This is a genomic window from Limimaricola cinnabarinus (assembly GCF_047631075.1).
Lineage (GTDB): Bacteria > Pseudomonadota > Alphaproteobacteria > Rhodobacterales > Rhodobacteraceae > Limimaricola > Limimaricola cinnabarinus.
Genome location: NZ_JBLHYX010000001.1, coordinates 219,499 through 275,455, shown reverse-complemented (window position 1 = coordinate 275,455; position 55,957 = coordinate 219,499). Strand labels below are relative to the sequence as shown.

The following is a 55,957-nucleotide window of genomic DNA, read 5'->3' as shown; positions in this document are numbered from 1 at the left end:
CTCGCCGCGATCAAGGAACTCGGCGATGTCGTGCTGTTCGACATTGCCGAAGGCACCCCCCAGGGCAAGGCGCTGGATATCGCCGAATCCGGTCCGGCCGAGGGCTTCGATGCCACCCTCAAGGGCACCAATGACTATGCCGACATCGCCGGCGCTGACGTGTGCATTGTCACCGCTGGCGTGCCGCGCAAGCCCGGCATGAGCCGTGACGACCTTCTGGGCATCAACCTCAAGGTCATGAAATCCGTCGGCGAGGGCATCGCCAAGCACGCCCCCGACGCCTTTGTCATCTGCATCACCAACCCGCTGGACGCGATGGTCTGGGCCCTGCGCGAATTCTCGGGCCTGCCGCATGAGAAGGTCTGCGGCATGGCCGGCGTGCTCGACAGCGCCCGCTTCCGCCACTTCCTCAGCCTCGAATTCGAAGTCTCGATGAAGGACGTCACTGCCTTCGTGCTCGGCGGCCACGGCGACACCATGGTGCCTTTGGCGCGCTACTCGACCGTCGGCGGCATCCCCCTGCCCGATCTGGTGCAGATGGGCTGGACCACGCAGGAAAAGCTCGACGCGATCATCCAGCGCACCCGCGACGGTGGTGCCGAGATCGTCGGCCTGCTCAAGACGGGTTCGGCCTTCTACGCCCCCGCCACCTCCGCGATCGAGATGGCCGAAGCCTATCTCAAGGATCAGAAGCGCGTGCTGCCCTGTGCGGCCTATGTCGACGGCGCGCTTGGCTTGAACGGCATGTATGTGGGCGTGCCCACCGTGATCGGCGCCGGTGGCGTGGAAAAGGTCATCGACATCAAGATGAACCGCGACGAGCAGGCGATGTTCGACAAATCGGTCGACGCGGTGCGCGGCCTCGTCGATGCCTGCAAGGGGATCGACTCCAGTCTTTCCTAATCCGCTTTCGAAATCTTCAGAAAAGGGCGCCCTGCGGGGCGCCCTTTTCCTTCGCATGCACGAATCGCCGCATTGCGGCATTTTGCAGCAGCGCCGGACGCCATGTGATCACACGTTGAAATGCTGTGATCACATATGTCGGAATTCTGCCGACCATACCCTGAAACCTGTTCTTTCGCGGCATCGGGTGTGTTTGAAGGGGCCAAATCACGGCAACCGAGGACCGGTCCATGAACATCCACGAATACCAGGCCAAGGCCCTTCTGCGCAGCTACGGCGCGCCCGTCTCGGACGGACGTCCCGTCATGCGCGCGGAAGAGGCGAAGACGGCGGCTGGCGAACTCGACGGCCCGCTCTGGGTGGTGAAGGCGCAGATCCACGCCGGCGGGCGCGGCAAGGGCAGCTTCAAGGAAGCCGATGCCGGCGAAAAGGGCGGCGTTCGTCTCGCTCGCTCCGTCGAGGAGGCGGCCGAAGAGGCCAAGAAGATGCTCGGCCGCACGCTGGTCACGCACCAGACCGGCCCGGCGGGCAAGCAGGTCAACCGTATCTACATCGAGGATGGCTCGGAGATCGAAACCGAGCTCTACCTCGCGCTGCTGGTCGATCGCGCCACCTCGCGCATCTCCTTCGTCTGCTCGACCGAGGGCGGCATGGACATCGAAGAGGTTGCCGCCTCCAAGCCCGAGAAGATCCTGAGCTTCTCGGTCGATCCGGCCACCGGCTACCAGCCCTATCACGGCCGCCGCATCGCCTTCGCGCTCGGCCTCAAGGGCCAGCAGGTGAAGCAGTGCGTCAAGCTGATGGACACGCTCTACCGTCTCTTCGTCGAGAAGGACATGGAGATGCTGGAGATCAACCCGCTGATCGTCACCGACAAGGGGGACCTGAAATGCCTCGACGCCAAGATGGGCTTTGACGGCAACGCGATCTACCGCCATGACGACATCGCCGCCCTGCGCGACGAGACCGAGGAGGACAGCAAGGAGCTGGCCGCCTCGAAATACGACCTGAACTACATCGCGCTCGACGGCGAGATCGGCTGCATGGTTAACGGCGCGGGCCTTGCGATGGCGACGATGGACATCATCAAGCTCAAGGGTGCCGAGCCCGCCAACTTCCTCGACGTGGGCGGCGGCGCCACCAAGGAGAAGGTCACCGAGGCCTTCAAGATCATCACCTCCGACCAGAACGTCAAAGGCATCCTGGTCAACATTTTCGGCGGCATCATGCGCTGCGACGTCATCGCCGAAGGCGTGATCGCGGCCGTCAAGGAAGTCGGCCTGAAGGTGCCGCTGGTCGTGCGTCTCGAAGGGACGAATGTCGATCAGGGCAAGGAGATCATCAACAATTCCGGTCTCGACGTGATCGCGGCGGACAACCTGTCCGACGCCGCCGAGAAGATCGTCAAAGCGGTGAAGGGATAACAGCAATGGCGATTCTCGTCGACGAAAACACACGCGTCATCTGCCAGGGCCTGACCGGTTCGCAGGGCACCTTCCACACCGAGCAGGCGATCGCCTACGGCACCAAGATGGTCGGCGGCGTCACCCCGGGCAAGGGCGGCCAGACCCATCTCGACCTGCCCGTGTTCGACAGCGTGCACGAGGCCAAGGCCAAGACCGAAGCCAATGCAAGCGTCATCTACGTGCCGCCGCCTTTCGCCGCGGATTCCATCATGGAGGCGATCGACGCCGAGATGGAGTTGGTGATCTGCATCACCGAAGGCATCCCGGTGCTCGACATGATGAAGGTCAAGCGGGCGCTGGTGAACTCCAAGACCCGCCTGATCGGGCCGAACTGTCCCGGTGTCATCACCCCCGACGCCTGCAAGATCGGCATCATGCCCGGCCACATCCACAAGCGCGGCTCGGTCGGCGTCGTGTCTCGTTCAGGCACGCTGACCTACGAGGCGGTCAAGCAGACCTCGGATTCGGGCCTTGGCCAGTCCACGGCCGTCGGCATCGGCGGCGACCCGATCAAGGGCTCGGAGCATATCGACATCCTAGAGATGTTCCTCGCCGACCCCGAGACCCAGTCGATCATCATGATCGGCGAGATCGGCGGCACCGCCGAGGAAGAGGCGGCGCAGTTCCTCGCCGACGAGAAAAAGGCCGGCCGCTGGAAGCCCACCGCCGGTTTCATCGCCGGGCGCACCGCCCCTCCGGGCCGCCGCATGGGCCATGCCGGCGCCATCGTGTCGGGCGGCCAAGGCGACGCGGATAGCAAGATCGAAGCGATGAAGCGCGCCGGGATCGTGGTCGCCGACAGCCCCGCCTCGCTCGGCGAAGCCGTGCTCAAGGCGATCGGCTGAGACCTGCCGGGAGGGGACGGCACCGCCCCTCCCCCCTGACATCCGCGCCGCGCGCCCTATCTGGGCCCGGCGCCCCAGTTTTTTGCCCCGAGGATCGAGGATCCTGCCATGACCGAGCAAAGCCCCAACGACGTGTTCCACGCCTCTTCCTTCCTGCAGGGGACGAACGCCGACTACATCGAGCAGCTCCACGCGCGCTATGCCGAGAACCCGTCGAGCGTCGACGAGGCCTGGCAGGAGTTCTTCCGCAGCCTCGGCGACAGCGGCTCGGACGCCCGCGCCGAAGCGGCCGGTCCGTCCTGGGCCCGCGCCGACTGGCCGATGCAGCCCAACGACGACCTGACGGCGGCGCTCGACGGCCAGTGGGCCGCCCCCGCCGAAGCCAAGGGCGCGCGCGACAAGATCGCGGCCAAGGCCGCCGAGAAGGGCGTGGGCCTGAGCGAGCAGCAGCTGCGCGCCGCGGTGCTGGATTCGATCCGCGCGCTGATGATCATCCGCGCCTACCGGATTCGCGGCCATCTCGCCGCCGATCTCGATCCGCTGGGCCTGCGCGAGGAAACCCCACATCCCGAGCTGGACCCGGCGAATTACGGCTTCACCAAGGCCGACATGGACCGACCGATCTTCATCGACAACGTGCTCGGCCTCGAGATCGCGACGATGAACCAGATCATCTCGTTGGTCCGGCGCACCTATTGCGGCACCTTCGCGCTGCAATACATGCACATCTCGGACCCCGAGCAGTCGGCCTGGCTCAAGGAGCGGATCGAGGGCTATGGCAAGGAGATCCAGTTCACCAAGGAAGGCCGCAAGGCGATCCTGAACAAGCTGGTCGAGGCCGAGGGCTTCGAGAAGTTCCTGCATGTGAAATACATGGGCACCAAGCGCTTCGGCCTTGATGGCGGCGAGGCGCTGATCCCGGCGATGGAGCAGATCATCAAGCGCGGCGGCAGCCTCGGCGTAAAGGACATCGTGATCGGCATGCCGCATCGCGGCCGTCTCTCGGTGCTCGCCAACGTCATGCAAAAGCCCTACCGCGCGATCTTTCACGAGTTTCAGGGCGGCAGCTTCAAACCCGAGGAAGTCGACGGTTCGGGCGACGTGAAATATCACCTCGGTGCCAGTTCGGACCGCGAGTTCGACGGCAACAAGGTGCACCTGTCGCTGACCGCGAACCCCTCCCACCTCGAGGCGGTGAACCCGGTCGTGCTCGGCAAGGCGCGCGCCAAGCAGAGCCAGCTCGGCGACACCGACCGCACGCAGGTGATCCCGGTGCTGCTGCATGGCGACGCGGCCTTCGCGGGTCAGGGCGTCGTGGCCGAGGGCTTCGGCCTGTCGGGCCTCGTGGGTCACCGCACCGGCGGCACAATCCATATCGTGGTGAACAACCAGATCGGCTTTACCACCGCGCCGCATTTCTCGCGCTCCTCGCCCTACCCCACCGACATCGCGCTGATGGTCGAGGCGCCGATCTTCCACGTGAACGGTGACGATCCCGAAGCCGTGGTGCACGCCGCCAAGGTGGCGACCGAGTTCCGCCAGAAGTTCCACAAGGACGTGGTTCTCGACATCTTCTGCTACCGCCGCTTCGGTCACAACGAGGGCGACGAGCCCATGTTCACCAACCCGGTGATGTACAAGAAGATCAAGAGCCAGAAGACCACGCTCACGCTTTATACCGAGCGGCTCGTCAAGGACGGGCTGATCCCGGAGGGCGAGATCGAGGACATGAAGGCGCAGTTCCAGGCAATGCTGGGCGAGGAGTTCGAGGCTGGCAAGACCTACCGCCCCAACAAGGCCGACTGGCTCGACGGGCGCTGGAGCCATCTCGACCGCCGCGACCACGAGAGCTACCAGCGTGGCCAGACCGCGATCGACGAAAAGACCATGACGGAGATCGGCCGCTCGCTCACCCGCGCGCCCGACGATTTCCCGTTGCACCGCACCATCAACCGCCTGCTCGAGGCCAAGGGCCAGATGTTCGAGACCGGTAAGGGCTTTGACTGGGCCACGGCCGAGGCGCTGGCCTTCGGCTCGCTGCTGACCGAAGGCTACCCGGTGCGGCTGTCGGGGCAGGACAGCACCCGCGGCACCTTCTCGCAGCGCCATTCGGCCTTCATCAACCAGGACAACGAGGAGCGCTACTACCCGCTCAACAACATCCGCGAGGGTCAGGCCCGCTACGAAGTCATCGACTCGATGCTCTCTGAATATGCGGTGCTGGGCTTCGAGTATGGCTACACCTTGGCCGAGCCCAACGCGCTGGTGATGTGGGAGGCGCAGTTCGGCGATTTCGCCAATGGCGCGCAGATCATGTTCGACCAGTTCATTTCCTCGGGAGAATCGAAGTGGCTGCGCATGTCGGGCCTCGTGATGCTCTTGCCGCATGGCTATGAGGGTCAGGGTCCCGAGCATTCTTCGGCGCGGTTGGAACGCTTCTTGCAGATGTGCGGTCAGGACAACTGGATCGTCGCCAACTGCTCGACCCCGGCGAACTACTTCCACATCCTGCGCCGCCAGCTGCACCGCTCCTTCCGCAAGCCGCTGGTGCTGATGACGCCGAAATCGCTGTTGCGCCACAAGATGGCGATCTCGGACGCCGAGGACTTCACCACCGGCTCGTCCTTCCACCGCGTGCTGTGGGACGACGCCGAGAAGGGGCACAGCGACACCGAGCTCAAGCCCGACGCAGAGATCAAGCGCGTCGTCATGTGCTCGGGCAAGGTCTATTACGACCTGCTCGAGGAGCGCGATGCGCGCGGGCTGGACGATGTCTACCTGATGCGGATCGAGCAGTTCTATCCCTTCCCGGCGCTGAGCCTCGTGAAGGAGCTGGAGCGGTTCAAGGGCGCCGAGATGGTCTGGTGCCAGGAAGAGCCCAAGAACCAGGGCGCCTGGAGCTTCATCGAGCCCAACATCGAATGGGTGCTGAGCCGGATCGACGCCGCGCACAAGCGCCCGCAATATGTCGGCCGCCACGCGAGCGCCTCGCCCGCGACCGGCCTCGCCAGCCAGCACAAGACCCAACAGCAAGCGCTGGTGAACGAAGCGCTGAGCATCGAAGGAAACCGAGAATGAGCACCGAAGTCCGCGTCCCCACCCTGGGCGAAAGCGTCACCGAAGCGACCGTCGCCACCTGGTTCAAGAAGCCGGGCGACGCCGTGGCGGTGGACGAGATGCTGTGCGAACTGGAGACCGACAAGGTCACGGTCGAGGTCCCCTCGCCGGTCGCAGGCACCCTGTCGGAGATCGTGGCCGCCGAGGGCGACACCGTGGGCGTCGACGCGCTTCTGGCGCAGGTGAGCGAGGGCGATGCCCCCGCCAAGGCCAAGCCCGAGGCCCCCGCCGAGGATGGCCCCAAGGAGCAGCAGCAAGCGACCAATGTCTCCGGCGATCCGAAGGGCGAGCCCGCCGAGAAGGGCGAGGCCAAGGGCGATACCGAGGACGCCCCCTCGGCCAAGAAGCTGATGGCCGAAAACGACCTCAAGGAAGGCGACGTCAAGGGCACCGGCAAGGATGGCCGGGTGATGAAGGAAGACGTGCTCAAGGCGCTCAACGCGCCGAAAGCCGCCGAGACCTCCAAGCCTGCCGCGCGCGGTCCGGTGTCGTCGGATGACGCCGACCGCGAGGAGCGGGTCAAGATGACCCGCCTGCGCCAGACCATCGCCCGCCGCCTCAAGGAGGCGCAGAACACCGCCGCGATGCTGACCACCTATAACGAGGTGGACATGACCGCGGTGATGGAACTGCGCAACGAGTACAAGGGTCTGTTCGAGAAGAAGCACAGCGTGAAGCTCGGTTTCATGTCCTTCTTCACCAAGGCCTGCGTGCACGCGCTGAAGGAAGTGCCGGACGTCAACGCCGAGATCGACGGCGATCACGTGGTTTACAAGAACTACGTCCACATGGGCATCGCGGTGGGCACCCCTACCGGCCTCGTGGTGCCGGTGATCCGCAACGCCGACCAGATGGGCTTTGCCGAGATCGAGAAGTCGATCTCCGAGATGGGCCTGAAGGCGCGCGACGGCAAACTCAGCATGGCCGACATGCAGGGCGGCTCCTTCACCATCTCGAACGGTGGCGTCTACGGCTCGCTGATGTCCTCGCCTATCCTGAACCCGCCGCAGTCCGGCATCCTTGGCATGCACAAGATTCAGGACCGACCGATGGCGATCAACGGCAAGGTCGAGATCCGGCCGATGATGTATCTCGCGCTGAGCTACGATCACCGCATCGTCGACGGCAAGGGCGCCGTGACTTTCCTCGTGCGCGTCAAGGAGGCGCTCGAGGATCCGCGTCGCCTGCTTATGGACCTCTGAACTCCATGCGGGGCCGGGCGTTGAGCCCGGCCCCGTTGTTCAAGAAAGGCGCGCGCCATGCAGATGCTCTGCCAGATCGACACCCCCGACTACGCCTCTTGGAAGACCGCCTTCGACAATGATTACGAAGAGCGGATGCAGGCTGGTCTCAGCCAGTTGCAGATCTGGCGCGACGCCGATCACGGTTCGACCGTGTTGGTGCTGTTCGAGGTCAACGACCGCAAGCGGGCCCAAGGCTGGATCACCAAGGAACAGGGCTTTGGCGGCGCCATGACCTGCACCTTTCTCGAGACCGTTTGACATGACCCCCTCTCCTGCACGACACGCGCCGCGTGCGATCATGCTACACTCGCAGCGTGCATGTCGGTTGCGGGAGGGATTTCATGTCCAGCGAACTCAATATTCTGGCGCTTTACGGGCTTCTGGTGCTCGTATTGATTGTCGTTCAGGTGCTTTTCGCCATGTCTCAGGTCGGCTTGCCGATGCTGGCGCGACCACGCGACGACATGCCCCGGCTGACCGGCGTGGCCGGACGGATGGAGCGCTGCGTGGCCAATTCGGTCACCGCGATGGCGCTGTTCGCGCCTGCCGTGCTGATCCTTGCGGCGCGCGAGGGGTTCGGCGGCGGCACGCTGCTGGTGACCCAGGTCTTCCTGATCGCACGGCTGGCCTATGCGCTGCTCTACCCCGCTGGCATCCCATGGGCCCGTACTGCCGTCTGGGCCTTGGGATTCTTCGCGACCCTCTATCTCTACGTCGCCGCGCTCTAGCGCCGTGGGGGGCATGATGATGGCCCCCGAATTGCAGGTTCTCGCCTTGGCAGGGCTACTGCAGGCGATGCAATACGCTTGGCTGTCGGTGCGCGCCAATCGCGAACTCGGCTTCGCCAAGACGCTTTCCGCGCGCGATCCGCAGCGGCTCGGCGGGACGCTGGAATCAATGGCCAGCCCCCGCACGGGACGGCTCTACCGGGCGCTGAACAATCATTTCGAAGGGCTGATCCTCTTTACCCTCGCGGTCGTCGTGCTGATCCTCGGCGACAAGACCACCGGTCTTTCGGCGCTGCTCGCCTGGACCTATCTCGCGGCGCGTATCCTTTACGTGCCCGCTTATTATTTCGGGCTCCGGCCCTGGCGGTCACTGATCTGGCTGGTGGGCTTTCTTGCCACCATCGCCATGATCGGTCTCGCCCTCGTCTGACACCCCACAGGAGTTTTCCATGGCATCCTACGATCTCATCGTCATCGGCGCCGGCCCCGGCGGCTATGTCTGCGCCATCAAGGCGGCCCAGCTCGGCCTCAAGACCGCGGTGGTCGAAGGGCGCGAGACGCTGGGCGGCACCTGCCTCAACGTGGGCTGCATTCCCTCCAAGGCGCTGCTGCATGCCACCCACGCGCTGCACGAGGCCGAGCACAACTTTGCCAAGATGGGTCTGAAGACGGACAAGCCGCAGGTCGATTGGGACCAGATGCTCGCCTACAAGCGCGACAGCGTCGGCCAGAACACCAGCGGCATCGAATTCCTGTTCAAGAAGAACAAGATCGACTGGCTCAAGGGCTGGGGCTCGGTCCCCGAGGCGGGCAAGGTGAAGGTCGGCGAAGAAACCCACGAAGCCAAGAACATCGTGATCGCGAGCGGCAGCGTCCCCACCTCGATCCCGAATGTCGAGATCGACAACAAGATCGTCGTCGATTCCACCGGCGCGCTGGAGCTGGGCCGCATCCCCGAGAAGATGGTCGTGATCGGCGCGGGCGTGATCGGGCTCGAGCTGGGCTCGGTCTATCGTCGTCTCGGCACCGAGGTCACCGTGGTCGAGTATCTGGATGCGATCACCCCCGGCATGGACGCCGAGGTGGCCCGCAACTTCCAGAAGATCCTGACCAAGCAGGGGCTGAAATTCGTGCTCGGCTCCGCCGTGCAGGGGGTGTCCGTCGAGGGCGAGCAGGCCACCGTCACCTGGAAGAGCCGCAAGGATGACAGCGAAGAGAGCCTGACCGCCGACTGCGTGCTCGTGGCCACGGGCCGCAAGCCCTATGTGAAGGGTCTGGGCTTAGAAGAGCTTGGCGTCGAGATGACCGATCGGGGCCAGATCAAGATCGACGACCACTTCAAGACCAGCGTCGACGGCGTCTATGCGATCGGCGACGCGGTGCCGGGGCTGATGCTGGCGCACAAGGCCGAGGACGAGGGCGTCGCGATCGCCGAGATCCTCGCCGGCCAGAAGGGTCATGTGAACTACGAAGTCATCCCAGGCGTGGTCTACACTCACCCCGAGGTGGCCACCGTCGGCAAGACCGAGGAACAGCTCAAGGAGGCGGGCCACGCCTACAAGGTCGGCAAGTTCCCGTTCTTGGGCAACGCGCGCGCCAAGGCCAACCACTCGGCCGAGGGCTTCGTGAAGATCCTCGCCGACAAGGAAACCGACCGCATCCTTGGCGCGCATATCATCGGCCCGATGGCAGGCGACCTGATCCACGAGGTCTGTGTGGCGATGGAGTTCGGCGCGGCGGCCGAGGATCTGGCCCGCACCTGCCACGCGCATCCGACCTATTCCGAGGCCGTGCGCGAGGCGGCGCTGGCATTGGGCGACGGAGCGATCCACGCCTGACCGCTCTCCGCTTAGCGAAAATGACCAACGGCCGCCCGAGGGCGGCCGTTGGCATGTCCGGTACAGGCGCGGAACCAAGCGTGGAACGCCTGTTCCCGGTCCGATCAGGCGGTCGTCCAGTCCTCGGCGGACAGGGTGGTCAGGGTAAAGCTTTCCCAGTCGCTCACCTCCCTCCCATCGAACGCACGCACCTCGAGCTCAGTATCGCCGGGGCGGCCATCGGCGCGGATCCGGATCGCGCCGAGATCGTCGGCGTCGATCCGGATCCCATTCTCGGCGTCCAAGCGGCCTTTGCCCTTGAAGATGAAATTGTCGCGCCCCTCGGTGTCACGCAGCTCGTACCATGCGATGGTGTCGCCATCGGCATCCTTGACCTTGAGATGATCCTCAAGCGAGGTACGATAGCCGCCCCGCACCCGGGCGACCGTCACGTCGTCCATGGTGACCACCGGCGCGGTGTTCCGCGCGACAAGGCTGTCGCCGGGCGACGTATCGGGCCCGGTCACCGGGTCCCCCCCGTCCAGATCGACCGATCCGCCCGTGCGGGCGAAGTTCTGGGTGACCATGACGCCGTCCCAGCCCTTGAAGTCGCCCCTTTCGATGCCGATGCCGACATATTCGAAGTTCGGGTTGAGGATGTTCGCGCGGTGGCCGGGGCTATTCATCAGGGAGTCGTGCAGGTCGACCACGTCGTCCTCCAGACCCGCCGCGCCGCGTTCCGATTGCCAAGCGATGTTCTCGCCCGACGCCCAGCTGCCCGAGAATTCGAAACTGGCGTCGCGCATCCGCTCGGTCGCGCTCGATCCGCCCTGACCGGTGTGGGAGAAGCTGTCGGTCCGCAGCATCCAGCTGCTGTGATCCTCGCTCGAGGCGTTGAGATTGGTCTCGAGCTTGACGGGGTTGAGTCCCGCCGCCGTCCGATCTTCGTTAATCAGGGAGAGCATCTGGCGCTCGAGGTCGTTCGCGATGGACATGAAGGTTCTCATCCTTGCTCGGTTCGGTGTTGCGACGCCCGCCCTAGGGCGCAACTCGGCAAGAACGAAGACCTCATGCCGCAGCGCGGCGCCAAGGGCGATTTTGCGCCGCAGCCCGCCGCTTCGCTTGGCCGACCTCCGCCGAACAAGTGGCACTTAGCCGATGCCCGCCGGGAGCGCGGAATCATGCCGCCACCTGGAGATGAATTGGTATACAGAGATAGAGCCAGTTTTGCGCAGCCTGACGGTGCCCGCGGACATGACGAAACCGACCATGGAACGCGCCATGCCCGTGCGGGTCGATCCGGATCTGCTGCTGTCGGTAAGGTGATGGTGGAGCCTAGGGGGATCGAACCCCTGACCTCTTGCATGCCATGCAAGCGCTCTCCCAGCTGAGCTAAGGCCCCATCATGTCCGGCGTTTCCACCGTGTCGGTCAGCGTCGCTGCCCGTGTGCCGCTCTCTAAGGGTGGGGCCGGGCGGGTGCAAGCGGAAAACACACGCCCGGGCCGAAATTCTCAGTCGTCGTCGTTGGCCGGGACGTCGGCCAGTTCGTCGAGGGAGACCTCGTCGCTGTCGTCATCGTCGTCGTCGAGCACGTCGTCGCCCAGATCGACGTCATCATCCTCTTCGTCGTCGCTGTCGTCGAGCAGCAGCTCCTCGTCATCCTCGGAGGATTTCTTCATCTTCTTGGTCTGCGCGTCCTCGGCATCCGCGACCATGGTGCGGTGCTTGCCGGTGTCGAGCGTCACGACCTGGCCCGTATAGGGGCTGACGATCGGGTTGGCGTTCAGGTCGTAAAAGCGCTTGCCCGTGGTCGGGCAGATGCGCTTGGTTCCCCATTCTTCCTTCGGCATGGGCTGTCCTTCCAGTTCCGTGCGGCGGTGATCGGCAGGCGCGCGGGCCCGGGCGCGAACGCGCCTCGGCCTTGCGGCGGATCGCGCTCCCCTGCCATAAGCCGGGCAGGGTGTCAAAGCCTTTGGCCGTGGGGGAGTGGACGGAATATGGGTGAACACGTGCTTCCGGGCGACCCGCCCCTGACGGTGGCGCTGCGCCGCTCGGACCGGGCGCAGCGGATCACGCTGCGGGTCTCGCATCGTGACGGCCGGGTAACGCTCACCTTGCCCAGACGCACGCCCGAGCGCGAGGGGCTGGCCTTCCTGCGGGACCGCGAGGCTTGGGTGCGCGGCCATCTCGACCGAGTGGCCCCGTCGCGCGAGGTGCGCTTGGGCGGCTCCCTGCCCTATCTGGGCCGCGAGATCGCGCTGCGCCCCGCCGCCGTGCGCGGCCCGCGGCTCGACGGCGATACCCTGTTGATGCCGGACGACGCCGTCCGTGCCCCGGCCCGCGCCATGGCCTTTCTCAAGGCCCGCGCCCGCGACGCGCTTTCGACAGCGGTGGAACGGCATGCCGCCGTGCTGGGCCGCCCCGTGGGGCGGCTGACGTTTCGCGACACGCGCTCGCGCTGGGGGTCGTGCAGCTCGGCTGGCGACATCATGCTGTCGTGGCGGTTGATGATGGCGCCGCCCGAGATCGGCGATTACGTCGCCGCCCACGAGGTTGCGCATCTGGCCGAGATGAACCATTCCGCCGCCTTCTGGACGGTCTGCGCGCGGCTCTATCCCGACCATCGCGCCGCGCGCGACTGGCTCCGAACGCATGGCGACGCGTTGCAGCGGATCGACTTCGCGCCCCCCGCCGCCCAGTTCGAGGCGCGCGCATGATCCCGGCCACCGCCAGCCCGCGCACGCCTGACCCGACCGGGGCCGCGCATGACCGGGTTTACCGGGCGCTGCGCACCCGGATCATGCATGGCGAGATGGAGCCGGGCGAATCGCTGACCCTACGCGGTATCGGCAAGCTGTTCGGCGTATCGATGACGCCGGCCCGCGAATCGGTGCGGCGGCTGGTGGCCGAGGGGGCGCTGTCACTGTCTTCTTCGGGCCGCGTCGCAACACCCGCGCTCACCAACGAGCGGATCGAGGAGTTGGCGAGCCTGCGGGCGATGCTCGAGCCGGAGCTGGCCTCGCGCGCCCTGCCGCGGGCGCATTTCGCGCTGATCGACCGGCTCGAGGCAATCAATGCGGGCGTCAGCCAGATGGTCGCACGGCATGACGCCTCGGGCTATATCCGCATGAACCTCGAATTTCATCGCACGCTCTATCTGCGCGCCCAGTCGCCCGCCATCCTCGCCATGACCGAGACGGTATGGCTGCAGCTCGGCCCGACCATGCGGACGCTCTATGGACGCCTCAGGCGCACCGATCCGCCCTATCATCACAAGCTGATCCTCGCGGCGCTGCGCGCAGGCGACGAGCCGGGGCTGCGGCTCGCGGTGCGCACCGACGTGACCCAAGGGCTGCGGCTCCTTAAGGGATGATTGACATATCCGACATTTATGGTCAGGAATGAGGCAGCCACGACGGCCCTGCCCGTCGCAAGCCGGACGCGTTCAGGACCATCGAGGCCCGCCATGCCCCGCGACTTTCTCCAAGATTTCCCTTCGAATGATTCCCGTGTTCCGATCGGCGGCGCCCCGGTCGGTCGCATCGACGATCTCGGCCCGATCGAGGCCCGCGCCGTGCGCCTGCTGCGTCTTTGGTGCGACAGCGGCGCAGAGGCCGTGGCGGTGCGGCTGACGCTCGATCTCGATCCTGGCCCGGCCCCCGTGCCGCCGCGGGTGCGCTCGACGCTCTGGCGCGGCTCTGCGCGGCTGCGGGGCGCAGGCCCTTGATGCGTCACGCCGCCGATTGCGCCTGCCTCGGTGCGGACGAGGCGTGGTTCGCCCGGCTGATCGGCCATGGGGCCGAAGCCGCGCGCGAAGAGGCGATGATGCTCGCCATGGCGTTCCTGCGGGCCGAGGCGGCGGGAGAGGCCGCGCATCTGGCCGAGGCGCTGGGCCTCGGCCTGCGCCGCGCCGGGATCAGCCAGCGGCGGCTTCACTGAGGGTTCGCGCCCGGTCGATACGGGTGCCGGTCTCGATGTCGAACAGGCACAGACCGCCCCGCGCCACGGCGAGATCGACATGGTCGGTCGCGTCCTCGGGGATGCGGCCGGGCAGCCGCGCGGTGATCGTCTCGCCGCCCAGCACGAAGTTCACATAAGCCTCGGCCCCGGTGTTCTCGATCATCTTCGGCGCGACCACGAGGTCGGGCGCGCCGTCGGCGCGGCTCAGATGCTCGGGCCTGATGCCGAGCGTCACCCGCGCCGGCAGATCGGCGGCACGCCAGCCCGGCCCCATTGCGAGCGGCGTGCCGTCGATGTCGAGCCCGGTCCCGGTGACGCGGGCAGGCACGAGGTTCATCGGCGGCGAGCCCATAAAATCCGCGACGAAGGTGTTGGCGGGCGTGTCGTAGATCTCCTGCGGCGTGCCGATCTGCTGCACCACCCCGCCCTTGAGCACGACGATCCGGCTGGCCAGCGTCATCGCCTCGATCTGGTCATGGGTGACGTAGACGATGCTGGCATGGGTGGTCTTGTGGATGCGCTTGATCTCGGCGCGCATCTCGACCCTGAGCTTGGCGTCGAGGTTCGACAATGGCTCGTCGAAGAGAAACAGCCTGGGGTCGCGCACCAGCGCCCGGCCCATGGCGACGCGCTGACGCTGACCGCCCGAGAGCTGGCTCGGCTTGCGGTCGAGCAGGTGGTCGATCTGCAGGAGCTTCGCCACCTCCTCGATCCTCGCTTGCGCCTGCGCCTTGGGCACCTTGCGCACCTTCATGCCGAAGCCGATATTCTCGGCCACGTTCATCGTCGGGTAGAGCGCGTAGGACTGGAACACCATCGCGATGTCGCGGTCCTTGGGCGGCTCGTGGGTCACGTCGCGCCCGCCGATCTCGAGCGCGCCGCCTGAGATCTCCTCGAGCCCGGCGATGCAGTTCAAGAGCGTGGACTTGCCGCAGCCGGAGGGGCCGACGAGGACGAGGAACTCGCCCGGCTTCATGTCGATGTCGATCGAATGCAGCACCTCGACGCCGCCATAGCTCTTCTTGAGCCGATCGGCGCGCAGCGCGCTGGTCACGGAATCTGCCATGGTATGTCCTCTCCCTTCGGGACGGGGCCGGTCGAGGCCCGGACGATCAGCCCGGCCCGGATCACGGTTTGCAGGCGCGCGGGCGGCGCGCCGTTCAGATGGTCGACGAGCATCTGCGCCAGCGGCGCGCAGGCCTCGCGCAGCGGCGCATGGGTGACGGTCAGCGCCGGGTTGAAATGGGCGGGGCGGATGTTGGGCAGCGCGTCGTCATGCGCCATCACCGACAGATCGCCCGGCACCGAGAGCCCCAGATCGCGGGCCGCACGCAGCACCCCGGCCGCGACCGGCGTGGTGGCGCAGAGGATCGCCGTCGGGCGCGGCCCGGTCCGGCCCGAAAGCCATGACAAGGCCAGCGTGTAGCCGGTGTTTTCGGTGGGCGGGCCATCGGCCACGGCGCTGTCGGGCACCGCCCCCGCCCCTGCCGCCATGGCGGCGCGGAACCCTGCCTCCCGCTCGGCGGCGAAGGCAAAGCGCGCCTCGCCGTTGATCAGCGCGATCCGCCGGTGGCCGAGCGTGGTCAAAAGCTCGACCGCGTCAGCGCTCACCGCCGCGTTGTCGATGCCGAAAAAGGCGTAATCGGGCGCATCATGCGCCTGACCGTGCATCACGAAGGGCACGTCGCGCGACATGAGAAAACCGGGCCGTGGATCGTTCGGCACCGGGGCGTTGAGCACGAAGCCGTCGAGCAGGTCGCGCTCCAGCATCCGCTTGTAAGGGGCCACGGGATCGTCGCCCTGATCGACCGAGAGCACGAGATCTAGGTCGCGCGCCGCCAGCTCGGCGGTGAGTGAGGTGATCACGTCGAAGAAGGTCTGGTCGGCCGACATGTCGGCGCGCAGCTTGACGATCATGCCGACGACGCCCGAACGCCCGGTGGCCAGCCGCTGCGCCGAGCGGTTGGGCCGATAGCCCAGCCGCGCCGCCGCCTCCTGCACCCGGGTCCGGGTCCGGGCACCCACTTCGGGAAAGCCGTTCAGCGCCCGGCTCACCGTGGCGACCGAGAGGCCGAGTTCGACCGAGATGTCCTTGAGAGTCGCCATGCCGCGACCCCTCCCTTGGTCATTCAAAACGTTTGCAGCGGCAATCTAGGCGTATCGTCTCTACGAATGCAACGAAAAGCGAGATGTTTATGGGTCATTTTCAAAACGGTTTGAGAAACGGGTCCGCTTTGCTATCGTGCCGCGAATCGCGCGGATCGGAGGAGCCGGCGGCGCGGTGATCTGGGAGGATGACATGATCAAGACGAACACACTCGGCGCCGTGGCGCTACTGATGCTGTCGGCCGCGCCGGCGCTGGCCTTCGAGGATGGCAAGCTGCTGATCTGGACCGGCGACAACCGCGCCCCCGACGCTCTGCGCGAGGTCGGCAAGCGCTTCGAGGAGGAGTTCGGCGTGCCGGTCGAGGTCGCCATCGTCGAGCCGCTGCCCGAGAAGTTCCAGCAGGCCGCCGCCACCGGTGACGGGCCCGACATCGTGATGCACGCGCATGACCGCCTCGGCGAATGGGCGACGGGCGGCATCATCGCCCCCGTGACCCCCGGCACGGGCTTTGCCGACGGCATCCTGCCCGCGGCGATGGAGGCCGTGAGTTTCGACGGAGCGACCTGGGGCTACCCGGTCGCGGTCGAGGCCGCGCACCTGATCTACAACAAGGAATTCGTCGAGACGCCGCCCACCGACTTCTCCGACATCGCCGGGATGGATCTGCCCGAGGGCGTCACGCCGATCCTGTGGGACTACAACAACACCTATTTCACCTTCCCGCTGCTCGCCGCGAAGGGCGGCTTCGCCTTCCAGAAGGTCGACGGCTCCTATGACGGCTCCACCTCGGGCGTGAACACCGAAGGCGCGGTCGAGGGCGGCGAGGTGCTGGCCTCGCTGATCAAGGACGGGGTGATGCCCTCGGGCGTCGATTACGGCGTCATGGAGGGCGCGATGAACAATGGCGAGGTCGCCATGGTCATCAACGGGCCCTGGGCCTGGTCCAATCTCGACAGCTCAGGCATCGATTTCGGCGTGGCGCCGCTGCCCCAGGTCGACGGGGAACTGGCCCCGCCCTTCCTCGGGGTGCAGGCGCTGGCGTTCAACGCCGCCTCGCCCAATCTCGACCTCGCGCAGGAGTTCATCGAGAGCTACCTGCTCACTGACGAGGGCCTCGCCACATGGAACGAAAGCGGCGCGCTCGGCGCGCTGGCCGACAGCTCGGCCGCCGAGGCGCAGGACGACGCTCGGGTGAGCGCGATGCTCGAGGTCGCCAAGGACGGCGTGCCGATGCCCTCGAACCCCGAGATGGGCGCGTTCTGGGCCGCGATGCAGCCGGCGCTCACCAGCATCACCAATGGCGCGCAAGAGCCCAAGGCGGCGCTCGACGACGCTGCCGCCCGCATCAAGGGCGAATAAGCCGGACGCGCCGGGGCGGCACCGCCCGCTCCGGCCACGGCCTTCATGCGGCCCCCGCCCCCACCGCCGCCGGGGAGCCTTGGGGCGAGGAGACGCGGCGCGCCCTCGGGGGGACCACCGACATGACCACAGCAGATGCGGGCTTCGGCCCGGCCGAGACCCATACCGAAGCCCGACCATGGCTGCGCCTGTCCATCGTCGCCCTCCTCGGCCTGATGATGCTTTACGGCGCCTTCTTTCTCTACCAGATCGCGCAGCCGCTGTTCGGTGCAATCCTTCTGGCCGTCGCCACGGGCTTCGTGGTGATCTTCGGTGCCAACCGCTTCTACGGCGCGCGATTCATCTTTCCGGGCGTCGCGGCGGTGCTGGTCTTCATCGCCTTCCCCGTCGCCTACACGATCTGGCTGGGCTTCACGAACTACTCCTCGTTCAACTTGCTCTCCTACGAGCGCACGATCGAGGTGCTGACATCGCGCGGCACGGTCGATCCCGAAACCGAACAGCCCTTCGCCGTGGCCCGCGACGGCGAGGTCTACCGCATCTGGCTGCCCGAGAGCGGGCTGTTGTCCGCCCCCGTCAGCCTCACCGCCGAGGAAGAAGAAGTGGCGCTGGAGCCGGGCGAGGCGCCCGCCGCGTTGCTCACCCCGCGCGACGCCATCGCCCTTCGCAGCGGATTGCAGAGCCTGACGCTCAACACCCCCGATGAGGTCGCGCTGCGCAATGCGGGGCTGCGCAGCTTTGCCAGCGTCACCCCCGACTTCGTGCGCACCGGCGAGAACGAGCTGACCCGCAGCGCCGACGGCCTCACGCTCACCGCCAACCACGAGACCGGCTTCTTCGAGACACCCGAGGGCGAGGCGGTGCCGCCGGGCTGGCGCGTGGGCGTCGGCTTCGACAATTTCGAGCGCATCCTCGAATCCAAGGGCGTGCGCGGACCGATGCTGTCGATCTTCGCCTGGACCTTCGCCTTTGCCGGGCTGTCGGTGCTGGGCGTGTTCACGGTGGGGCTGTTGCTGGCGGTGATCCTCCAATGGGAGCATCTGCGCTTCAAGACGCTTTACCGGATCCTGCTGATCCTGCCCTACGCGGTGCCGGGCTTCATCTCGATCCTCGTGTTCCGGGGCCTGTTCAACCAGAACTTCGGCGAGATCAACCTGATCCTCGAGGCGTTGTTCGGCCTGCGCCCGAACTGGTTCACCGATGGCAACCTCGCCCGCGTGATGATCCTCTTCGTGAACATCTGGCTGGGCTATCCCTACATGATGCTGCTTGCCATGGGCTTTCTTCAGGCCGTGCCGCAGGATCACAAGAAGGCCGCGGCGCTCGAAGGCGCATCCAGCCTGCGAGTGTTCTTCACCATCACCCTGCCGCAGATCATCCCGCCTTTCCTGCCGCTCCTGATCGCGGCCTTCGCCTTCAACTTCAACAACCTCGTGCTGATCCTGCTGCTGACGCGCGGCGGGCCCGACATCCCCGGTACCGTGATCCCGGCGGGCGAGACCGACATCCTCGCCTCCTTCACTTATCGCTTGGCCTTCCAGGATTCAGGCCAGCAATTCGGCCTCGCGGGCGCGATCACGTTGCTGATCTTCCTCGTGGTGGCCGCCATCTCCTATGCCAACTTCGTGGCCATGCGCCGCGCCGCCAACAAGAGGTCCGGCCGATGATCGTCGAACGCCCGCGCGACCTGAGGATCAAGAAGATCGCGGCCCATGGCTTCATGCTGATCTTCCTGCTGCTGATCCTGTTTCCGTTCTTCATGATCGTCTCGATCAGCTTCCGGGAGGGAAACTTCGCCACCGGCGCGCTCTGGCCCGAGAACCCGACGCTGGAGCACTGGTACCTCGCCTTCGGGCTCGACTACACCCGCGCCGACGGCACGGTGGTCTCGCCGCCCTACCCGGTGCTCCTGTGGATGTGGAACTCGATCAAGATCGGGCTCATCGCCAGCATCGGCGTGCTCGCCCTTTCGACCATCTCGGCCTATGCCTTCAGCCGTATCCGCATCCGCGGCAAGCAAGGCATGCTCGACGGGCTGTTCCTGATCCAGATGTTCCCGACGACGCTGGCCCTCGTCGCGATCTTCGCGATCTTCGACGCGCTGGGCGAGGTGACACCGGCCTTGGGCATCAACAGCCACGCGGCGCTGATCCTCGTCTATCTGAGCCAGATCACCCTGCACATCTGGACCATCAAAGGCTATTTCGACAGCGTCGACACCGCGCTCGACAAGGCCGCCGAGATCGACGGGGCCAGCCCGTGGCAGACCTTCCGCTTCATCTTCCTGCCTCTGGCGGTGCCGATCATGGCGGTGGTCTTCGTGCTGACCTTCATCGGCGTGATCAACGACTACCCGATCGCCAGCGTGCTGATCCGTTCCGAAGACCAGATGACGCTGGCGGTGGGTTCGCGGCTCTATCTCAACGAATTCAAGTATCTCTGGGGCGATTTCGCCGCCGCCGCGATCCTGTCGGGACTGCCGATCACGGTCGTGTTCCTGATCGCGCAGCGCTACCTTGTCTCGGGACTGTCGGACGGGGCGGTCAAGGGATGACTCCCCCACTTTCGAATCAACACCGCGACGGCCCCCTTTGCGGCGCTACTCTTTGGGGTATATTAATAACCTATTGAGAAAGAATGGCAATTTTTATGACGTTGGGTCGGACTATTCGTAACGTGGGGTTCCCCACCGACCGGTCATGTCTGCCACATTCCTGCCACAATCGGCCGTGAAACGGGGCCCGTTCTCACGATTAACCAGGTTCCCATAGTAATTTCCGGGCTCAACATTCAAATTGAAAGGCAGAGGCATGTATCAACCTATCGACGTGTTTATCGAGTTCCGCCTCTCCTCTTGCCCTCAGGCCCTGCGCCGCATCTCTCCGCAAGAGCGAATGTCTGAAGAACCGGTCGGACAGGTCCGGCGGCATCGTTTCCCGAATGTTTCGAGAGCGACGACCGCCGCGACCTTCCGCCATCATCCCACCCTGTCGGTGCGCAGCAGAACGCTGCCCGTCGGCCTGCCCGCCGCATGCTCTCCGGCATGCTGCGCACAGGGATGACCGGCATGGCGCACGATCCCGCCATGCCGACACACTGTATCGATCCGGGCGCCGCCCTGCGCCCGGCTTGATTTTCCGCCCCACCGGGACACCTCGCCCGGCCACCTTCACAGCGCTCCTTCGGGAGCGCTTTTTTTTTCGCCCGCTCTGCCCCTTTCGCCATGCCAAGGGAGGCTCTAGCCTGATCGCATGATGGCTGCGCATTCCTCTTACGACGTGGTGATCATCGGCGGCGCGATGATCGGCAGCGCCGTGGCATGGTGGCTCGCGCGCGATCCCGGCTTTCATGGCCGCATCCTCGTGATCGAGCGCGATCCGAGTTTCGCCGAAGCTTCGACCAGCCACACCAATTCCTGCATCCGCATGCAGTTCGGCACCGAGGTGAACGTAGCGATCAGCCGCTTCGGGCTGGCCTTCATCCGGTCCTTCCGGGACCATGCGGGCGCGGATGCGCCCGAAATTTCCCTCGATGATTTCGGCTATCTCTACCTTGCCGACGATCGGGCCTCGGCCGACCGGCTGTGTGCCGCACAGGCGTTGCAGGCGCGGATGGGCGCGGGCACGCGGCTGCTTTCACCGGCGCAGCTTCGAACGGCCTTTCCGTTCATGAGGTGGGATGACGTATTGCTCGGCAGCCACGACCCCGGCGAGGAGGGCTGTTTCGACGGTGGCACGATGTTCTCCGAATTTCGCCGTCGGGCGCGGCGCATGGGCGTGGAAGAGATCCGCGCCGAGGCCACCGGCCTGCGCAGAACCGGCGACCGCATCACCCATGTGGAGCTCTCGGACGGCAACGCCATCGCCTGCGGCCATGTCGTCAACGCCGCCGGGCCGCGCGCGGCAAAGGTGGCGGCGATGGCCGGGATCGCGATCCCGGTGGAGCCGCGCAAGCGCTACACCTTCACCTTCGAGGCCGAGGACAGGCTGCCGCGCAAGCTGCCGCTCACGGTCGATCCCTGCGGCATCCATTTCCGCTCGGACGGCACGCTCTACATGGCGGGCTGCCCGCCCGAGGCGGACGACGCCTGCGATCCGCGGGATTTCGAGATGGATCATTCGATCTGGGAGGATCGGGTCTGGCCCGCATTGGCCGCCCGCGTGCCCGCCTTCGAGCGCATCCGCCTGCGCACCGCATGGGCCGGTCACTACGCCTACAACACGCTCGACCAGAACGCGCTTTTGGGCGTGCATCCTGCCATTTCCAACCTGCTCTTCGCCAACGGGTTCTCGGGCCACGGCCTGCAGCAGGCCCCGGCGGTCGGGCGCGGCATCGCCGAGCACATCATCCACGGGGGCTGGCGCAGCCTCGACCTGTCGCCGCTGTCGGTGGCCCGCCTCGTCGAAGGCCGGGCACTCACCGAAGCGGCGCTGATCTAAGGGAGTCGTCATGAAGAAGATCGTTCTCACCGGGGCCTGCGGGGCCCTTGGATCGGTGCTGCGCGCGCCGCTGGCAAAGCTCGCGGAGGAGTTGGTCTCCACCGACATCGCCCAAGCCCCGGCGGAGTTGATGCCAAACGAGCGCTTCGTGCAGGCCGATCTCACCGATCTCGCCAGCGTCGAGGCAGTAATGCAAGGCGCCGAGATGGTCGTGCATTTCGGCGCGATCCCGGACGAAGCTCCGTTCGAAGAGTTGCTCGGCCCGAACTTCATCGGCGCCTACACGGTGTGGGAGGCGGCGCATCGGGCGGGCGCGCGGCGCGTGGTCTATGCCTCCTCGGTGCATGCCGTCGGGCTTCAGGAGACGATGTCGGGCCATGACACGGAGGTCCCCCATCGTCCCGACACCTTCTATGGCCTGTCGAAATGCTTTGCCGAGGATATGGGCCGGATGTTCTGGGAAAAGCGCGGCCTTGAGGCGGTGTGCCTGCGCATCATGTCCTGCACGCCTGAGCCGCAGAACACCCGCGCTCTCTACAGCTGGCTTTCTCATGGCGATCTGGTGCGTCTGGTCGAAGCCTCGGTCACTACTCCTGTCACCGGCTTCACCATCGCCTGGGGTGTTTCCGCCAACAGCCGCGCGCCGGTGTCGAACGCGCGCGTGTCGTTCCTTGGCTACCACCCGCGCGACAACGCCGAGGATTGGGCCGACAGGCTCCTGCCGACACCCAAGTCGCCCGATCCTTCGGATCCCGCCCAGCGGTGCCTCGGCGGCCCCTTCGCGGTAGTACCCTTGGGCGAAAGCGGCGTCGCGGCGATCCGGCGGATGACTGAGACCGGCTGACGCGATCTGAACGCTGCCGCGCCCGTGGCAGGGGCAACGCCCCTGGCCACTTCACTCTTCAAATACTCACGGCGCTCCGGCGCGCCGTCGAGCGGTCAGGTCTGCGCCGCTGCCCGAATCGCGGCAATGTTCTCGCCATAGACCGAGGCTGCCTTGACCGAACCGCCCCGGAACACTGCCGAACCCGCAACCAAGGCGTCGGCCCCGGCGCGCGCCACCAGCGGCGCGGTCTTGGCATCGACGCCGCCATCGACCTCGACATGGATCTCCCGGTCGCCAATCATCGCGCGCAGGGCGGCAATCTTGTCGAGCATGGGATGCAGGAACTTCTGCCCGCCAAAGCCGGGGTTCACCGTCATCACGAGCACGAGGTCGACATCGTCCAGCAGCGGCGCCACCGCTTCGACCGGCGTGCCGGGATTGAGCGCCACGCCCGCCTTCATGCCCGTGCCGCGGATCGCCTGCAGCGTGCGGTGGATATGCGGCCCGGCCTCGACATGGGCGGTGAGGATATCGGCCCCCGCATCGGCGAAGGCGTCGATATAGGGGTCGACCGGCGCGATCATCAGGTGCACGTCCATCACCGTCTTCACATGCGGACGGATCGCGCGCACGAGCTGCGGCCCGAAGGTGATATTGGGCACGAAATGCCCGTCCATCACGTCCACATGAACCCAATCCGCGCCCTGCGCCTCGATGGCGCGAACTTCCGCGCCGAAGGCCGCGAAATCGGCGGAGAGAATCGAGGGGGCAATCTTGAGAGTGCGGTCGAAAGCGGTCATCGGCAGGGCTCCTCATGCAGATGCGCCCTGCCCTAGCGCGAAAAACCGCGCGCGTCACGCGGGCCGCGTGCCCTGCCTCTCGCATCTGCAGAAAACCCTGCTAGCCTCGCAGCATGCAACGCCCCGCCGTGATCCTGTCCCATACCGATATCCTCGCCCCCGGTGCGAGCGCCGCGCTGACCCGTGCCGCGCTCGGGTCCACGCGCCCGGCGCTGCACGGGCATGATTTCTTCGAAATGGCGTGGGTGCAGAACGGCCGGGTGCGCCATCATCTGCCCGAGGGGCGCGAGGATCTGGTCGAGGGCGACGTGATCTTTGCGGCGCCGGGGCATCTGCACGGGTTGCAGGGGCGGGGCGACGATGCGCTTCTGGTGTCGGTGACGCTGCATCCCGACCTCATTGCCGATCTCGGGAGGCGGCATCCGGCGCTGGCGGGCCGGCTGTTCTGGGCCGAAGCGGCCACGCCGCAGCGGCTGATGCGCGACAGCCACCAGATCGCCGAGTTGAACCGCGCCGCGCTGCGGCTGGAGCGCGGGCGGCGCGACGCCTTGGGAGCAGAGGCGTTCCTGCTGCCGCTCCTATGCGGGCTGGCGGACGAAACCGCGCCGTTGCCCAACGGCGCTCCCGATTGGCTGGCGCGCGCCTGCGCCGCCTCGCGCAAGCCGGAGGTATTCCACGACGGGGCCTCGGGATTCGCGCGCGTTGCCGGCAAGGCGCATCCGCATGTCAGCCGTTCGATGCGGCGGTTTCTCGACATGTCGCCTTCGGACTGGGTCAACATGCAGCGGATGGATTATGCCGCGCGCAGGTTGACCGGCAGCGCCGACAGTCTTGCCGAGATCGCCGCCGAATGCGGCGTGCCGAACCTGTCGCATTTTCACAAGCTGTTCCGCGTCGCGCATGGCGAGACGCCGCAGCGGTTTCGTCGGGCCCGGCAGCGCGACGTGGTGCAGCCCGGCTAGGAGCGGCTACTTGCGCGCCGCACGCCGCCTGCGGATCGCATCGCCCCAAGTCGCGACACGACGGTCGCCACGATCGAGCCATGGCGAGACGTGGCGGCGCGACCACCGCCGCAGCCTGACGCCCACGCCCCAGATCACCGCCACGAGCAGCAGCAGGAAGACGATGTTGAACCACGGGATCAGCCGCACGTCCGGCCCGGCGACAGGCTTGGCCGACAGGGCATTGGGATAGACCGAGAGCAGCGGCAGGCGCCAGCCGTAATAGCGCATCGCCACCCATTGCGGATCGGAGGACGAGGAGACGAGGTTGCGCGCCTCGGCCTGCAGGTTGGCGCTGTCGAACTTGAAGTAGGGTGGCCATCCGCCGCCCGTATCCTCGTTGCGAAACACCATGACGCCGCCATCGGCGCGCACCGTGTCGATGAAGCGCACGTCACGCTCGACCGGTCCGTTCAAGGGCGTGCCGGTATCAGGCGCGGCCCAGAACACCGAATTGGGGTCGATCCGCTCGAGCTTGATCTCGACGCCGGTGATGCGGACGATCTCGCGCTTGGGCAGGTTGTAGTGCAGAAGCGCCGCGAGAAACGCCAGCAGCACGCCCCAGAAGATCCAAGAAATCCAGCGCATCGCATTTCTCCCTGTCGGTCGATCGTGACTTAGACCATCCAGCCCTCCGGGCCAATCGATACCATGCCATGGGTCGTCTATGGCATGGCAGGCATGCGATCACCGGCCAGAGGATCTAAGCGTGGCCGCCTTTTTCGAAAGAACCAATCGCGCCGGTTATTGGGCCGCGCCCTATCGGTGCGGGCAGGCCCGGCACCGATAGGGCGCGGCCTCGGCTTGGATCAATAGCCGAGGCTTTCGACGCCCGACGCCGCGCCGAACTGGGGCGGGCCACTGTTGGCGGCGGCCGAGTAAAGCTCCTCGGGCGGCACATAGGTCGGCGGCAGTTCGCGGCCCCGATTCGCCACGGCCTCGCCTTCGATGGCGACCGAATCGGCATAGTCGCGAATCGTCACACGGGTCTGCATCGGCACCTTGGGGAAGAGGAAGATGACGTCGTGGTTGAACATGCGGATGCAGCCCGCCGAACCCGAGTTGCCGATCGATCCCAGATCGTTGGTGCCGTGGATCCGGTAATAGGTGTCGCGGTTGCCCTGATAAAGGTAGAGAGCGCGCGCCCCGAGCGGGTTGGCGAGACCGCCGGGCACGCCGTTGCGATACTCTCCATAGATCTCGGGCTCGCGCTTGAGCATGTTCTGCGTCGGGGTCCAGCTCGGCCACTGCTCCTTGCGCTTGATCACGGTGTCATAGCTCATCGACAGGCCCTGCCGGCCGACACCGATGGGAAAGCGCCAGGCCATGCCGTCGTTCTGGATGAAATACAGGAACTTGGCATGCAGGTCGGCTTCGATCACGCCAGCCGATTCATAGCCGCGATAGGGCACATAGGCGCGACGATTGAGGCCTTGGAGGTATTGTGGCGGCACCGGCGGAAGCCGGTAGCCCGCATCCTCGATCAAACCGTAGCCATCGACGATCTGGCTCAGCGGCACGCCGCCGATCTCCTGTTCGCTGACGGGAGCGGCGGAGGTCGGGACACGAGCGGCGCAGGCGGGGAGGACGGACAGAGCGGCCGCGCCGGTCAGCAGTCGACGGCGCGTGATCGCGAAAGGGGTGGAGATCATCTGGGACAGCCTTTGACGCAAGGGTTCGCGGCAACCTATCATCGCGGGCCGGAACCGCAATGAGGCCGGCTTTTTCAAAGGCGCACGGAGCGAAAGCGTTGCCGTTTCGGCAAAACGGGATGAATCACGAATGATTTCAACCGAATGCGCCAATCGTTTGGCGGGCAGAGATGCGGATTTGATCGAGCCGAGGGGTCAAATCTGCTTGAGCGTTATGTCATGACATCCGGCGCGCGCGACGCGATAACCGATATCACCGGCCTGAAGGTGGGTCAGACGCATGACGGGGCGCTGCGCTCGGGCGTCACGGTGCTGACCGCCGAGATGCCTTTCGTGGCCTCGGTCGACGTACGAGGCGGCGCGCCCGGCACCCGCGAGACCGAGCTTCTGGCCCCTGACAAGCTGGTCGGCGCAGTCGATGCACTGGTGCTGTCGGGCGGCTCGGCCTTCGGTCTCGACGCGGCTTCGGGCGTGATGGATGCGCTGCGCGCGGCGGGGCGCGGATTCGAGGCGGCGGGCCAGCGCGTGCCCATCGTGCCCGCCGCGATCCTGTTCGATCTCGGCAATGGCGGCGACAAGGCTTGGGGGACCAACCCTTATGCGGCGATGGGCCGCGCCGCGTTCGAGGCCGCGGACGCACGTGTCGACGAAGGCAGCTTTGGCGCGGGGCACGGGGCCACCACGGCGGATCTGCGCGGCGGCACCGGCACCGCCTCTATGCAGCTCGCTAGCGGCCATGTGGTGGGCGCTCTGGTCGCGGTGAACGCCGTGGGCTCTGCCTGCATCGGCGGCGGGCCACGATTTTGGGCCGCCCCATGGGAGATCGGGGACGAATTCGGAGGGCTGGGCCCCGCGATGCCACCCCCCGGCCCGCCGCCGAGCAAGCTCGCGCGGCCGGGCGAAAGCACCACCATTGCCATCGTCGCCACTGATGCCGTGCTCGACAAGGCGGGGTGTCACCGGATGGCGGTGGCGGCGCAGGACGGCCTCGCCCGCGCGCTGCTGCCCGCGCATACCCCGCTCGACGGCGATCTGGTCTTCGCCGTGGCGACGGGTGCGCGCCCGCTCGCCGATCCCGTCACCGAGGCGCTCTGGATCGGGCATGCGGCGGCGGTGTGCCTGTCGCGGGCCATCGCGCGGGCCGTGTATCACGCCGCGCCGGGCGGGTCGCAGCCGTCCTGGGGGGAAAGATTCGGCAATTGATTCCCCTTCGCCGTGCCGGTGCGCCGGGACGAACCGAAGAGTCGCCCCCTCAGGCCAGAAGCGCCTGTATCAGCGGGCTGTCGGCCTCTGCCAGACCCTCGATCACATCGAAATGGTGCCGCCCCGGTGCCTCAACCAGATCGCAACCACGCCTTTTGGCCAGCCAGCGCGCCTGATCTAGAAAGGCCGGGCGCTCGGCCGCGCCGACCCAGACCGTCATCGGCAGGTTCACCTGATCGCACAGCACGGGGCTCTCGGCCACGGCCTCCTCCTCATCGAGACCCAGATCGTCGTTCATCCTGGCCCCCATCAACGGGCGCAGATCCGACAGGGGCGAGATCGGCACGATCCGCGCCACCCTGTCGCGCCAGCCGGGGGTGAGATCGGCGCAAGCCATGCGCGCCACCAGATGCCCGCCAGCCGAATGCCCGGCGAGCCTGATCGGGCCCGGAACGACCTCGGCCACCGCGCCGATGGCAGCCTCGATCTCGCGGGTCATCGCGCCGATCCGGGCCTCGGGCGCCAGCGTGTAGGAGGGCATCACCACGGCCCAGCCCCGATCCAAGGCCCCCGCTGCCAGATGTGACCAGACGCTCTTGTCGAACGCCTTCCAGAAGCCGCCATGCACGAAGATCACCGCGCCCTTCGCCTCGCCTTCGGGGTGAAACAGGTCGAGCTTCTGCCGCGCGCCGTCGCCATAAACGATCACCTGTGGCGGATGGCTTTCGCGAAAAGCGGCGGCGGCAGCGGCCCAGCGCGCGGGGTAGTCCATGCCGCCGGGGATGTGGCTGGCATTGGCATAGGCCTCGTCGATCTCGGCACGGCTTTGCCCATGCGTTGCGGCGCGCATCTCGGTCATCTCATTCCTCCCTGTTCCGGGGCTGGACCCGCCCTACCCTCGCGGTGAAGGATGCGCCCGAACCTCTGGAGGAAAAGTCATGCTCGACGACCGCACCGACATCAAGTCACTGCTCAGCCGCCCCGACCTCGTTCGCGACCGCGCCTTTCTCGGCGGCAAGTGGGTCTCCGCGAAGGACGGCAAGACCTTCGACGTCACCAACCCCGCGCGCGGCGACGTTCTCGCCACGGTCGCCGATCTGGGCCGGGCCGAGATCGCGCAGGCGATCGACATCGCCCACAAGGCGCAAAAGCCCTGGGCCGCGAAAACCGGCAAAGAGCGCGCCAAGATCCTGCGCCGCTGGTACGACCTGATGATGGAGCATCAGGAGGATCTGGCGATCCTGATGACCGCCGAGCAGGGCAAGCCGCTCGCCGAGAGCCGTGGCGAGGTGGCCTATGGCGCGAGCTTCGTCGAATGGTTCGGCGAAGAGGCCAAGCGCGTCTATGGCGAGACCATCCCCGGCCACATGCCCGACAAGCGGATCACCGTGATCCGCCAGCCGATCGGCGTCGCCGCCGGGATCACGCCGTGGAACTTCCCCAACGCGATGATCGCGCGCAAGGTGGCCCCGGCGCTGGCGGCGGGCTGTTCCTTCGTGATCCGCCCCGCCTCGCTCACCCCGCTCTCGGCGCTCGCCATGGCTGTGCTGGCCGAGGAGGCGGGCGTGCCCGAGGGCGTGTTCTCGGTGGTCACCTCGACCTCCTCCTCCGAAGTGGGCAAGGAGTTCTGCGAGAACCCCAAGGTGCGCAAGCTGACCTTCACCGGCTCGACCGAGGTGGGCCGAACGCTGCTGCGGCAGGCCGCCGATCAGGTGATGAAATGCTCGATGGAGTTGGGCGGCAACGCCCCCTTCATCGTGTTCGACGACGCCGATCTGGATGCGGCGGTCGAAGGCGCGATCCAGTGCAAGTTCCGCAACAACGGCCAGACCTGCGTCTGCGCCAACCGCATCTACGTGCAAAAGGGCGTCTATGACGAGTTCGCCAAGCGCCTGAAGGTCGCGGTCGAAAAGCTGCGTGTCGGCGACGGTCTCTCGGACGGCACCGATCTCGGACCGCTGATCGAGGCTTCGGCCATCGACAAGGTGCGCGATCACCTCAAGGACGCGCTCGATCACGGTGCGATGCTGCTCACCGGCGGCGAGGCGCATGACCTGGGCGGCCAGTTCTTCCAGCCCACCGTCGTCACCGGGGCGAAACAGGGCATGAAGGTTGCGCATGAGGAGACATTCGGCCCCTTCGCGCCGCTCTTCGCCTTCGAGGACGAGGACGAGGTGATCGAGATGGCCAACGACACGATCTTCGGTCTCGCCTCGTATTTCTACGCCAAGGATCTGAGCCGTGTGACCAAAGTGGCCGAGGCGCTGGAATACGGCATCGTCGGGGTGAACACCGGCATCATCTCGACCGAGGTCGCGCCCTTTGGCGGGGTCAAGCAGTCGGGGCTGGGCCGCGAGGGGTCGCGCCACGGAATCGATGACTATCTCGAGATGAAATACATCTGCACCTCGGTCTGACCCGGCTGCCTCGCGGCGGGGCGGCGTTCGGACGCCGCCCGCCTTTCGGGCATCCGCACTGCTTTGCCGCACGGATGCCCGGCCTTGGCGAAACAGCCCCGCTGCTTTAAGATGCCGTTACGTCAATGTCGCAGTTCTCCGGCATGATACGAGACGACGCCCGATGCAGCCCCGTGGCGTCGGTTGACGAGTGGCCTTGGTAGCGCGTGGCGCGGAAGCCCTGCCCCAGGCTTCCGCGTTCTTTACGGAAGTTCGGCTGCCGGGATGATCGGAAAGAACACGTCGTTCGACCGCACGCCGAACCAGTCCTCATCCTCATGCGGCGCGGTTTCGCCAAGCTCCACCAGCCGGTAGAAGCTCTTGCGGTCGATCAGCGCCTCCAACCCCGAACGGATCTCGATATAGGGCGACGGCTCGCCCGTTTCGGGATCGCGGATCACCCGGATCGGATGCTCCGGGCCCGCCACCGCTGTTTCGTCCAAATTGGTGGTAAAGCGCAGCCCCTCCCCGTCCCGCGTGACATCGACCGCGACGAAGGGCGCGTCGTCAACGGTGATGCCGACCTTCTCGACCGGGGTGACGAGGTAATGCCTGTCGCCCTCGCGCTTGAGAATCGAGGCGAAGAGCTTGACCATCCGCTCGCGACCGATCGGCGTGCCCTCGTGGAACCACGTCCCATCGCGCGCGATCCGCATGTCGAGATCACCGCAAAAGGGCGGATCCCACAGATGCACCGGCGCGGGGCCCCGCGCACCCGCCCGGCTTGCCGCCGATGCGAGGCTTTCCGCCGAAGGGGCGGCGGTCGTCTCACTGTTCTTTGTGTTTGCCATCGGAACCCGCCACGGTATCTGCTGAGACTGCAATGCTAGACTAGGACGGGAAGGCTGTCATGCCAGAGCAGATGAGCGATGCGGACCTCCTCGCGGCAATCGAGAACCTCGGCGACCGGCTCGCGCAGGCCCGCGACAGCGTGGCACGGCGTTTCGTCGGTCAGGAGCGGGTGGTCGAACTGACGCTCTCGGCTCTCTTGTGTGGGGGGCATGCGCTGCTCGTCGGACTGCCGGGCCTCGGCAAGACACGGCTGGTCGATGCGCTTTCGACGGTGATGGGGCTGCGGGGCAGCCGCATCCAGTTCACTCCCGACCTGATGCCCGCCGATATTCTGGGCAGTGAAGTGCTGGAGACCGCCGCCGACGGGTCCCGCTCGTTTCGCTTCATCGAGGGCCCGGTGTTCTGCCAGCTTCTGATGGCCGACGAGATCAACCGCGCCTCCCCCCGCACCCAATCCGCACTCCTGCAGGCGATGCAGGAGCGCGAGGTGACCATCGCGGGACAGCACCGCCCGCTGGGCCGCCCGTTCCACGTGCTCGCCACCCAGAACCCGCTGGAGCAGGAGGGCACCTATCCGTTGCCCGAGGCGCAGCTCGACCGGTTCCTGTTCCAGATCGACGTGCCCTATCCCACCCGCGACACCGAACGCGCAATCCTGCTGGCCACCACCGGCATCGAGGAGGGCGCGGCCGAGGCGGTATTCACCGCGCAGGAGTTGCTCGACGCCCAGCGCCTGCTACGCCGGATGCCGGTGGGCGAGACTGTGATGGAGTTGATCCTCGATCTGGTGCGCGCCTGCCGCCCCGACGAGCCCGAGGCTCTGGCGGATCTGCGCCAGTCGGTGAGCTGGGGGCCGGGGCCGCGCGCGGCGCAGGCCTTGATGCTCGCGGTGCGGGCCGAGGCGCTGCTCGACGGGCGTCTCGTGCCGGGGCCGCAGGACGTGGCGCGCCTCGCCGTGCCGGTGCTGGAACACCGGATGGCGCTGGGCTTTGCCGCGCGGGCGCGGGGCGAGACCCTGCCCGCGATCATCGCGCGGGTGGCCGAGCATGTGACACGGGCCGAGGCGGCGGCGTGACCGCCAGCCCCGCCCCGGACTCGAGCCCTCTGGGCCTGCGCGGGCGGGCCGAGGACCTCGCCGCCCCGCTGCCGCCGCTTCTGGCCGAGGCCGAGCAGCTCGCCCAGACGGTGCTCATGGGCGAGCATGGCCGCAGGCGCGCCGGGGCGGGCAGCAATTTCTGGCAATACCGCGCCGCTCAGCCGCATGACACGGCGCGCGCCATCGACTGGCGCCGCTCGGGGCGCGCCGACCACGCCTTCATACAAGAAAAGGAATGGCAGATCGCGCAGAGCGTCGCGCTCTGGGTCGATGACGGGGCCTCGATGGGCTTTGCCTCGACGCCGAGGCTCGCCTCCAAGGGCGACCGCGCCCGGCTTCTGGCGCTGGCCCTCGCGGTGGCGCTGACGCGGGGTGGCGAAAGGGTCGGCCTCGCGGACCATCGGTTGCCGCCGCGGCGGGGGCGCGGGCAGCTGTCGCGGCTGGCGCAGATCCTGTCGCAGGACGGGACCGGGGATCACGGCACCCCGGACCCCGAAAGCCTCGCGCCGCAAAGCCGCGCGGTGCTGGTGTCGGATTTCCTCGGACCGGTGGAGCCGGTCGAGGCGATGCTGACGGCCAGCGCGGATCGCGGCGTGCGCGGCGCGATGCTGCAGGTGCTCGATCCCGCCGAAGAGGCATTTCCCTATGACGGGCGCACGATCTTCGAGAGCATGTCGGGGGCGCTGCGCCATGAGACGCTGAAGGCGGGCGACCTGCGAGACCGCTATCTCGAACGGCTGGCCGAGCGCCGCGACCGTCTGGCCGGGCTGGCCCATGCCACCGGCTGGCAGTTTTCCACCCACCGCACCTCCGAGAGCGCCGCCTCGGCGCTGCTGTGGCTCTACGCCGCGCTGGAGCGCCGCTGATGTGGAGCCTCGGCCCCGTCGGTTTCCTCTCGCCCTGGCTGCTGGCCGGGCTGGTGCTGCTGCCGGTGCTGTGGCTGATTCTGCGCGCGGTGCCGCCCGCGCCACTGCGCCGCCGCTTTCCCGGCGTGGCGCTGCTTCTGGGCCTGCAGGACCGCGAGAGCCAGTCGGACCGCACGCCGTGGTGGCTGCTCTTGCTGCGCATCCTCGCCGTCGCCGCCGCGATCATCGGCTTTGCCGGACCGGTCCTCAATCCGGTCGAGCGCGGCGCGCCGGGCAGTGGCCCGCTGCTGATCCTCGCCGATGGCACATGGGCCGATGCGCGCGACTGGCCGGTGCGGCTGGCCCGGATCGAGGCGCTCCTTGGCGAAGCACGGCGCGCGAACCGCCCCGCCGCCGTGGTGACCTTGTCCAACCCACCGCCGGAGACCCGTTTCGACCCCGCCGAGGCGGCCCTGACCACCCTGCCCGGCGTTGCCCCGCACCCATGGGAGCCCGACCCGCAAGCCCTCGCCGACTGGACCGCCTCGCTGGAGGGTCGGTTCGAGACCATCTGGCTCTCGGATGGGCTCGCGCGCGACAGCCGCGCCGCCCTGTTCGACACGCTGGAGACCCACGGCTCCGTCCGGGTGATCCAGACCCCGCGCCGCATCCTCGCGCTGCGTCCGCCGCGGCTCGACGGCACCGAGATCGCGCTCGAGGCCGTCCGCACCCCCATCGGCGGCGCGGCGCAGGCCAGCATCGCCGCCCACGGCCTCGATCCGGCCGGGATCGAGCGGCGGCTGGCCACCGCGACGCTGTCCTTCGCCCCCGGTGAGGCTGTGGCGCAGGCGGTGCTGGCGCTGCCGCCCGAACTGCGCAACCGCGTCACCCGCTTCGAGATCGAGGGCGCGCGCTCGGCCGCCGCCGTGGCACTGACTGACGACGCGCTGCGCCGCCGCGAGATCGGCCTCGTCGAGAGCCGCGAGACCCGCGAGGCCGCCGAGTTGATGTCGCCGCTGCACTACCTGCGCGTGGCGCTGGAGCCGCAGGCCGAGCTGATCTCGGGCGACCTGCCCACGTTGATCCCCGCCAATCCCGACGTGATCGTCCTTGCCGATGCGGGCGCGCTGCCCCCTTCGGAGGCCGAGGCGCTGCAGGTATGGGTCGAGAGCGGCGGCTTGCTCCTGCGCTTTGCCGGGCCGCGCCTCGCCGCATCGGATGCAGGCCGCGACGGCGACGATCCCCTGATGCCGGTGCGGCTGCGCGCCGGGGGCCGCTCGGTCGGGGGCACGATGAGCTGGGGCGAACCCAAGACCATCGCGCCCTTCGAGGCCGACAGCCCGTTCTTCGGCCTCGCGGTACCGGGTGACGTGACGGTGCGCGCGCAGGTCGTGGCCCAGCCCGGCCCCGACCTCGCCGCCCGCGTCATCGCGCAGCTTTCGGACGGCACGCCGTTGGTCACGCGCAAGCCTCTGGGCGACGGGCAGGTCGTGCTGGTCCATGTCACCGCCAATGCCGAATGGTCGTCGCTGCCGCTGTCGGGGCTGTTCGTGTCGATGCTCGAGCGTCTCGCCATCTCGGCGCGCACCGATCCCGACGCTGCTACCGATCTCGCGGGCACGAGCTGGCAGGCCGTCGAGATCATGGACGCCGAAGGCCGCCTGACCGAGACCGACACCCGCGCCGCCGTGCCGGGAGAGGCCTTGGCGGCCGGCGATCTCGGCCCCGATCTGCCGCCGGGGCTTTACGCGGGCGAGGCGGGCCGCTTCGCGCTCAACGTCACGCGCGCCGACACCACGCTCGCCCCTGCCCGCTGGCCCGTCCGCATCGCCGTCGAGGGGCTGGAACGCCCGGCCGAGCGGCCTTTGGCCGGGCTGCTGCTGGCGCTGGCGCTGGCGCTGATGGCAATCGACGCCTTGGCCTCGCTCGCGGTGGGCGGGCGGCTGCGGGCGCGGGCGGCGCTGCTGCTTATGGCGCTCGTGCTGCCACCTGTCCCCGGCGCGCAGGCGCAGGAGCCGCCGATGGACCCGCAGGCCGAGGCCTTCGCGCAGGCGGCAACCGGATCGGTGGTGCTGGGCTACATCCTGTCCGGCGATGCGCAGGTTGACGAGGTCGCGCGCCAGGGCCTCGAAGGTCTCGGGCGCGCCCTGTGGCAGCGCACCTCGGTCGAGCCCGCCGCGCCGATGGAGGTCGATCCAGAGACCGACGAGCTGTCCTTCTTCCCGCTGCTCTACTGGCCGATCACCGGCACCACGCCGATCCCGTCGGAGGCCGCCTATGACCGGCTCAACGCCTATCTGCGCGGCGGTGGCATGATCGTGTTCGACACGCGCGACGCGGGCATCGCGGGTCTCGGGGCCGCGACGCCCGAGGGCCGCCGCCTGCAGGCCATCGCGCGTCCGCTCGACGTGCCGCCGCTGTCGCCGGTCCCCGAGGACCACGTGCTGACCCGCACCTTCTACCTGCTGCAGGATTTTCCGGGCCGCCATCAGGGCCGTGACGTCTGGGTCGAGGCCGCCCCCGAGGAGGAGCCGACCCCCGGCATGCCGTTTCGCAACCTGAACGACAACGTGACTCCGGTTGTGATCGGTGGCAACGACTGGGCCGCGGCTTGGGCGATGAACCCGGTGGGCATGCCGCTCTACCCGGTCGGGCGCGGCATGGCCGGTGAGCGGCAGCGCGAGATGGCCTATCGGTTCGGCGTGAACCTCGTGATGCACGTGCTCACCGGCAATTACAAATCCGATCAGGTCCACGTGCCCGCCCTGCTCGAAAGGCTCGGACAATGACCGGCACGGTGATCTTCGATGCGCTGCTGCCGTGGCCTGTGCTCTGGGCGCTTGCGGCGCTGACGGGTCTGATCGTCGCGTTCGCGCTGTGGCGCGGCCTGCCGGGCTGGTGGCTGCGCGCGCTGGCCGGGATCGCGCTTCTGACAGGTCTCTCGAACCCGGCGCTGCGGCAGGAAGAACGCCAGCCTTTGTCGGACATCGTCATCGCCGTGGTGGACGAGAGCGCAAGTCAGACCCTGTCGGACCGGGCGGCGCAGACCGAGACCGCCCTCGACGATCTGCGCGCCCGGATCGCCGCGCGCGCCAATACCGAGCTTCGGGTCGTGCGCGTCACCGACGCGCCCGAGGATGGCGGCACGAAGCTGATGACCGCGCTTGCCGAAGCCCTCTCCGAGGAGCCGCAGGGCCGCGTCGCGGGCGTGGTGATGCTCACCGACGGGCGCCTTCACGATGCCGCCCGCGCCCCCGACCTGCCCGCGCCCGCGCATGTGCTGCTCTCTGGGCGCGAGACCGATTGGGACCGCCGCCTCGTGGTGCGCAACGCGCCGGCCTTCGCCATCCTCGGCGAGGAGATCGAACTGACGCTACGGGTCGAGGACAGCGGCGCCGCCCCAGAGACAGGGAGCACTGTCCCGCTCACCATCGCCGTCGATGGTGGTGAGCCGATGCGCTTCGAAGTACCGCTCGGCCGCGACATCGCCCTGCCCGTGACGCTGCCGCATGGCGGCATGAACGTGCTGCAGTTCGCCACGCCGGAGGCGCCGGGCGAGCTGACCGCGCGCAACAACGAAAGCGTGGTGCAGATCAACGGCGTGCGCGACCGGCTGCGCGTGCTCTTGGTCTCGGGCGAGCCCTATGCAGGCGAGCGGACATGGCGCAACCTGCTGAAATCCGACCCTTCGGTCGATCTGGTGCACTTCACCATCCTGCGCCCGCCCGAAAAGCAGGACGGCGTGCCGGTCGAGGAGCTGTCGCTCATCGCCTTTCCGACGCGCGAGCTGTTCATCGAGAAGATCGACGAATTCGACCTGATCGTGTTCGACCGCTACCGCCGCCGCGGAATCCTGCCCTCGGACTACTTCGCCAATGTCGCGCGTTACGTCGAGGAGGGCGGCGCGGTGCTGGTCACCGCCGGTCCGGAATATGCGGGCGCCGACAGCATCTACCGCAGCCCTCTGGGCTTCGTGCTGCCCGGCGCGCCCAGCGCGCGAGTGGTGGAGCGGGCGTTCCGCCCCGAGCTGACCGAGCTTGGCGCGCGCCATCCCGTGACTTCGGGCCTCGCCGATCCGTGGATCGAGGCCGACACCGATCCGCTCAGACCCGATTGGGGCCGCTGGTTCCGGCAGGTCGAAATCGAACCGACGCAGAGCGCCACCGTCGCCCTCGCCGGACCGGACGACCGCCCCCTGCTGACGCTCGACCGGGTCGGCGACGGGCGCGTGGCGCTGCTGGCTTCCGATCAGGTCTGGCTCTGGGGGCGCGGCTATGACGGCGGCGGCCCGCAACTCGACCTGCTGCGCCGTCTCGCGCATTGGATGATGAAGGAGCCGGAACTCGAGGAAGAGGCCCTCTGGGCCGAGCCTTCGGGTCTTTCCATGCGCATCATCCGCCGCTCGCTCTCCGAAGAGGTCGGCCCTGCCACCGTGACCGCCCCCGATGGCACCGAGACGCAGGTGCCGCTGGAGGAGGTCGAGCCGGGCCGCTTCGAGGCGCGGTGGACCGCGCCGCGCATGGGGCTCTACCGGCTGGCCGAGGGCGAGCAGTCGGCGGTGATCGCGCTCGGTCCCGCGGCCCCGCGCGAGTTCGAGCAGACCATTGCGGGCGGCGAGGCGCTGGAAACCGCGGTGGCCGCGACGCGCGGCGGCATCGTGTCGATGGAGGACGGGCTTCCCACCTTGCGCGACGTGCGGCCCGGCCGCCCCGCCGCGGGTCGCGGCTGGATCGGTCTCACCCCGCGCGGGGCGTACCGCACGCTCGACCTTACGGTGACGCCGCTGCTGCCCGCTTGGGTGCTGCTGGCGCTGGCGGCGGGCCTGATGCTCGGAGCGTGGCTGCGTGAGGCGAGGCGCTGACCCGCCGCTCCGCTTCCGGCCACTTCACTCAAGAAATACTCACGAGCGGCACGCAGCGGCGGGGGCGGCGACCCCCTCAGACCCCGTTCGCGAGAACCGCGCGCGGCACGGAGGCGAACTCCCGGCTCCACAGCAGCCAAAGTACCGCGACCATGGCCACGACCAGCGCCCATGACCCCAATAGCCAAGCCAATGCACCCAGCGAGAAATACATTGCCCTCAGCCCGCGATTGAAGTTCCAGGCCGCGCGGATGTTCAACTCCGCCGCCTGCATGGCGCGCGGCAGCGCGCGCGCGTCGTCGGCGGCATTGGGAACCGAGGCCATCAGCACCGAGCAGTAACCGAAGATCCGGTGCGCCCAGACGAACTTCAGGAAGGCATGCGTCAGCAAGAGCGCCACCGGCAGCAGCTTGATCTGCCACAGCACCGCCGGTTGCCGCCCCTGTCCCAGCCCTTCGGCCACCCCTTGCAACGGCTCGGTGTTGCCGATGAGGGCGAGCACGCCGCCCACGGCGAGAAGACAGGTCGAGGCGAAGAACGATGTGCCCTGCCGCAGGCTGCCCATGATCGTCGCGTCGAAGATCCGGTTTCCCCTCTGCACGAATTCGCGCATCCATTCGCGCCGATGCTCGGCCATCAGCACGGTCACAGAGGGCCGTCGTCCGGGATGCTCGATGCGCCAGCCGATGCCCCAATAGCCCAGCAGCAGCAAAAGCAGCCCGGCGGCGTCGACAAGGGAAAGATGTGGCAGGCTGGCAAGCGGATCCATGCCCGGCACCCTAGCGGCGCTTCGCCGCGCTTGCCATGGGGGCGCTTTGGTTATATTTCCTTACCAATCCCGCGTGAGGCCCTTGCGGGCAGGAGGAGCGACCCATGCAGATGCCATCCCCAGATGCCCGCGTCATGGCGAAGAAGGCGCAGGTCGTCGCACGGCTCACCGAAGCGTTGGGCGATCGTGGCGTGATCTACGACCCCGCCGAGACCCGCGCCTACGAGTGCGATGCGCTCACCGCCTATCGCTGCCCGCCGCTTTGCGTGGTGCTGCCCGCCACGACCGAGGAAGTCTCGGCGGCGCTCAGGATCTGTCACGAGGAAAACGTGCCTGTCGTGCCGCGCGGCTCCGGTACTTCGCTTGCGGGCGGCGCGCTGCCGACCGCAGATTCGGTGATCCTCGGCGTGTCGCGGATGAATCGGGTGCTCGAGACCGACACGGCGGATCGGATCATCCGGGTCCAGACCGGGCGCACCAATCTGAGCGTCACGGGCGCGGTCGAGGAACTGGGTTTCTTCTATGCCCCTGACCCGTCGAGCCAGCTCGCCTGCGCCATCGCGGGCAACATCGCGATGAATTCGGGCGGCGCGCATTGCCTGAAATACGGGGTGACGACCAACAACCTGCTTGGTGTGACCATGGTGCAGATGGACGGCACGGTGATCGAGATCGGCGGCGCTTACATGGATGCGGCCGGGCTCGACCTTCTGGGCGTGATCTGCGGCTCCGAGGGCCAGCTCGGCGTCGTGACCGAGGCGACGCTGCGCATCCTGCCCAAGCCCGAGGGCGCGCTTCCCGTCCTCATGGGATATGACAGCGCCGAGGCCGCGGGTGCCTGCGTGGCCGACATCATCGAGGCGGGCGTGCTGCCGGTGGCGATCGAATACATGGACCGCCCCTGCATCCGCGCCTGCGAGGCCTTCGCCCAGGCGGGCTACCCCGATTGCGAGGCGCTCTTGATCGTCGAGGTCGAGGGGTCGGCCGACGAGATCAACCACCAGCTCGAGACGATCCTGAAGATCGCCCGCGACCACGACCCCGTGGAGATCCGCGCGGCGCAGGACGCCGACGAGGCGGCGCGGATCTGGCTCGGGCGCAAATCGGCCTTCGGCGCGATGGGCCAGATCAACGACTACATGTGCCTCGACGGCACGATCCCGGTTTCGGCCCTTCCCGAGGTTCTCAAGCGCATCGGTGAGCTGAGCGACCAGTACGGCCTCGGCGTCGCCAACGTGTTCCACGCCGGCGACGGCAACATGCATCCGCTGATCCTGTTCGACGCGAACAAGGAGGGCGATCTGGAGAAATGCGAGGAGATGGGCGCCGATATCTTGCGGCTTTGCGTCGAGGTCGGCGGCTGCCTCACCGGCGAGCACGGTGTCGGCGTGGAAAAGCGCGACCTGATGACGGTGCAGTTCGAACCGCAGGATCTTGAGGCACAGATGAAGGTGAAGGACGTGTTCGACCCCAAATGGCTCCTGAACCCCGCCAAGGTCTTCCCGCTCGCGGTCAGCGAAGGACGCCGGGCATGATCCGCCCCGGCTCCGAGGCCGAGCTGGCCGAGGCGGTGCGCGATGCGTCCGGCCCTCTCTCCGTGCGCGGCGGCGGCACGCGCGGCCTCCTGCCCGAGGGCACGCCGCTCACGACCTCCGGGCTGAGCGGCATCGTGCTGCACGACCCGGCGGCGCTGACGCTGGTGGCGCTGGCCGGCACGCCGGTCGAGGAGATCGACGCGGCGCTGGCGCGTGCGAACCAGCGGCTCGCCTTCGAGCCCATGGACCACCGCGCGCTTCTGGGCACCAAGGGCACGCCGACCATCGGCGGCGTGGTGGCGGCCAACGTGTCGGGCCCGCGCCGGATGCAGGTGGGGGCGGCACGCGATCACCTGCTCGGGCTGCGCTTCGTCGATGGCGAAGGCACCATCGTCAAGAATGGCGGCCGGGTGATGAAGAACGTCACCGGCTACGACCTCGCCCGACTTCTGGCGGGGAGCCGTGGCGCGCTGGGCGTGATCACCGAGGTCGCGCTCAAGGTGCTGCCCGGCACCGAGACCACGGCGAACCTTGTGATCCACGGCCTCGACGACGCGACGGCGGTGCGCGCGATGTCGGACGCGCTGGGCACGCCCTTCGAGGTGTCTGGTGCCGCGCATGATCCCCATGCCCCGGACGGGCCGCGCACCGAGCTTCGGCTCGAAGGCTTCGGCGCTTCGGTCGCGTATCGTTGCCAAGCGCTGGCCGAGCGGCTCAAGGCCCATGGGTCGTGGGAAACCGAGACCGACCGCGACGCGGTGCGCGCGCATTGGCGCGGCATTCGCGATGCGGCGCCGTTCCACGGGCGGACGGGCGATGTCTGGCGCGTCTCGGTGCGTCCAAGCGAGGCGGCCGCCCTCGTGGCGCGGGCCGGGGCCACGCAGGCCTTCTATGATTGGGGCGGCGGGCTGGTGTGGCTGCGCATGCCGGAGGGAGACGACCTGCGCGCGCGGCTGGGCCGCTATGATGGCCACGCCACGCTGGTCCGCGCGGCCCCCGAGATCCACGCCGCATTGCAGACGTCGCAGCCCGAGCCTCCGGCGTTGCAGCGCCTGACCCGTGGCCTGCGCGCCAGGTTCGACCCGCGCGGCATCCTCGCCGCCTGAAACAGCCCGACACCGCCTGACCCGGCACCGACCCGGACGGAGATCCCATGCAGACCACATTCACGCCCGAGCAGCTGCGCGATCCCAAGACCGCCGAGGCCAATGCGATCCTGCGGTCCTGCGTGCATTGCGGCTTCTGCACGGCGACCTGCCCGACCTATCAGGTCTTGGGCGACGAATTGGACAGCCCGCGCGGCCGCATCTATCTGATCAAGGACATGCTCGAGAACGAGCGCGTCCCCGACGACAAGACCGTCACCCATCTCGACCGCTGCCTCGGCTGTCTCGCCTGCATGACCACCTGCCCCTCGGGCGTGCATTACGGCCACCTGATCGACCAAGCCCGCGGCTATATCGAAAAGAACTACGAACGCCCCGTGATGGACCGGCTGCTGCGTTGGACGCTGGCGTGCATCCTGCCCTATCCGGGGCGGTTCCGGTTGGCACTTCTGGCGGCCAAGCTCGGCAAGCCCCTGAAGGGGCTGATGCCCGACAAGCGGCTGCGCGCGATGCTGGAGATGGCGCCCGCGAAGATCCCGCCGGTGTCGCGCAACGACGACCCGCAGGTGTTCCCGGCGCTGGGCGAACGGCGGATGCGCGTCGGGCTGTCGATCGGCTGCGCCCAGCGCGCGCTCGATACCGATATCAACGATGCGACGATCCGGCTTCTGACCCGGCTCGGCTGCGAAGTGGTGATCCCCGAAGGCGTTGGCTGCTGTGGCGCGCTGACCGAGCATATGGGCAAGCATGACGAAGCGCGCGGCACCGCCTCCAAGCTGATCCGTTCGATGTCGTCGATCGAGGGGCTCGATGCCGTGGTGATCAACACTTCCGGCTGCGGCACCACCATGAAGGATTATGGCCACATGTTCGCTGGCCACGAGATGGAGGCCGAGGCCGCGCGCATCGGCGGGCTGTGCCGCGACGTGTCCGAGATCGTGACGCAGCTCGGCCTGCCCGAAGGGACCCAAGCGACCCCGCTTCGCGTGGCCTACCACGCTGCCTGTTCGCTGCAACATGGTCAGAAGCTCAAGGTGGGGCCCAAGGCGCTTCTGAAGCAGGCCGGGTTCGAGGTGTTCGAGCCGGCCGACAGCCACCTGTGCTGCGGCTCGGCGGGCACCTACAACCTGATGCAACCTGAAATTTCGGCCGAACTGCGCAGCCGCAAGGTCGAGACGTTGGAGGTGCTGAAGCCGCAGGTCATCGCGGCGGGCAATATCGGCTGTATGATGCAGATCGGGCGCGGCACCGGCGTGCCGGTGGTGCATTCGGTCCAGCTCCTCGATTGGGCGACCGGAGGGCCTCAACCCTCCGCGATTTCGAAACAATCCGCTTGATTGCCCTTTGAAGCCGATCCGCGGTGCCCTAGTCTTATTCTGAGGTCGCGCGATCCCCGCCGACCGCCCGAAGGGGGGCAGATGAGGCAGGCCATCGCGGTTGCCCTTTTGGTGCTGGTGGCCCTGTCGCTGCCGGTGCGCGCGGATCGGCACGATCTCGTCGAGATGGTGACGGGCGACGACGCGCGCGGTTGGGAGGCCGTGGGCCGTCTCGACCTCGGGGGGCGCGGGTTCTGCACCGGTGCGCTGATCGCGCCCGATCTCGTGCTCACCGCCGCGCATTGTCTCTATGACCGCGACAGCGGTGATCGCATCGACCCCACCGAAATCGAGTTCAAGGCCGGGATGCGCGGCGGTCGCGCACTGGCCTATCGCGGCATCCGCCGCGCGCTGACGCCCGAGGGCTATGCCTTCGTCGGCACCGGCTCGGGTGCAGCGAGCGCCGAGGACGTGGCGCTTTTGGAACTCGCGCAACCGATCCGTTCGGCGCGCATCATTCCGTTTGAAACCGTGACCGGCGTCTCGGCAGGAGCGCAGGTGGGCGTCGTCTCCTATGCGCATGACCGGGCCGAGGCGCCGTCGCTGCAGCAGACCTGTGACGTGCTGGGTGAGGAGAACGGTCTTCTGGTCATGGGATGCGACGTGGATTACGGCTCCTCCGGCTCGCCGGTCTTCAGCTTTGAAGGAGGCGAGACGCGGATCGTCTCGGTGGTGTCGGCCAAGGCCGAGATGGAAGGCAGGAACGTGGCCATCGGCGTCGCCCTCGAGCGTCCCCTGCCCGACCTGCGCGCCCGCATGGCAAGCGGCACCGGCGCCTTCGGCGGGCTGTCGACCGGACAGGTCCGGGTCGTCGGCGCCGGGCAGAGAACCGAGACCGGGGCGCGGTTCGTCCGCCCCTGAGATCCGATGGCGGGGATCTTGAATCCCCGAAAATCCCCACCCACATTGCAATCACGGAGCGCCACACCGGGCTCCGGATGTCCGGCCTGTCCCATGATGGGAAGGCCATCACGACGTTATCGCTTGAGACAAAGGATGACCGACATGCGTAATTTCGACCTTGCTCCGCTCTACCGTGCCACCGTGGGTTTCGATCAGGTTGCCGACCTGATGGACCGCGTGCTCGCCGGGGAGCCGACCCAGAACAACTACCCCCCCTACAACATCGAGAAGACCGATGAGAGCGGCTGGCGCATCTCGATCGCCGTCGCCGGTTTCGGGGCCGACGACCTCGCCGTGGAGGTTCGCGAGAACACGCTCATCGTCACCGCCCGAAAGGCCGAGGACGATGCCGAAGGCCGCACCTTCCTGCATCGCGGCATCGCCACGCGCGCCTTCGAGCGGCGCTTCCACCTCGCCGATCACGTGCGGGTCACGGGGGCCAGCCATCTCGACGGCATGCTGCATATCGACCTCGTGCGCGAAGTGCCCGAGGCGCTCAAGCCGCGCCGCATCGAGATCGCGAGCCAGAAGCCGCAGGACGCCAATCTCATCGAGGAAAAGGCGGTCAACTGATACGACCGGAACTCCAGCCGGTCGTGCATGGCGCGACCAGCCGGTGAGGCGACGGTCGTGGCATGCGAAGGCGCGGGTCCGAAAGGGCCCGCGCCTTTCTCTCGTCGCGTTTCGCAAAAACGAGAGGGTGGGTCCTCTCACGACAAGGGCGGCCCCAAGGACCGCCCCATCACCCGTCTCACCGGTCCCTCAGAACCGCAGCGTATAGTTGTCGCCCACATCCGGCTTAGCCTCGCGCACGGCCTTGGCCTTGGCGATCTGAAACAGGAAAGCCGCCGAGCTGGTGGTAGTGGTCCAGACCTCGGCCTCGCGCAGGCGCAAGCAAAGCAGGCGCACGTCCGGATCGTTGCGCCCGTCGTCGAACCAACTCGCCGCGACGGCGTTCCAGACCTCATCGAGCTTGGCCTTGTCGTGGCTCAGTTCCAACGTGCCATGGGCATGGGCATAAAGCCCGTGCTTGTCCGAGGAAACCGAGAACAGCGCGTCGCGCGGGCTCGTCTCGACGGCGTTGGTCAACTCCTCGCCATGCGCGGCGATGAACCACAGGCAGCCCGTCTCGTGATCCACGTGATGGCTCATCGGTACAAGGCGGTCGGTGCCCTTGATGCCCACCATGCCGGCGCGCAGATCGGCGAGCCGATCCCAGAACATCCGCACCCGTTCTTCGTTGCTATGCTCGCTCATATGTCGCTCCAATCCCTGCGCGGGCAGCCACGATGCCGCCGCCCGCTTCGGAGATGCAACGATGCGCGCCGGGTGCGGTTCCGTCAGTGGGCGAGTGCCCAGTTCGGCCCCTGCCCGGCCTCGGCGGCGAGATGCACGTCGAGATGCACCGCCGGGTCCGCGGCCCCTTCCATCACCTCGCGCGCGATCGGGATCAGCTTCTCGGCCTCGGCCTCGTCCACCTCGAACAGCAATTCGTCGTGGACCTGGAGCAGCATCCGCGCCGAGGGCACGCTCGCGATGGCGTCGTCCATGCGGATCATCGCGCGGCGAATGATGTCGGCCGCGGTCCCCTGGATCGGCGCGTTGATCGCCGCGCGCTTGGCAAAGCCGGCACCCGGCCCCTTGGCGTTGATTTCAGGCGTGTTGATACGCCGCCCGAACAACGTCTGCACATAGCCGTTGACCTTTGCGAAGGCCGTGGTCTCGTCCATATAGGTGCGGATGCCGGGGAAGCGTTCGAAGTAGCGGTCGATGAAGCCCTGCGCCTGATCGCGCGGAATGCGCAGGTTGCGCGCGAGACCGAAGCCCGAGATGCCGTAGATGACGCCGAAGTTGATCGCCTTGGCCTGCCGCCGGATCTCGGGCGTCATCTCATCCAGTGGCACGTTGAACATCTCGGACGCGGTGGCGGCGTGGATGTCCTGCCCCTCGCGGAACGCCTGCTTCAACTCCTCGATCCCGGCCATGTGGGCAAGGATGCGCAGCTCGATCTGGGAATAGTCGAGCGAGACGAGAATGCGCCCCGAAGGTGCGACGAAAGCCTCGCGGATACGGCGGCCTTCCTCGGTGCGGATCGGGATGTTCTGCAGGTTCGGATCGGTCGAGGCGAGACGACCGGTGTTCGCGCCTGCGATGGAATACGAGGTATGCACCCGCCCCGTTTCGGGATGAATATGCTCCTGCAGGCTGTCGGTATAAGTCGATTTCAGCTTGGAGATCTGCCGCCAGTCAAGCACGAGGCGCGGCAGCTCGTGCTCGGTGGCGAGGTCTTCGAGGATGTCCGCCCCCGTCGCATAAGCCCCGGTCTTGCCCTTCTTGCCACCCGGAAGCGACAGATCGTCGAACAGGATCTCGCCGAGCTGCTTGGGCGAGCCGACGTTGAAGGGCCGCCCGGCCTTGGCGTGGATCTCGGCCTCGAGCCCCGCCATCTTCTGCGCGAAGGCGTTGGACATGCGCGACAGCACTTCGCGGTCGACTTCGACGCCCGCCCGCTCCATCCGCGCCAGCACCGGCACCAGCGGGCGCTCCAGCGTCTCGTAGACGGTGGTGACGCGGTTGCGATGCAACTCGGGCTTGAACCGTTTCCACAGGCGCAGCGTGATGTCGGCGTCTTCCGCGGCGTATTTCACTGCCTCGTCGATGCCGACCCGGTTGAAGGTCACGGCGGATTTGCCGGTGCCGATCACCTGCTTGATCGGGATAGGCAGATGGTCGAGATAGCGTTCGCTGAGCGTGTCCATGCCGTGATTGTGCAGCCCGGCATGCATCGCATAGCTGAGCAGCATCGTATCGTCGAAGGGCGCCACGTCGATCCCGAGACCCGCAAAGATCTTCAGATCGTACTTCATGTTCTGGCCGATCTTGAGGATCGAGGCGTCCTCCAGCACCGGCTTGAGCATTGCCAGCGCCTCCTCCATCGACATCTGCCCCTCGCAAAGCTTCTCGCCGCCGAAGAGATCGTCGCCGCCCTCGCTGTGGCACAGCGGGATGTAGCAGGCATGGCCCGGCGTCAGCGCCAGCGAGACGCCGACCAGCTCGGCACGCATCTCGTCGAGGCTGGTGGTCTCGGTGTCGACCGCGACATGGCCCAACTCGCGGATCGCGTCGATCCAGACCTGCAGCTCCTCGCGCGTCGTCACTTTCTGATAGCTGGCGTGATCGAAGGGCACCTCCGGCTCAGGCTCCGCGCATTCGGTCGCCGCCACTTCGGGCACCACCGGAGGCTCGGTCCCGAGCTTTTCGGCGACACGGCGGGTTATGGTGCGGAACTCCATCTCGGCCAGGAACGCCAGTAGCGTCTCGGGGTCCGGATCGCGGATCTCGAGATCGTCGAGCGTGAAATCGAGCGGGCAATCGCAATCGAGCGCCACAAGCTGCTTCGACAGCCGGATCTGCTTTTCGTGATCGATCAGGGTCTGGCGCCGCTTGGGCTGCTTGATCTCGCCCGCGCGCTCCAGAAGCGTGTCGAGATCGCCGAATTCGTTGATCAGGAGCGCCGCCGTCTTGATGCCGATGCCGGGCGCGCCCGGCACGTTGTCCACCGAATCGCCAGCGAGCGCCTGCACGTCGACGACGCGGTCGGGCCAGACGCCGAACTTCTCGAACACGCCGTCGCGGTCGATGCGGCGGTTCTTCATCGGGTCGAGCATCTCGACCCCGTCGCCGACGAGCTGCATCAGGTCCTTGTCCGACGAGATGATCGTAACCCGCCCGCCCGCATCGCGCGCCTGACACGACAGCGCGGCGATGATGTCGTCGGCCTCGAAGCCTTCCTTCTCCTTGCAGGCGATGTTGAAGGCTTCGGTGGCGGTACGCGTCAGCGGGATCTGCGGCCGCAGGTCCTCGGGCATCGCCTCGCGGTTGGCCTTGTAGAGATCGTAGAGATCGTTGCGGAAAGTGTGGCTGCCCTTGTCGAAGATCACCGCGACATGGGTGGCGGCGTCGGGGCCGGTATTGCCGTCGATATAGCGCTGCAGCATGTTGACGAAGCCCGACACCGCGCCCACGGGTAGCCCGTCGGACTTGCGCGTCAGCGGCGGCAGCGCGTGGTAGGCGCGGAAGATGAAGGCCGAGCCGTCGATCAGGTGCAGGTGGCACCCCTTGCCGAATTGCGTCATGCCCGCGTCCCCTCTTGCGATGTCGCGTGTCTGTCTAGCCGAAACCCCGGAAGGTTTCAGAGAAGATTCTTCGATGATGCCGGGAAAGCCCGCCTCAGCGGGTCTCGTTCTCCTGCCCCGAACGGTCCTGACCGCGGGTGATCTCCTCGAGCCCTTCGGCGCCCTTTTCCGCGTATTCGCGGTGGATGTAGCGCGCGTCGCAATAGGAGCAGTCGACCCAGCCGGTGTCGTGCGGGATCATCAGCCAGACGCGCGGATGGCCCAGCCCCGCGCTGCCGCCGTCGCAGGCGATGCGCCAGGTGTCGACGATCTTGGTCTCGGGCGCGGGAAGTGTCATGAGGGGCCTTGCCTTGCTAACGGGAGCGGCCGGGCATGGACCCGGCCCTGATCGGACTACATTCTAGCCGCCCCACCCGCAGGGACAAGACGCGAAAGGACGCATCATGACCGACGCCGCCATCGAGATCACGGGCCTCAGAAAGACCTATGCCCCGAGCGCCAAGTCCCCGGCCAAGCTCGCGCTCGACGGCGTCGACCTGACGATCCCGGCGGGGTCGATCTTCGGCCTGCTCGGCCCCAACGGCGCGGGCAAGTCGACGATGATCAACATCATGGCCGGTCTGGTGCTGAAATCCGAAGGCAGCGTGAAGATCTGGGGCTTCGATCAGGACGTGAACCCGCGCCAGTCCCGCGCCGCGATCGGAGTGATGCCGCAGGAGCTGGTGCTCGACCCGTTCTTCACGCCGCGCGGCGCGCTCGACGTGCAGGCCGGGCTCTGGGGCGTGCCGAAATCGCAGCGCCGCACCATGGAGCTCTTGGAGATGGTCGGCCTCGCCGACAAGGCCGATGCCTATGCCCGCTCGCTCTCGGGGGGTATGCGGCGGCGGCTCCTTCTCGCCAAGGCGCTTGTGCACAGCCCGCGCGTCCTCGTGCTCGACGAACCGACGGCGGGCGTCGACATCGAGTTGCGCAACATGCTGTGGCGCAACGTGCGCAAGCTCAATGAGCAGGAAGGCACGACGATCATCCTGACGACGCATTATCTCGAAGAGGCGCAGGAGATGTGCGACGAGATTGCGATCATCGATCAGGGCCGCGTCATCACCCGCGACACCACCGCGAACCTCGTCGGGCGCGTCGGGGCCAAGACGCTGGTGGTCACCCCCGGCGGCCCCACGGCGATCCCGCCCCTGCCCGAGGGCGTCAGCGTCAGCGAACGGCCGGGCGGCGCACTGGCCTTCAGCTACGACGCGCGGGTGATGGGCGCGGGCACGGTGCTCGACGCGATCCGTGCGGGCGGCATGACGCTGATCGACGTGAAGACGGAGGAGGCGGATCTGGAGGACGTGTTCCTGCAGCTTACCTCCAAGGCCAAGGAACCCGTCTCCGCCGCGTGAGGTTGCCCCTCCGATCACCGGAGGGACCGCATGGAAGAAGAGACACAGACCGCATCGCGCGAGAACATCGACAGCCTCGCGGGCGTCGACGCCGACACCGGCAACATCTTCGAGAAGATCGACGCATGGGTCGACGGCTTCTTCCGGCTGCTGCCCAATATCGCCGTGGCGCTGGTGCTTCTTGTCGTCTTCTGGTTTCTCGCGCGCGGCGTGGCGGCCCTCGTGCGCCGCTCGGGCAAGAAGCGTGGTCGCGACAATCTCGGCGATGTCGGCGCGAGCCTGCTGCGCTGGCTGGTGACGATCCTCGGCCTCATGCTCGCCGTGACGGTCGTCGCGCCGTCGATCTCGCCGGGCGATCTCTTTGCGGGCCTCGGCATCGGCTCGGTCGCGATCGGTTTCGCCTTCAAGGATATCCTGCAGAACATGCTGGCGGGCATCCTGATCCTGATCCGCCAGCCCTTCGAGGTGGGCGACCAGATCGTCTCGGGCGGGCACGAGGGCACGGTCGAGCGGATCGAGACCCGCGCCACGCTCATTAAGACCTATGACGGCCGCCGCGTGGTGATCCCGAATTCGGACATCTACACCGACGCCGTGGTGGTCAACACCGCCTTCGACAAGCGCCGCTCGCAATACGACGTGCTGATCGGCTGCTCGGACGATTTCGACGAGGCCTGCCGCATCATGATCGAGACTGCCGGGACATGCGAAGGCGTGCTTTCCGATCCGGCCCCCGAGGCGATCCCGTGGGGCATGGATGCCGACGGCAACACGGTGCGGCTGCGCTGGTGGACGGACTCCAAGCGCTCGGACGTGGTCCATGTCTGGGGCCGGGTGATCCGCGACGTCTACAACGCGCTGAACGAGGCGGGCGTCGATCTGCCTTACCCGACGCGCATGGTGCTGTTCCACGATCAGACCGAGGCGACCGACGGCGACCGCACCGCCCAGCGCGAAGGCTGGCCGCAAAAGGGCGACAGCCCCGAACCGCGCCGCATCGCCGACGCCATTGCCAAGGCGGGCCGGCAGGAGGGGTGACCCCCGTGCCTTGCCCCCCGGCGGTGCCAGGGGCGGCCGGGATCTCAGTCGCGCTCCAGCATTCGGCCCAGAGGCCGACCACCGAGGATATGCAGGTGGAAATGCGGCACCTCCTGAACCCCGTGCAGTCGGGCATTGGAGATGGCGCGAAACCCCTCCTCGACCCCGGCCGTCTCGCAGATCTTCGCCACCATGCGATTGAGGTCGAGGATTTCCGCGTCGGAGGCGTCCCGCGCGAAATGGTCGTAGCTCACATAGGCCCCTTTGGGGATCACCAGCACATGCACCGGCGCTTGCGGCGCGATGTCCTCGAAGGCGAGGCTGTGCTCGGTCTCGAGCACGGTCTTGTTGGGGATCTCACCACGCAGGATCTTGGCGAAAATGTTCTGGTCGTCGTAATCGAAGCGCATTGCTTTCTCCTCAGTCATCGAACAGATGCGGCGTTTCGGCGATGTCGCGGGCCAGCTCGGGCGTGATTTCCAGAAAGGCCCGAAGCGCCGCGCCGTTCTCCTCTGCCCCCGCCCCTTCGACAAGCCTGTAATGCCCGGCAAATCCGGCCTCGCGAAGCTCGCGCGTCTCGGCCTCCATCTGCTGGCGCAGGGTGGGCATCAACAGATCCAACCCGGCATCGCTCTCGCCTGCCAGCGCGCTGCGCACCGCATGTGCGCGCAGATAGGTGTCGTCAATCCCCGCATCGATTTCGAGAAGCCGCAGCGCCGCCTTGTCCTTCATCACGTCCCGGATCAGGTCGATCCGCGACGGATCGATGCACAGGGCAATCCGGTCTGTAGCGTGCAACTCGTAGAGCAGCCGCAGCGTCGCGCGACGATGCCGCGACCTCTTGGCAAGACCGTGCTCGATGCCGCCCATCGGCGGCAGATCGGCCACCTCCTCGTCGAACAGGTAGTCGAAGGCCCGCAACCCGGTGTGGTGTTTGATCGACCCCATGAGCCGTTTGGCGACATGCCTCTTGTGGCTGATCACAAGCAGCAGTTCTCGTCCCGCCCCGAGCGATCCGCCGCTGTCCCAGGCGCGCGGCGCGAAGCGCAGGCCGATCCGACCGCGTTCGGTGAGAAACCCATGCAGCAGCCGACCGTCGCCCCCAGTCGGAAAATCGCGCCGTCCCGAGGCCCACAGGTCGCGCAGCCGCGCCCGCAACCCGGTGGCGCCGGGACTGATCTTGCGTGCGAAGAGCGCATCCTGCCCGAGCAGCAGGTCGTAATGATCGTTGTGGAACGTCGCGGGCATGCCGTAATCGGTGAAGGTCAGGAATGTCGGGCTGCGCGAGCGGATCTCCTCGCGGGGCACGAGATGGCGCACCAGCGTCTGGAACAGCGTCTCGTCGGGGATCCAGCTCCAGCGGAACAGGCGGCGCACATCCGGGCGCGCGTCGAGAAACCGCAGAACCGCCTCCACGGTGGCGCGTCTCAGGCACCACCATTGCGACCCGATCATCGGACGGATGTCGGCGGGGATCGCCCGCGCGATCCCCAGCCTGCCCTGCAGCGCGAGGCTGGCATAGAACAGCCTCTTGCGATCGCGCTCGTTGAACAGGTGCCAGCGGGTCAGACGCTCCTCGCGCATCCCGGTCTTGATCCAGCCGCTCTCGAAGAAATCGACGCTTTCGATCCAGTCCGCCGGATCAGCCTGCAACCTGTCATGGGCATGGGCGGCCGATTTGATCGCCATGCAGTCCCCCGAGACGAGGTAGAAATGTGTGGCATCCGAAAATTGCTCCAGCCCCAGCCGCAGCGCCGATATCGTGGCGGCGACGAGGCTCCATGCGCCCCAGCCGCAGCGCTGTCTGCGCCGCACCAGCGCGATGCCCTCATGCCCCGACAGACCCTCCTGCAGAAGCCGCCAGTCGGCAAGGGCGGCGCGCGCGTCCAGATGCACCACCACTGCGTCGCCCGAGGCGGCGAGACCGCGCGCCTGACGGATCACCGCCTCGGGATCCTTGTGGCACAACAGGATGAAGGCGATGCGCGTCATATGCGTTCCCCGGGCACCACGTGGGCGGGGCCATGCGTGGTTTGCGCCTTGATAGCGCGCGAAGCCGGCGCATAAACAGGTCCATAGGCATTTCGGGGCCCCATGTGGCCTAGGCGCGGCAGCGGATGGGACAGGATATGGGATTTCCGGGCACATGGATGACCGAAAGCGAAAGCATGGTGTACCGCGTGGTGCCCAAATGCGCCTGCTCGACGATCGGTCAGATCATGTACCGCTCGGATCACGGCCGGTTCTTCGACGGCGATATCCACGATGCGCAGGAGGGCCTGCACAAATGGGCGCAAGAGCGCAGCCAAGGCCCGATCACCGACAACGTGACCGCGCATAAGAGCCTCGTCTTCACCTGCGTGCGCAATCCCTACGGACGCATCCTGTCGTCCTTCTTCGACAAGATCTGCGGCATCCAGCGCAACGGGCGCCGCTATCGCGGCAACCTCGTGCCGTTGCTGGTGCAGAAATACGGGATCGAGGTGGGCGATCCCGAAACCGGCTTTGAATTCGACCAGATCCGCAGCTTTCGCCGCTTTTTGCTGTTCGCGCGCGATACCATCAGATGGCGCAAGCCAATGGACCCCGACATCCACTGGTCGGACATGTCGGGCCATGTCTCGACGCTGATCCGGGGCGGCGGGCGCTATGACCGGATCGTGCATACCGAGGCCTTCAACGCGGGCATGGGCGCGGTTCTGTCACACGCGCCGCTGCGTCACCCGGTCGATCTGGGTGCGATGCCGCGCTTCAACGAAAGCGAGGGGCACGGGCCCAGACGCGCCCACCCGGTCGAGGATTTCTTCGACGACCTGTGCATGCATCTCGTGCGCGAGGTCTATGGCCGCGATTTCGAGCTGTTCGGCTATGACATCGACGATCCGTCCAGACGGGACCCGGTGCGCGAGATCGACCTCGATGCGGTGCACGCCCGGCTCGCAGCCTGACGCGGATCACGCGGGCCGTCGTGCCACGGCCACGCCGCGCAACATGGCCCGGCGCAGCCATTCGAGGCCCCATGCCGTCGCCACGGAGCATGCCAGTAGATTGGCCATCACCAGCAACGACAGCCGTGGCGCATAGATGAAAGTTTGGAGGAAGTAGTAGGCAAAGAAGCTGTGGATCAGCCACAGCGGCAGCGACAGCGCGCCCAGCGCCGCAAGCGGACGGGTCATCCGCCCCATGTGCCGCGCGGCCCAGATCCAGAGCACGGCACTCAGGGGGGCGCTGAGGATCAGCGCCGGTGTCATGGCGAAGGGGGCCATGGCCTCCACGACGAGCGTCATCGCTCCGAGCAACACTGCTGCCCCGGCCGCGCGCGGCGCGGTCAGTGCCACCCGGTCGCCATGCCGCGCGATCAGCGCCCCCATCACGAAGGGGAATTGCCAGATCAGCCCGGCGGACAGGGAGAGAGGCTCCGGATCGAGCCGCAGCATGTCCATCACCGCACCAAGACCGAACAGCCCGAGCGAGACCGGCACCGCCCAGACCATGCGCCGCGCCAGCGCCAGCGCCAGCAGCACCGGAGACGCGAGCAGGACCAGCGCGTAGGCCTCGGTGAACCACCATTCGTAATTATAGTCGTGGCGCAGCATCAGAGCATTGGTCACGAGGCGATAGGGATCGAGGGCGTAGCGCGGCGTGCCTTCGAACAACCGGTCCGAGAAGAACAGCGCGCCGATCGGCACGAGTACCGCGAAATAAAACCAGAATACGCCCGCGAATTGCAGCAGGCGTGCCAGGACCCGACGTAGCCCGCCCGGTGCCCCCGCCAGCGCGGCGCGAGCCAAGCCATAGCCGCTGATCATCAGGAATATCGCGACCACGACCTTGCCGTAACGCCCCAGCATGTATTCGAGCGGCACCCCGGGCAGTAGCGGCAGATATTCGGCAGGAGGCCGGATCAGCCCTGGCAGAGCGAACAGATGATGGACGAACATGCCCAAGATTGCCAAACCCTTCAGCACATCCGTTTCGACACGGCTAAAGGCGAGGGTGCTGGGCGCGGTCATATCTGCCTTTCGGTTCGCTCCATCTGGCATCGGTCGTCAGGTGGGAGCAAGAGACCATGGCGATGCAGGGCTTGACGCGCGACGGCGTCGCGGGCCATTGCGGCCGGAACCCCGAGACGACCTCTCCCGTTGGACCGCCATGCCTGATCCCAGCCCGACCGACATCCCCGCCAATCTGCGCCGCCGTCCCGAATTGTGGATGGTGCTGCTGTTTCTCGTCTCGCTCGCCGCGCTGGGCTTTTTCCTGCTCGCGGGCGAGGTGGTCGAAGGCGACACGGCGGCCTTCGACGAAGCGATCCTGCTCGCCCTCAGGACACCCGGCGATCTGAGCGATCCGATCGGCTCGCACTGGGTCGAGGAGATGGCGCGCGACATGACGGCGCTGGGCGGGGTGGCGTGGCTGACATCGCTGACAATCGGGGTCGCGGGGTATCTCGCGCTGTCGCGCCATACCCGCACCATGTGGTTCCTGCTGATCGCCATCGGCAGCGGCACGCTGATCAGCCGCAGCGCCAAGATGCTGTTCGAGCGCGCCCGCCCCGACCTCGTGCCGCACGGCTCCTATGTCTATACCGCGAGCTTTCCTTCGGGGCACACCATGCTTTCGGCGGTGACCTATCTCACACTCGCGGTGATGCTGTCGCGGCTCGAGCCGCGCCGTGTGATCAAGGTCTATATCATGACCTGCGCGATCCTGTTGACCGGTCTGGTCGGCGTGAGCCGGGTCTATCTCGGGGTGCACTGGCCCACCGACGTGATCGCGGGCTGGACCGCGGGGGCCGGCTGGGCGGTGCTGTGCCTGCTCGTCGCGCAATGGATGCAGCGCCGCGGCCAGATTGAGCCGGCCGAGGACGCCAAGGACTAGAGCAACCCCGCATCCCTGAAGAGGCCCTTCAGATCCGCCTCGGGCCGGGCGCCGAAATGCGAGATCACCTCGGCAGCGGCGACACAACCCATACGGCCCGCCGTTTCCAGATCGCGCTCAGTGGCGATGCCATAAAGGAAACCGGAAGCGAAGAGATCGCCCGCCCCGGTCGCGTCGACCGGCTTGACCTTGCGTACCGGCACCACGACCCGCTCCTCGCCCCGGATCAGCACCACATCGGCGCCCGACCGGGTGCAGACCACGAGGCGGCAATCGGCGGCAGCGCGCGTCAACGCCTGATTGAGGCGGCACTCGTAGAGGCTCTCCCATTCATGCTCGTTGCCAATGACGAAATCGAGTTCGCGCACCAGACGCTGGAAATCGGCACGATGCCGGTCGGCGCAGAACGGGTCCGACAGCGCGATCCCCGCCATACCGCCGGCCTTCTGGGTCAGGTCGGTGGCGCGCTCGAAGGCTTGCTTGCCCTTGGGCTTGTCATAGAGATAGCCTTCGAGGAACAGGATCCCCGCCCGTCCGGCCACCGCGTCGGGGACATCGTCCGGGCCGAGCTCGGCGGAAATGCCGAGATAGGTGTTCATCGACCGCTCGCCATCCGGGCTCACGAAGATCATCGAGCGCGAGGTCGGAAGTTCGCCCCCCGCCACCGGCGGGTTGGCAAAGCGCGTGCCGCCCGCCTCCATGCTTTGGGCATAGAACCGGCCTAGCGCATCGTCGCGCACCCGCCCGATGAAGCTCGTGTCGAGCCCGAGATTGCCAAGCCCCGCCAGCGTGTTGGCGACAGAGCCGCCCGGAGCCTGATGGCGGCCCTCCATGGCGCCATAGAGCGTCTCGCCGCGCTCACGCTCGACCAGTTGCATGATGCCCTTCTCGATGCCCATCAGGTCGAGAAAGCTGTCATCGGCCTGCGCGAACACGTCGACGATGGCGTTGCCGATACCGAGTATGCGGGGAATGCTCATAAGGTCTTCTCCTCGAAGAGGCAGAGATCGCGGATCGGGCAGATCGGACATTTGGGCTTGCGCGCCACGCAGATGTAGCGTCCGTGTAGGATCAGCCAGTGATGCGCGTGGCGCTGCCAGCGCGCCGGGACATGGTCCTCGATGCCGCGCTCGACCGCGTCGACATCCTTTCCGGGCGCGAGGCCGGTGCGGTTGCAGACCCGGAAAATATGGGTATCCACGGCTTGGGCGGGATGGCCCCACCACATGCTGAGCACTACGTTCGCGGTCTTGCGCCCGACGCCGGGCAGCGAGACGAGGGCGGCGCGCGAGGATGGCACC

At 67.2% G+C, this 55,957-nt stretch carries 51 protein-coding genes, 1 tRNA gene and 1 pseudogene (2 of these 53 running past the window's edge); 34 read left to right on the top strand and 19 right to left on the bottom strand.

What is annotated here, in order from left to right; translation table 11 throughout:
• From mdh to lpdA, 9 genes are all read left to right on the top strand, one after another.
• Window positions 1-903: the 3' portion of a malate dehydrogenase gene (mdh, locus tag ACJASC_RS01440; protein ID WP_415142912.1), read on the top strand. Its footprint begins 60 nt before the window's first position; 903 of the gene's 963 nt are visible here — the last part of the coding sequence; its start codon lies beyond the left edge, outside the window; the stop codon is at window positions 901-903.
• 230 nt (window positions 904-1,133) lie between these two features.
• A complete protein-coding gene (gene sucC / locus ACJASC_RS01435) occupies window positions 1,134-2,327 on the top strand; it encodes an ADP-forming succinate--CoA ligase subunit beta (RefSeq protein ID WP_415142910.1) in 1,194 nt (397 codons plus the stop codon).
• A gap of 5 nt (window positions 2,328-2,332) precedes the next feature.
• Window positions 2,333-3,214 carry a succinate--CoA ligase subunit alpha gene (gene sucD, locus ACJASC_RS01430; RefSeq protein WP_415142908.1) on the top strand — a complete coding sequence of 294 codons (882 nt, stop codon included), beginning with the start codon at window positions 2,333-2,335 and terminating at the stop codon, window positions 3,212-3,214.
• A 108-nt stretch (window positions 3,215-3,322) separates the two neighbouring features.
• Window positions 3,323-6,292 (top strand): 2-oxoglutarate dehydrogenase E1 component, encoded by a 2,970-nt coding sequence (locus ACJASC_RS01425; protein ID WP_415142906.1) that lies wholly within the window; start codon window positions 3,323-3,325, stop codon window positions 6,290-6,292.
• Window positions 6,289-7,533 (top strand): 2-oxoglutarate dehydrogenase complex dihydrolipoyllysine-residue succinyltransferase, encoded by a 1,245-nt coding sequence (gene odhB / locus ACJASC_RS01420; protein ID WP_415142904.1) that lies wholly within the window; start codon window positions 6,289-6,291, stop codon window positions 7,531-7,533. The genes ACJASC_RS01425 and odhB overlap by 4 nt, the downstream gene beginning before the upstream one ends.
• A 57-nt stretch (window positions 7,534-7,590) precedes the next feature.
• Window positions 7,591-7,833 carry a hypothetical protein gene (locus ACJASC_RS01415; protein WP_415142902.1) on the top strand — a complete coding sequence of 81 codons (243 nt, stop codon included), beginning with the start codon at window positions 7,591-7,593 and terminating at the stop codon, window positions 7,831-7,833.
• 83 nt (window positions 7,834-7,916) lie between these two features.
• A complete protein-coding gene (locus ACJASC_RS01410) occupies window positions 7,917-8,303 on the top strand; it encodes an MAPEG family protein (protein ID WP_415142899.1) in 387 nt (128 codons plus the stop codon).
• Between the two features lie 19 nt (window positions 8,304-8,322).
• A complete protein-coding gene (locus ACJASC_RS01405) occupies window positions 8,323-8,733 on the top strand; it encodes an MAPEG family protein (RefSeq protein ID WP_045319767.1) in 411 nt (136 codons plus the stop codon).
• A gap of 19 nt (window positions 8,734-8,752) precedes the next feature.
• Complete coding sequence (lpdA, locus tag ACJASC_RS01400; protein WP_021693123.1) at window positions 8,753-10,141, top strand: dihydrolipoyl dehydrogenase; 1,389 nt, start codon at window positions 8,753-8,755, stop codon at window positions 10,139-10,141.
• Between the two features lie 104 nt (window positions 10,142-10,245).
• Here lpdA and ACJASC_RS01395 read toward each other — a convergent pair whose 3' ends face one another.
• The 3 genes from ACJASC_RS01395 to ACJASC_RS01385 form a co-directional block, all read right to left on the bottom strand.
• Window positions 10,246-11,115, bottom strand: a complete 870-nt coding sequence (locus ACJASC_RS01395) for a CAP domain-containing protein (protein WP_415142897.1) — start codon at window positions 11,113-11,115, stop codon at window positions 10,246-10,248.
• A 331-nt stretch (window positions 11,116-11,446) separates the two neighbouring features.
• A tRNA-Ala gene (locus ACJASC_RS01390) sits at window positions 11,447-11,522 on the bottom strand.
• Between the two features lie 110 nt (window positions 11,523-11,632).
• Window positions 11,633-11,971: a TIGR02300 family protein gene (locus tag ACJASC_RS01385; protein ID WP_021693126.1), complete on the bottom strand. Its 339-nt coding sequence runs from the start codon at window positions 11,969-11,971 to the stop codon at window positions 11,633-11,635.
• A gap of 147 nt (window positions 11,972-12,118) precedes the next feature.
• Between ACJASC_RS01385 and ACJASC_RS01380 the strand changes: the two genes are divergently transcribed.
• The 4 genes from ACJASC_RS01380 (at window position 12,119) to ACJASC_RS01365 (ending at window position 14,060) form a co-directional block, all read left to right on the top strand.
• On the top strand, window positions 12,119-12,838 hold the full coding sequence (locus ACJASC_RS01380; protein WP_415142895.1) for a M48 family metallopeptidase: 720 nt from the start codon (window positions 12,119-12,121) through the stop codon (window positions 12,836-12,838).
• Entirely contained in the window at window positions 12,835-13,494 is a 660-nt protein-coding gene (locus ACJASC_RS01375; protein WP_021693128.1) for a GntR family transcriptional regulator, read from the top strand. The genes ACJASC_RS01380 and ACJASC_RS01375 overlap by 4 nt, the downstream gene beginning before the upstream one ends.
• A gap of 93 nt (window positions 13,495-13,587) precedes the next feature.
• Window positions 13,588-13,848, top strand: a complete 261-nt coding sequence (locus ACJASC_RS01370; RefSeq protein WP_415142892.1) for a hypothetical protein — start codon at window positions 13,588-13,590, stop codon at window positions 13,846-13,848.
• Entirely contained in the window at window positions 13,845-14,060 is a 216-nt protein-coding gene (locus tag ACJASC_RS01365; RefSeq protein ID WP_415142890.1) for a hypothetical protein, read from the top strand. Before ACJASC_RS01370 ends, ACJASC_RS01365 begins: the two co-directional genes overlap by 4 nt.
• Here ACJASC_RS01365 and ACJASC_RS01360 read toward each other — a convergent pair.
• Window positions 14,038-15,147 carry an ABC transporter ATP-binding protein gene (locus ACJASC_RS01360; protein WP_415142888.1) on the bottom strand — a complete coding sequence of 370 codons (1,110 nt, stop codon included), beginning with the start codon at window positions 15,145-15,147 and terminating at the stop codon, window positions 14,038-14,040. The two genes, ACJASC_RS01365 and ACJASC_RS01360, sit on opposite strands and share 23 nt — an antisense overlap.
• The gene (locus ACJASC_RS01355; protein WP_021693131.1) at window positions 15,132-16,187 is read right to left on the bottom strand and encodes a LacI family DNA-binding transcriptional regulator; all 1,056 of its coding nucleotides are present in this window, start codon (window positions 16,185-16,187) and stop codon (window positions 15,132-15,134) included. Before ACJASC_RS01355 ends, ACJASC_RS01360 begins: the two co-directional genes overlap by 16 nt.
• A gap of 193 nt (window positions 16,188-16,380) precedes the next feature.
• Between ACJASC_RS01355 and malE the strand changes: the two genes are divergently transcribed.
• The 5 genes from malE to ACJASC_RS01330 all read left to right on the top strand — a co-directional run bounded on the left by malE (window position 16,381) and on the right by ACJASC_RS01330 (window position 22,830).
• Complete coding sequence (gene malE, locus ACJASC_RS01350; protein WP_415142885.1) at window positions 16,381-17,547, top strand: maltose/maltodextrin ABC transporter substrate-binding protein MalE; 1,167 nt, start codon at window positions 16,381-16,383, stop codon at window positions 17,545-17,547.
• Window positions 17,548-17,669: 122 nt separating this feature from the next.
• The gene (malF, locus tag ACJASC_RS01345) at window positions 17,670-19,214 is read left to right on the top strand and encodes a maltose ABC transporter permease MalF (RefSeq protein ID WP_415142883.1); all 1,545 of its coding nucleotides are present in this window, start codon (window positions 17,670-17,672) and stop codon (window positions 19,212-19,214) included.
• Window positions 19,211-20,101, top strand: coding sequence for a maltose ABC transporter permease MalG (gene malG / locus ACJASC_RS01340; protein ID WP_415142881.1), 891 nt, complete (start codon window positions 19,211-19,213; stop codon window positions 20,099-20,101). Before malF ends, malG begins: the two co-directional genes overlap by 4 nt.
• Before the next feature lie 697 nt (window positions 20,102-20,798).
• A complete protein-coding gene (locus ACJASC_RS01335) occupies window positions 20,799-21,986 on the top strand; it encodes an NAD(P)/FAD-dependent oxidoreductase (RefSeq protein ID WP_415142879.1) in 1,188 nt (395 codons plus the stop codon).
• Between the two features lie 10 nt (window positions 21,987-21,996).
• A complete protein-coding gene (locus tag ACJASC_RS01330) occupies window positions 21,997-22,830 on the top strand; it encodes an NAD-dependent epimerase/dehydratase family protein (protein WP_415142877.1) in 834 nt (277 codons plus the stop codon).
• A gap of 95 nt (window positions 22,831-22,925) precedes the next feature.
• Here the strand turns inward: ACJASC_RS01330 and rpe are convergent, their stop codons facing one another.
• The gene (gene rpe, locus ACJASC_RS01325; RefSeq protein WP_415142875.1) at window positions 22,926-23,612 is read right to left on the bottom strand and encodes a ribulose-phosphate 3-epimerase; all 687 of its coding nucleotides are present in this window, start codon (window positions 23,610-23,612) and stop codon (window positions 22,926-22,928) included.
• A 113-nt stretch (window positions 23,613-23,725) separates the two neighbouring features.
• On the opposite strand from rpe, the gene ACJASC_RS01320 reads away from it, so the two are divergent.
• Window positions 23,726-24,574, top strand: a complete 849-nt coding sequence (locus ACJASC_RS01320) for a helix-turn-helix domain-containing protein (RefSeq protein ID WP_415142873.1) — start codon at window positions 23,726-23,728, stop codon at window positions 24,572-24,574.
• A 6-nt stretch (window positions 24,575-24,580) separates the two neighbouring features.
• Here ACJASC_RS01320 and ACJASC_RS01315 read toward each other — a convergent pair whose 3' ends face one another.
• The gene (locus ACJASC_RS01315) at window positions 24,581-25,201 is read right to left on the bottom strand and encodes a DUF1523 family protein (RefSeq protein ID WP_415142871.1); all 621 of its coding nucleotides are present in this window, start codon (window positions 25,199-25,201) and stop codon (window positions 24,581-24,583) included.
• Window positions 25,202-25,422: 221 nt separating this feature from the next.
• On the bottom strand, window positions 25,423-26,265 hold the full coding sequence (locus ACJASC_RS01310; protein WP_415142869.1) for a L,D-transpeptidase: 843 nt from the start codon (window positions 26,263-26,265) through the stop codon (window positions 25,423-25,425).
• A gap of 219 nt (window positions 26,266-26,484) precedes the next feature.
• Between ACJASC_RS01310 and ACJASC_RS01305 the strand changes: the two genes are divergently transcribed.
• Entirely contained in the window at window positions 26,485-27,468 is a 984-nt protein-coding gene (locus tag ACJASC_RS01305) for a P1 family peptidase (protein WP_415142867.1), read from the top strand.
• 49 nt (window positions 27,469-27,517) lie between these two features.
• Here ACJASC_RS01305 and ACJASC_RS01300 read toward each other — a convergent pair whose 3' ends face one another.
• Window positions 27,518-28,327, bottom strand: a complete 810-nt coding sequence (locus tag ACJASC_RS01300) for an alpha/beta hydrolase (protein ID WP_415142865.1) — start codon at window positions 28,325-28,327, stop codon at window positions 27,518-27,520.
• 79 nt (window positions 28,328-28,406) lie between these two features.
• Between ACJASC_RS01300 and ACJASC_RS01295 the strand changes: the two genes are divergently transcribed.
• A complete protein-coding gene (locus ACJASC_RS01295; protein ID WP_415142863.1) occupies window positions 28,407-29,885 on the top strand; it encodes an NAD-dependent succinate-semialdehyde dehydrogenase in 1,479 nt (492 codons plus the stop codon).
• Between the two features lie 242 nt (window positions 29,886-30,127).
• Here ACJASC_RS01295 and ACJASC_RS01290 read toward each other — a convergent pair whose 3' ends face one another.
• On the bottom strand, window positions 30,128-30,715 hold the full coding sequence (locus ACJASC_RS01290) for a DUF1285 domain-containing protein (protein ID WP_415142860.1): 588 nt from the start codon (window positions 30,713-30,715) through the stop codon (window positions 30,128-30,130).
• Window positions 30,716-30,786: 71 nt separating this feature from the next.
• On the opposite strand from ACJASC_RS01290, the gene ACJASC_RS01285 reads away from it, so the two are divergent.
• Genes ACJASC_RS01285 through ACJASC_RS01270 form a run of 4 tightly spaced genes read left to right on the top strand, consistent with a single transcriptional unit; the run spans window position 30,787 to window position 37,518 of the window.
• Window positions 30,787-31,791 (top strand): AAA family ATPase, encoded by a 1,005-nt coding sequence (locus ACJASC_RS01285; RefSeq protein ID WP_415142858.1) that lies wholly within the window; start codon window positions 30,787-30,789, stop codon window positions 31,789-31,791.
• The gene (locus ACJASC_RS01280; RefSeq protein WP_415142856.1) at window positions 31,788-32,678 is read left to right on the top strand and encodes a DUF58 domain-containing protein; all 891 of its coding nucleotides are present in this window, start codon (window positions 31,788-31,790) and stop codon (window positions 32,676-32,678) included. Before ACJASC_RS01285 ends, ACJASC_RS01280 begins: the two co-directional genes overlap by 4 nt.
• Complete coding sequence (locus ACJASC_RS01275; RefSeq protein WP_415142854.1) at window positions 32,678-35,446, top strand: DUF4159 domain-containing protein; 2,769 nt, start codon at window positions 32,678-32,680, stop codon at window positions 35,444-35,446. The genes ACJASC_RS01280 and ACJASC_RS01275 overlap by 1 nt, the downstream gene beginning before the upstream one ends.
• Entirely contained in the window at window positions 35,443-37,518 is a 2,076-nt protein-coding gene (locus tag ACJASC_RS01270) for a hypothetical protein (RefSeq protein ID WP_415142852.1), read from the top strand. The genes ACJASC_RS01275 and ACJASC_RS01270 overlap by 4 nt, the downstream gene beginning before the upstream one ends.
• Before the next feature lie 76 nt (window positions 37,519-37,594).
• On the opposite strand, the gene ACJASC_RS01265 is transcribed toward ACJASC_RS01270, so the two are convergent.
• The gene (locus tag ACJASC_RS01265; protein WP_045319755.1) at window positions 37,595-38,287 is read right to left on the bottom strand and encodes a DUF599 domain-containing protein; all 693 of its coding nucleotides are present in this window, start codon (window positions 38,285-38,287) and stop codon (window positions 37,595-37,597) included.
• Window positions 38,288-38,391: 104 nt separating this feature from the next.
• Here ACJASC_RS01265 and ACJASC_RS01260 point away from each other — a divergent pair, with 104 nt between their 5' ends.
• The 5 genes from ACJASC_RS01260 to ACJASC_RS01240 all read left to right on the top strand — a co-directional run bounded on the left by ACJASC_RS01260 (window position 38,392) and on the right by ACJASC_RS01240 (window position 43,780).
• Window positions 38,392-39,822, top strand: coding sequence for an FAD-linked oxidase C-terminal domain-containing protein (locus ACJASC_RS01260; protein ID WP_021693152.1), 1,431 nt, complete (start codon window positions 38,392-38,394; stop codon window positions 39,820-39,822).
• Window positions 39,819-40,928 carry an FAD-binding protein gene (locus ACJASC_RS01255; protein ID WP_415142849.1) on the top strand — a complete coding sequence of 370 codons (1,110 nt, stop codon included), beginning with the start codon at window positions 39,819-39,821 and terminating at the stop codon, window positions 40,926-40,928. The genes ACJASC_RS01260 and ACJASC_RS01255 overlap by 4 nt, the downstream gene beginning before the upstream one ends.
• A 47-nt stretch (window positions 40,929-40,975) precedes the next feature.
• Window positions 40,976-42,265 carry a glycolate oxidase subunit GlcF gene (glcF, locus tag ACJASC_RS01250; RefSeq protein WP_415142847.1) on the top strand — a complete coding sequence of 430 codons (1,290 nt, stop codon included), beginning with the start codon at window positions 40,976-40,978 and terminating at the stop codon, window positions 42,263-42,265.
• An 81-nt stretch (window positions 42,266-42,346) separates the two neighbouring features.
• Window positions 42,347-43,165 carry a trypsin-like serine peptidase gene (locus tag ACJASC_RS01245; protein ID WP_415142845.1) on the top strand — a complete coding sequence of 273 codons (819 nt, stop codon included), beginning with the start codon at window positions 42,347-42,349 and terminating at the stop codon, window positions 43,163-43,165.
• 144 nt (window positions 43,166-43,309) lie between these two features.
• The gene (locus tag ACJASC_RS01240; RefSeq protein WP_415143054.1) at window positions 43,310-43,780 is read left to right on the top strand and encodes an Hsp20 family protein; all 471 of its coding nucleotides are present in this window, start codon (window positions 43,310-43,312) and stop codon (window positions 43,778-43,780) included.
• Between the two features lie 189 nt (window positions 43,781-43,969).
• Here ACJASC_RS01240 and ACJASC_RS01235 read toward each other — a convergent pair whose 3' ends face one another.
• From ACJASC_RS01235 to ACJASC_RS01225, 3 genes and pseudogenes are all read right to left on the bottom strand, one after another.
• Complete coding sequence (locus tag ACJASC_RS01235; RefSeq protein WP_021693157.1) at window positions 43,970-44,464, bottom strand: pyridoxamine 5'-phosphate oxidase family protein; 495 nt, start codon at window positions 44,462-44,464, stop codon at window positions 43,970-43,972.
• A gap of 83 nt (window positions 44,465-44,547) precedes the next feature.
• Window positions 44,548-47,343, bottom strand: coding sequence for a DNA polymerase I (gene polA, locus ACJASC_RS01230; RefSeq protein ID WP_415142842.1), 2,796 nt, complete (start codon window positions 47,341-47,343; stop codon window positions 44,548-44,550).
• Between the two features lie 163 nt (window positions 47,344-47,506).
• Window positions 47,507-47,680, bottom strand: a pseudogene (locus ACJASC_RS01225) (zinc-finger domain-containing protein); the annotation flags it as partial.
• A 106-nt stretch (window positions 47,681-47,786) separates the two neighbouring features.
• Between ACJASC_RS01225 and ACJASC_RS01220 the strand changes: the two are divergent.
• Both ACJASC_RS01220 and ACJASC_RS01215 read left to right on the top strand, forming a co-directional pair.
• Window positions 47,787-48,740, top strand: a complete 954-nt coding sequence (locus ACJASC_RS01220) for an ABC transporter ATP-binding protein (RefSeq protein ID WP_415142840.1) — start codon at window positions 47,787-47,789, stop codon at window positions 48,738-48,740.
• 30 nt (window positions 48,741-48,770) lie between these two features.
• Complete coding sequence (locus tag ACJASC_RS01215; RefSeq protein WP_415142838.1) at window positions 48,771-49,778, top strand: mechanosensitive ion channel family protein; 1,008 nt, start codon at window positions 48,771-48,773, stop codon at window positions 49,776-49,778.
• Window positions 49,779-49,822: 44 nt separating this feature from the next.
• Here the strand turns inward: ACJASC_RS01215 and ACJASC_RS01210 are convergent, their stop codons facing one another.
• A complete protein-coding gene (locus ACJASC_RS01210) occupies window positions 49,823-50,188 on the bottom strand; it encodes an HIT domain-containing protein (protein ID WP_415142835.1) in 366 nt (121 codons plus the stop codon).
• Window positions 50,189-50,198: 10 nt separating this feature from the next.
• A complete protein-coding gene (locus tag ACJASC_RS01205) occupies window positions 50,199-51,770 on the bottom strand; it encodes a DUF5928 domain-containing protein (RefSeq protein ID WP_415142833.1) in 1,572 nt (523 codons plus the stop codon).
• Between the two features lie 137 nt (window positions 51,771-51,907).
• Between ACJASC_RS01205 and ACJASC_RS01200 the strand changes: the two genes are divergently transcribed.
• The gene (locus ACJASC_RS01200; RefSeq protein WP_415143052.1) at window positions 51,908-52,726 is read left to right on the top strand and encodes a sulfotransferase family protein; all 819 of its coding nucleotides are present in this window, start codon (window positions 51,908-51,910) and stop codon (window positions 52,724-52,726) included.
• Window positions 52,727-52,732: 6 nt separating this feature from the next.
• Here the strand turns inward: ACJASC_RS01200 and ACJASC_RS01195 are convergent, their stop codons facing one another.
• On the bottom strand, window positions 52,733-53,791 hold the full coding sequence (locus tag ACJASC_RS01195) for an acyltransferase family protein (RefSeq protein ID WP_415142831.1): 1,059 nt from the start codon (window positions 53,789-53,791) through the stop codon (window positions 52,733-52,735).
• 139 nt (window positions 53,792-53,930) lie between these two features.
• On the opposite strand from ACJASC_RS01195, the gene ACJASC_RS01190 reads away from it, so the two are divergent.
• Window positions 53,931-54,656, top strand: coding sequence for a phosphatase PAP2 family protein (locus ACJASC_RS01190; protein WP_021693166.1), 726 nt, complete (start codon window positions 53,931-53,933; stop codon window positions 54,654-54,656).
• Here the strand turns inward: ACJASC_RS01190 and ACJASC_RS01185 are convergent.
• Both ACJASC_RS01185 and nth read right to left on the bottom strand, forming a co-directional pair.
• Window positions 54,653-55,636 (bottom strand): adenosine kinase, encoded by a 984-nt coding sequence (locus ACJASC_RS01185; protein WP_415142829.1) that lies wholly within the window; start codon window positions 55,634-55,636, stop codon window positions 54,653-54,655. The two genes, ACJASC_RS01190 and ACJASC_RS01185, sit on opposite strands and share 4 nt — an antisense overlap.
• On the bottom strand, window positions 55,633-55,957 hold the 3' portion of the coding sequence (nth, locus tag ACJASC_RS01180; protein ID WP_415142827.1) for an endonuclease III. It continues 320 nt past the right edge of the window; 325 of the gene's 645 nt are visible here — the last part of the coding sequence; the start codon falls outside the window, past its right edge; it ends in the stop codon at window positions 55,633-55,635. Before nth ends, ACJASC_RS01185 begins: the two co-directional genes overlap by 4 nt.

Coding starts and splice junctions, on each gene's coding strand:
- sucC (WP_415142910.1), top strand. CDS start 1,134: ATGAACATCCACGAATACCAGGCCAAGGCCCTTCTGCGCAGCTACGGC.
- sucD (WP_415142908.1), top strand. CDS start 2,333: ATGGCGATTCTCGTCGACGAAAACACACGCGTCATCTGCCAGGGCCTG.
- ACJASC_RS01425 (WP_415142906.1), top strand. CDS start 3,323: ATGACCGAGCAAAGCCCCAACGACGTGTTCCACGCCTCTTCCTTCCTG.
- odhB (WP_415142904.1), top strand. CDS start 6,289: ATGAGCACCGAAGTCCGCGTCCCCACCCTGGGCGAAAGCGTCACCGAA.
- ACJASC_RS01415 (WP_415142902.1), top strand. CDS start 7,591: ATGCAGATGCTCTGCCAGATCGACACCCCCGACTACGCCTCTTGGAAG.
- ACJASC_RS01410 (WP_415142899.1), top strand. CDS start 7,917: ATGTCCAGCGAACTCAATATTCTGGCGCTTTACGGGCTTCTGGTGCTC.
- ACJASC_RS01405 (WP_045319767.1), top strand. CDS start 8,323: ATGGCCCCCGAATTGCAGGTTCTCGCCTTGGCAGGGCTACTGCAGGCG.
- lpdA (WP_021693123.1), top strand. CDS start 8,753: ATGGCATCCTACGATCTCATCGTCATCGGCGCCGGCCCCGGCGGCTAT.
- ACJASC_RS01395 (WP_415142897.1), bottom strand. CDS start 11,115: ATGTCCATCGCGAACGACCTCGAGCGCCAGATGCTCTCCCTGATTAAC.
- ACJASC_RS01385 (WP_021693126.1), bottom strand. CDS start 11,971: ATGCCGAAGGAAGAATGGGGAACCAAGCGCATCTGCCCGACCACGGGC.
- ACJASC_RS01380 (WP_415142895.1), top strand. CDS start 12,119: ATGGGTGAACACGTGCTTCCGGGCGACCCGCCCCTGACGGTGGCGCTG.
- ACJASC_RS01375 (WP_021693128.1), top strand. CDS start 12,835: ATGATCCCGGCCACCGCCAGCCCGCGCACGCCTGACCCGACCGGGGCC.
- ACJASC_RS01370 (WP_415142892.1), top strand. CDS start 13,588: ATGCCCCGCGACTTTCTCCAAGATTTCCCTTCGAATGATTCCCGTGTT.
- ACJASC_RS01360 (WP_415142888.1), bottom strand. CDS start 15,147: ATGGCAGATTCCGTGACCAGCGCGCTGCGCGCCGATCGGCTCAAGAAG.
- ACJASC_RS01355 (WP_021693131.1), bottom strand. CDS start 16,187: ATGGCGACTCTCAAGGACATCTCGGTCGAACTCGGCCTCTCGGTCGCC.
- malE (WP_415142885.1), top strand. CDS start 16,381: ATGATCAAGACGAACACACTCGGCGCCGTGGCGCTACTGATGCTGTCG.
- malF (WP_415142883.1), top strand. CDS start 17,670: ATGACCACAGCAGATGCGGGCTTCGGCCCGGCCGAGACCCATACCGAA.
- malG (WP_415142881.1), top strand. CDS start 19,211: ATGATCGTCGAACGCCCGCGCGACCTGAGGATCAAGAAGATCGCGGCC.
- ACJASC_RS01335 (WP_415142879.1), top strand. CDS start 20,799: ATGATGGCTGCGCATTCCTCTTACGACGTGGTGATCATCGGCGGCGCG.
- ACJASC_RS01330 (WP_415142877.1), top strand. CDS start 21,997: ATGAAGAAGATCGTTCTCACCGGGGCCTGCGGGGCCCTTGGATCGGTG.
- rpe (WP_415142875.1), bottom strand. CDS start 23,612: ATGACCGCTTTCGACCGCACTCTCAAGATTGCCCCCTCGATTCTCTCC.
- ACJASC_RS01320 (WP_415142873.1), top strand. CDS start 23,726: ATGCAACGCCCCGCCGTGATCCTGTCCCATACCGATATCCTCGCCCCC.
- ACJASC_RS01315 (WP_415142871.1), bottom strand. CDS start 25,201: ATGCGCTGGATTTCTTGGATCTTCTGGGGCGTGCTGCTGGCGTTTCTC.
- ACJASC_RS01310 (WP_415142869.1), bottom strand. CDS start 26,265: ATGATCTCCACCCCTTTCGCGATCACGCGCCGTCGACTGCTGACCGGC.
- ACJASC_RS01305 (WP_415142867.1), top strand. CDS start 26,485: ATGACATCCGGCGCGCGCGACGCGATAACCGATATCACCGGCCTGAAG.
- ACJASC_RS01300 (WP_415142865.1), bottom strand. CDS start 28,327: ATGACCGAGATGCGCGCCGCAACGCATGGGCAAAGCCGTGCCGAGATC.
- ACJASC_RS01295 (WP_415142863.1), top strand. CDS start 28,407: ATGCTCGACGACCGCACCGACATCAAGTCACTGCTCAGCCGCCCCGAC.
- ACJASC_RS01290 (WP_415142860.1), bottom strand. CDS start 30,715: ATGGCAAACACAAAGAACAGTGAGACGACCGCCGCCCCTTCGGCGGAA.
- ACJASC_RS01285 (WP_415142858.1), top strand. CDS start 30,787: ATGAGCGATGCGGACCTCCTCGCGGCAATCGAGAACCTCGGCGACCGG.
- ACJASC_RS01275 (WP_415142854.1), top strand. CDS start 32,678: ATGTGGAGCCTCGGCCCCGTCGGTTTCCTCTCGCCCTGGCTGCTGGCC.
- ACJASC_RS01270 (WP_415142852.1), top strand. CDS start 35,443: ATGACCGGCACGGTGATCTTCGATGCGCTGCTGCCGTGGCCTGTGCTC.
- ACJASC_RS01265 (WP_045319755.1), bottom strand. CDS start 38,287: ATGGATCCGCTTGCCAGCCTGCCACATCTTTCCCTTGTCGACGCCGCC.
- ACJASC_RS01260 (WP_021693152.1), top strand. CDS start 38,392: ATGCAGATGCCATCCCCAGATGCCCGCGTCATGGCGAAGAAGGCGCAG.
- ACJASC_RS01255 (WP_415142849.1), top strand. CDS start 39,819: ATGATCCGCCCCGGCTCCGAGGCCGAGCTGGCCGAGGCGGTGCGCGAT.
- glcF (WP_415142847.1), top strand. CDS start 40,976: ATGCAGACCACATTCACGCCCGAGCAGCTGCGCGATCCCAAGACCGCC.
- ACJASC_RS01245 (WP_415142845.1), top strand. CDS start 42,347: ATGAGGCAGGCCATCGCGGTTGCCCTTTTGGTGCTGGTGGCCCTGTCG.
- ACJASC_RS01240 (WP_415143054.1), top strand. CDS start 43,310: ATGCGTAATTTCGACCTTGCTCCGCTCTACCGTGCCACCGTGGGTTTC.
- ACJASC_RS01235 (WP_021693157.1), bottom strand. CDS start 44,464: ATGAGCGAGCATAGCAACGAAGAACGGGTGCGGATGTTCTGGGATCGG.
- polA (WP_415142842.1), bottom strand. CDS start 47,343: ATGACGCAATTCGGCAAGGGGTGCCACCTGCACCTGATCGACGGCTCG.
- ACJASC_RS01220 (WP_415142840.1), top strand. CDS start 47,787: ATGACCGACGCCGCCATCGAGATCACGGGCCTCAGAAAGACCTATGCC.
- ACJASC_RS01215 (WP_415142838.1), top strand. CDS start 48,771: ATGGAAGAAGAGACACAGACCGCATCGCGCGAGAACATCGACAGCCTC.
- ACJASC_RS01210 (WP_415142835.1), bottom strand. CDS start 50,188: ATGCGCTTCGATTACGACGACCAGAACATTTTCGCCAAGATCCTGCGT.
- ACJASC_RS01205 (WP_415142833.1), bottom strand. CDS start 51,770: ATGACGCGCATCGCCTTCATCCTGTTGTGCCACAAGGATCCCGAGGCG.
- ACJASC_RS01200 (WP_415143052.1), top strand. CDS start 51,908: ATGGGATTTCCGGGCACATGGATGACCGAAAGCGAAAGCATGGTGTAC.
- ACJASC_RS01195 (WP_415142831.1), bottom strand. CDS start 53,791: ATGACCGCGCCCAGCACCCTCGCCTTTAGCCGTGTCGAAACGGATGTG.
- ACJASC_RS01190 (WP_021693166.1), top strand. CDS start 53,931: ATGCCTGATCCCAGCCCGACCGACATCCCCGCCAATCTGCGCCGCCGT.
- ACJASC_RS01185 (WP_415142829.1), bottom strand. CDS start 55,636: ATGAGCATTCCCCGCATACTCGGTATCGGCAACGCCATCGTCGACGTG.